The 56133-nt window shown below is 65.6% G+C and carries 56 protein-coding genes and 1 tRNA gene (1 of these 57 only partly in view); 30 read left to right on the top strand and 27 right to left on the bottom strand.

Features of this window, described 5'->3' with window-relative positions; all coding sequences use genetic code 11:
* On the top strand, positions 1 to 419 hold the end of the coding sequence (locus tag SSA01S_RS04455) for a glycoside hydrolase family 15 protein (RefSeq protein WP_061779400.1). Its footprint begins 1387 nt before the window's first position; only the last 419 of its 1806 coding nucleotides appear in the window; its start codon lies off the left edge, out of view; its stop codon occupies positions 417 to 419.
* A 39-nt stretch (positions 420 to 458) separates the two neighbouring features.
* Positions 459 to 2507: an ATP-binding protein gene (locus tag SSA01S_RS04450; RefSeq protein WP_061779399.1), complete on the top strand. Its 2049-nt coding sequence runs from the start codon at positions 459 to 461 to the stop codon at positions 2505 to 2507.
* A gap of 15 nt (positions 2508 to 2522) precedes the next feature.
* Here SSA01S_RS04450 and SSA01S_RS04445 read toward each other — a convergent pair whose 3' ends face one another.
* The 3 genes from SSA01S_RS04445 to SSA01S_RS04435 all read right to left on the bottom strand — a co-directional run bounded on the left by SSA01S_RS04445 (position 2523) and on the right by SSA01S_RS04435 (position 4745).
* The gene (locus SSA01S_RS04445) at positions 2523 to 2795 is read right to left on the bottom strand and encodes a DUF1488 family protein (RefSeq protein ID WP_061779398.1); all 273 of its coding nucleotides are present in this window, start codon (positions 2793 to 2795) and stop codon (positions 2523 to 2525) included.
* Between the two features lie 64 nt (positions 2796 to 2859).
* Entirely contained in the window at positions 2860 to 3291 is a 432-nt protein-coding gene (locus tag SSA01S_RS04440; RefSeq protein ID WP_082794923.1) for a DUF2147 domain-containing protein, read from the bottom strand.
* A gap of 119 nt (positions 3292 to 3410) precedes the next feature.
* The gene (locus SSA01S_RS04435; protein WP_061779397.1) at positions 3411 to 4745 is read right to left on the bottom strand and encodes an MFS transporter; all 1335 of its coding nucleotides are present in this window, start codon (positions 4743 to 4745) and stop codon (positions 3411 to 3413) included.
* Positions 4746 to 4916: 171 nt separating this feature from the next.
* On the opposite strand from SSA01S_RS04435, the gene cyoA reads away from it, so the two are divergent.
* The 7 genes from cyoA to SSA01S_RS04400 are packed head-to-tail and all read left to right on the top strand — an operon-like array spanning position 4917 to position 11734.
* Positions 4917 to 6128, top strand: a complete 1212-nt coding sequence (gene cyoA / locus SSA01S_RS04430; protein WP_082678227.1) for a ubiquinol oxidase subunit II — start codon at positions 4917 to 4919, stop codon at positions 6126 to 6128.
* An 11-nt stretch (positions 6129 to 6139) separates the two neighbouring features.
* Positions 6140 to 8134 carry a cytochrome o ubiquinol oxidase subunit I gene (gene cyoB / locus SSA01S_RS04425; RefSeq protein WP_061779396.1) on the top strand — a complete coding sequence of 665 codons (1995 nt, stop codon included), beginning with the start codon at positions 6140 to 6142 and terminating at the stop codon, positions 8132 to 8134.
* A 3-nt stretch (positions 8135 to 8137) separates the two neighbouring features.
* Entirely contained in the window at positions 8138 to 8776 is a 639-nt protein-coding gene (gene cyoC / locus SSA01S_RS04420) for a cytochrome o ubiquinol oxidase subunit III (protein ID WP_058715635.1), read from the top strand.
* Positions 8773 to 9180: a cytochrome o ubiquinol oxidase subunit IV gene (gene cyoD, locus SSA01S_RS04415; protein ID WP_058750986.1), complete on the top strand. Its 408-nt coding sequence runs from the start codon at positions 8773 to 8775 to the stop codon at positions 9178 to 9180. Before cyoC ends, cyoD begins: the two co-directional genes overlap by 4 nt.
* On the top strand, positions 9180 to 9890 hold the full coding sequence (locus SSA01S_RS04410) for an SURF1 family protein (protein ID WP_061779395.1): 711 nt from the start codon (positions 9180 to 9182) through the stop codon (positions 9888 to 9890). The genes cyoD and SSA01S_RS04410 overlap by 1 nt, the downstream gene beginning before the upstream one ends.
* On the top strand, positions 9887 to 11197 hold the full coding sequence (locus SSA01S_RS04405) for an ATP-binding protein (protein ID WP_439951130.1): 1311 nt from the start codon (positions 9887 to 9889) through the stop codon (positions 11195 to 11197). The genes SSA01S_RS04410 and SSA01S_RS04405 overlap by 4 nt, the downstream gene beginning before the upstream one ends.
* Positions 11198 to 11200: 3 nt before the next feature.
* Positions 11201 to 11734, top strand: a complete 534-nt coding sequence (locus tag SSA01S_RS04400; RefSeq protein WP_061779394.1) for a response regulator transcription factor — start codon at positions 11201 to 11203, stop codon at positions 11732 to 11734.
* Positions 11735 to 11755: 21 nt separating this feature from the next.
* Here SSA01S_RS04400 and SSA01S_RS04395 read toward each other — a convergent pair whose 3' ends face one another.
* The 5 genes from SSA01S_RS04395 to SSA01S_RS04375 all read right to left on the bottom strand — a co-directional run bounded on the left by SSA01S_RS04395 (position 11756) and on the right by SSA01S_RS04375 (position 15334).
* Positions 11756 to 13573: a DUF885 domain-containing protein gene (locus tag SSA01S_RS04395; RefSeq protein WP_061779393.1), complete on the bottom strand. Its 1818-nt coding sequence runs from the start codon at positions 13571 to 13573 to the stop codon at positions 11756 to 11758.
* A gap of 133 nt (positions 13574 to 13706) precedes the next feature.
* Complete coding sequence (locus SSA01S_RS04390) at positions 13707 to 14150, bottom strand: hypothetical protein (protein ID WP_240954760.1); 444 nt, start codon at positions 14148 to 14150, stop codon at positions 13707 to 13709.
* 52 nt (positions 14151 to 14202) lie between these two features.
* Positions 14203 to 14454 carry a DUF3618 domain-containing protein gene (locus SSA01S_RS04385; RefSeq protein ID WP_058715629.1) on the bottom strand — a complete coding sequence of 84 codons (252 nt, stop codon included), beginning with the start codon at positions 14452 to 14454 and terminating at the stop codon, positions 14203 to 14205.
* Positions 14451 to 14804, bottom strand: coding sequence for a phage holin family protein (locus SSA01S_RS04380; protein WP_061779391.1), 354 nt, complete (start codon positions 14802 to 14804; stop codon positions 14451 to 14453). The genes SSA01S_RS04385 and SSA01S_RS04380 overlap by 4 nt, the downstream gene beginning before the upstream one ends.
* Positions 14801 to 15334, bottom strand: a complete 534-nt coding sequence (locus SSA01S_RS04375) for a hypothetical protein (protein WP_061779390.1) — start codon at positions 15332 to 15334, stop codon at positions 14801 to 14803. The genes SSA01S_RS04380 and SSA01S_RS04375 overlap by 4 nt, the downstream gene beginning before the upstream one ends.
* Positions 15335 to 15493: 159 nt before the next feature.
* Here SSA01S_RS04375 and eno point away from each other — a divergent pair, with 159 nt between their 5' ends.
* Positions 15494 to 16774 carry a phosphopyruvate hydratase gene (eno, locus tag SSA01S_RS04370; RefSeq protein WP_061779389.1) on the top strand — a complete coding sequence of 427 codons (1281 nt, stop codon included), beginning with the start codon at positions 15494 to 15496 and terminating at the stop codon, positions 16772 to 16774.
* Positions 16775 to 16839: 65 nt separating this feature from the next.
* Complete coding sequence (locus tag SSA01S_RS04365; protein WP_240954765.1) at positions 16840 to 17121, top strand: FtsB family cell division protein; 282 nt, start codon at positions 16840 to 16842, stop codon at positions 17119 to 17121.
* Positions 17122 to 17154: 33 nt separating this feature from the next.
* Here SSA01S_RS04365 and SSA01S_RS04360 read toward each other — a convergent pair whose 3' ends face one another.
* On the bottom strand, positions 17155 to 17979 hold the full coding sequence (locus SSA01S_RS04360) for an alpha/beta fold hydrolase (RefSeq protein WP_061779451.1): 825 nt from the start codon (positions 17977 to 17979) through the stop codon (positions 17155 to 17157).
* Between the two features lie 222 nt (positions 17980 to 18201).
* Here SSA01S_RS04360 and SSA01S_RS04355 point away from each other — a divergent pair, with 222 nt between their 5' ends.
* Positions 18202 to 20319: a prolyl oligopeptidase family serine peptidase gene (locus SSA01S_RS04355; RefSeq protein WP_061779387.1), complete on the top strand. Its 2118-nt coding sequence runs from the start codon at positions 18202 to 18204 to the stop codon at positions 20317 to 20319.
* Positions 20319 to 20771, top strand: coding sequence for a hypothetical protein (locus SSA01S_RS04350; protein ID WP_412549600.1), 453 nt, complete (start codon positions 20319 to 20321; stop codon positions 20769 to 20771). Before SSA01S_RS04355 ends, SSA01S_RS04350 begins: the two co-directional genes overlap by 1 nt.
* A 51-nt stretch (positions 20772 to 20822) precedes the next feature.
* Here the strand turns inward: SSA01S_RS04350 and SSA01S_RS04345 are convergent, their stop codons facing one another.
* Both SSA01S_RS04345 and SSA01S_RS04340 read right to left on the bottom strand, forming a co-directional pair.
* Positions 20823 to 21386 (bottom strand): glycine zipper 2TM domain-containing protein, encoded by a 564-nt coding sequence (locus SSA01S_RS04345; protein WP_061779386.1) that lies wholly within the window; start codon positions 21384 to 21386, stop codon positions 20823 to 20825.
* 126 nt (positions 21387 to 21512) lie between these two features.
* On the bottom strand, positions 21513 to 23804 hold the full coding sequence (locus tag SSA01S_RS04340; RefSeq protein ID WP_061779385.1) for an ATP-dependent helicase: 2292 nt from the start codon (positions 23802 to 23804) through the stop codon (positions 21513 to 21515).
* A gap of 215 nt (positions 23805 to 24019) precedes the next feature.
* On the opposite strand from SSA01S_RS04340, the gene SSA01S_RS04335 reads away from it, so the two are divergent.
* The 3 genes from SSA01S_RS04335 (at position 24020) to SSA01S_RS04325 (ending at position 27420) form a co-directional block, all read left to right on the top strand.
* Complete coding sequence (locus SSA01S_RS04335; protein WP_061779384.1) at positions 24020 to 24325, top strand: UrcA family protein; 306 nt, start codon at positions 24020 to 24022, stop codon at positions 24323 to 24325.
* Between the two features lie 119 nt (positions 24326 to 24444).
* Positions 24445 to 26085 (top strand): inorganic phosphate transporter, encoded by a 1641-nt coding sequence (locus SSA01S_RS04330; protein WP_061779383.1) that lies wholly within the window; start codon positions 24445 to 24447, stop codon positions 26083 to 26085.
* Between the two features lie 60 nt (positions 26086 to 26145).
* On the top strand, positions 26146 to 27420 hold the full coding sequence (locus tag SSA01S_RS04325) for an MFS transporter (protein ID WP_061779382.1): 1275 nt from the start codon (positions 26146 to 26148) through the stop codon (positions 27418 to 27420).
* Here SSA01S_RS04325 and rsmD read toward each other — a convergent pair.
* A complete protein-coding gene (rsmD, locus tag SSA01S_RS04320; RefSeq protein ID WP_058750972.1) occupies positions 27411 to 27947 on the bottom strand; it encodes a 16S rRNA (guanine(966)-N(2))-methyltransferase RsmD in 537 nt (178 codons plus the stop codon). The genes SSA01S_RS04325 and rsmD overlap by 10 nt on opposite strands.
* On the bottom strand, positions 27947 to 29476 hold the full coding sequence (locus SSA01S_RS04315) for a pseudouridine synthase (RefSeq protein WP_061779381.1): 1530 nt from the start codon (positions 29474 to 29476) through the stop codon (positions 27947 to 27949). The genes rsmD and SSA01S_RS04315 overlap by 1 nt, the downstream gene beginning before the upstream one ends.
* A gap of 111 nt (positions 29477 to 29587) precedes the next feature.
* On the opposite strand from SSA01S_RS04315, the gene SSA01S_RS04310 reads away from it, so the two are divergent.
* Both SSA01S_RS04310 and SSA01S_RS04305 read left to right on the top strand, forming a co-directional pair.
* Positions 29588 to 30019 carry a response regulator gene (locus SSA01S_RS04310; RefSeq protein WP_058715977.1) on the top strand — a complete coding sequence of 144 codons (432 nt, stop codon included), beginning with the start codon at positions 29588 to 29590 and terminating at the stop codon, positions 30017 to 30019.
* 87 nt (positions 30020 to 30106) lie between these two features.
* Positions 30107 to 31435, top strand: a complete 1329-nt coding sequence (locus SSA01S_RS04305) for an AmpG family muropeptide MFS transporter (protein ID WP_061779450.1) — start codon at positions 30107 to 30109, stop codon at positions 31433 to 31435.
* Here the strand turns inward: SSA01S_RS04305 and SSA01S_RS04300 are convergent.
* The 13 genes from SSA01S_RS04300 to SSA01S_RS04240 form a co-directional block, all read right to left on the bottom strand.
* A complete protein-coding gene (locus SSA01S_RS04300; RefSeq protein WP_061779380.1) occupies positions 31425 to 31853 on the bottom strand; it encodes a DUF6628 family protein in 429 nt (142 codons plus the stop codon). The two genes, SSA01S_RS04305 and SSA01S_RS04300, sit on opposite strands and share 11 nt — an antisense overlap.
* A gap of 94 nt (positions 31854 to 31947) precedes the next feature.
* Positions 31948 to 33267, bottom strand: coding sequence for a bifunctional folylpolyglutamate synthase/dihydrofolate synthase (locus SSA01S_RS04295; protein ID WP_061779379.1), 1320 nt, complete (start codon positions 33265 to 33267; stop codon positions 31948 to 31950).
* A gap of 82 nt (positions 33268 to 33349) precedes the next feature.
* Positions 33350 to 34204, bottom strand: a complete 855-nt coding sequence (gene accD / locus SSA01S_RS04290) for an acetyl-CoA carboxylase, carboxyltransferase subunit beta (protein WP_061779378.1) — start codon at positions 34202 to 34204, stop codon at positions 33350 to 33352.
* Positions 34201 to 35013 carry a tryptophan synthase subunit alpha gene (trpA, locus tag SSA01S_RS04285; protein ID WP_061779377.1) on the bottom strand — a complete coding sequence of 271 codons (813 nt, stop codon included), beginning with the start codon at positions 35011 to 35013 and terminating at the stop codon, positions 34201 to 34203. Before trpA ends, accD begins: the two co-directional genes overlap by 4 nt.
* Positions 35010 to 36242, bottom strand: a complete 1233-nt coding sequence (gene trpB, locus SSA01S_RS04280) for a tryptophan synthase subunit beta (RefSeq protein WP_061779449.1) — start codon at positions 36240 to 36242, stop codon at positions 35010 to 35012. Before trpB ends, trpA begins: the two co-directional genes overlap by 4 nt.
* A 47-nt stretch (positions 36243 to 36289) precedes the next feature.
* Entirely contained in the window at positions 36290 to 36931 is a 642-nt protein-coding gene (locus tag SSA01S_RS04275) for a phosphoribosylanthranilate isomerase (protein ID WP_061779376.1), read from the bottom strand.
* A 35-nt stretch (positions 36932 to 36966) separates the two neighbouring features.
* Positions 36967 to 37641 carry an orotidine-5'-phosphate decarboxylase gene (gene pyrF, locus SSA01S_RS04270; RefSeq protein WP_061779375.1) on the bottom strand — a complete coding sequence of 225 codons (675 nt, stop codon included), beginning with the start codon at positions 37639 to 37641 and terminating at the stop codon, positions 36967 to 36969.
* Between the two features lie 7 nt (positions 37642 to 37648).
* Complete coding sequence (locus SSA01S_RS04265) at positions 37649 to 37957, bottom strand: lipopolysaccharide assembly protein LapA domain-containing protein (protein ID WP_061779374.1); 309 nt, start codon at positions 37955 to 37957, stop codon at positions 37649 to 37651.
* A gap of 99 nt (positions 37958 to 38056) precedes the next feature.
* Positions 38057 to 40339 carry a patatin-like protein gene (locus tag SSA01S_RS04260; RefSeq protein ID WP_061779373.1) on the bottom strand — a complete coding sequence of 761 codons (2283 nt, stop codon included), beginning with the start codon at positions 40337 to 40339 and terminating at the stop codon, positions 38057 to 38059.
* The gene (locus SSA01S_RS04255) at positions 40339 to 41034 is read right to left on the bottom strand and encodes an endonuclease/exonuclease/phosphatase family protein (RefSeq protein ID WP_061779372.1); all 696 of its coding nucleotides are present in this window, start codon (positions 41032 to 41034) and stop codon (positions 40339 to 40341) included. Before SSA01S_RS04255 ends, SSA01S_RS04260 begins: the two co-directional genes overlap by 1 nt.
* Positions 41035 to 41098: 64 nt before the next feature.
* Positions 41099 to 41173, bottom strand: a tRNA-Thr gene (locus SSA01S_RS04250).
* A gap of 18 nt (positions 41174 to 41191) precedes the next feature.
* Positions 41192 to 42043 (bottom strand): hypothetical protein, encoded by an 852-nt coding sequence (locus SSA01S_RS04245; RefSeq protein WP_061779447.1) that lies wholly within the window; start codon positions 42041 to 42043, stop codon positions 41192 to 41194.
* Positions 42036 to 43364, bottom strand: a complete 1329-nt coding sequence (locus SSA01S_RS04240) for a replication-associated recombination protein A (protein ID WP_061779448.1) — start codon at positions 43362 to 43364, stop codon at positions 42036 to 42038. The genes SSA01S_RS04245 and SSA01S_RS04240 overlap by 8 nt, the downstream gene beginning before the upstream one ends.
* 120 nt (positions 43365 to 43484) lie before the next feature.
* Between SSA01S_RS04240 and SSA01S_RS04235 the strand changes: the two genes are divergently transcribed.
* Together SSA01S_RS04235 and SSA01S_RS04230 are read left to right on the top strand one after the other, a co-directional pair.
* Entirely contained in the window at positions 43485 to 44084 is a 600-nt protein-coding gene (locus SSA01S_RS04235) for a PadR family transcriptional regulator (protein WP_061779371.1), read from the top strand.
* Positions 44081 to 44371, top strand: a complete 291-nt coding sequence (locus SSA01S_RS04230; protein WP_061779370.1) for a DUF2218 domain-containing protein — start codon at positions 44081 to 44083, stop codon at positions 44369 to 44371. The genes SSA01S_RS04235 and SSA01S_RS04230 overlap by 4 nt, the downstream gene beginning before the upstream one ends.
* A 3-nt stretch (positions 44372 to 44374) precedes the next feature.
* On the opposite strand, the gene SSA01S_RS04225 is transcribed toward SSA01S_RS04230, so the two are convergent.
* Positions 44375 to 45520: a glycosyltransferase family 4 protein gene (locus SSA01S_RS04225; RefSeq protein WP_061779369.1), complete on the bottom strand. Its 1146-nt coding sequence runs from the start codon at positions 45518 to 45520 to the stop codon at positions 44375 to 44377.
* 99 nt (positions 45521 to 45619) lie between these two features.
* On the opposite strand from SSA01S_RS04225, the gene radA reads away from it, so the two are divergent.
* The 10 genes from radA (at position 45620) to SSA01S_RS04175 (ending at position 55432) form a co-directional block, all read left to right on the top strand.
* The gene (gene radA / locus SSA01S_RS04220) at positions 45620 to 46993 is read left to right on the top strand and encodes a DNA repair protein RadA (protein ID WP_058715964.1); all 1374 of its coding nucleotides are present in this window, start codon (positions 45620 to 45622) and stop codon (positions 46991 to 46993) included.
* A gap of 84 nt (positions 46994 to 47077) precedes the next feature.
* A complete protein-coding gene (locus SSA01S_RS04215; protein ID WP_058750959.1) occupies positions 47078 to 47638 on the top strand; it encodes a CvpA family protein in 561 nt (186 codons plus the stop codon).
* Positions 47635 to 48072: an iron-sulfur cluster assembly scaffold protein gene (locus tag SSA01S_RS04210; protein WP_061779368.1), complete on the top strand. Its 438-nt coding sequence runs from the start codon at positions 47635 to 47637 to the stop codon at positions 48070 to 48072. The genes SSA01S_RS04215 and SSA01S_RS04210 overlap by 4 nt, the downstream gene beginning before the upstream one ends.
* Positions 48072 to 49820: a cation:proton antiporter domain-containing protein gene (locus SSA01S_RS04205; protein ID WP_061779367.1), complete on the top strand. Its 1749-nt coding sequence runs from the start codon at positions 48072 to 48074 to the stop codon at positions 49818 to 49820. The genes SSA01S_RS04210 and SSA01S_RS04205 overlap by 1 nt, the downstream gene beginning before the upstream one ends.
* Positions 49821 to 49823: 3 nt before the next feature.
* On the top strand, positions 49824 to 50153 hold the full coding sequence (locus tag SSA01S_RS04200) for a DUF423 domain-containing protein (RefSeq protein ID WP_058715960.1): 330 nt from the start codon (positions 49824 to 49826) through the stop codon (positions 50151 to 50153).
* A 42-nt stretch (positions 50154 to 50195) separates the two neighbouring features.
* A complete protein-coding gene (metG, locus tag SSA01S_RS04195; RefSeq protein ID WP_061779366.1) occupies positions 50196 to 51752 on the top strand; it encodes a methionine--tRNA ligase in 1557 nt (518 codons plus the stop codon).
* Positions 51752 to 52528 (top strand): TatD family hydrolase, encoded by a 777-nt coding sequence (locus SSA01S_RS04190; RefSeq protein WP_061779365.1) that lies wholly within the window; start codon positions 51752 to 51754, stop codon positions 52526 to 52528. The genes metG and SSA01S_RS04190 overlap by 1 nt, the downstream gene beginning before the upstream one ends.
* Positions 52525 to 53289, top strand: coding sequence for an MBL fold metallo-hydrolase (locus tag SSA01S_RS04185; RefSeq protein WP_061779364.1), 765 nt, complete (start codon positions 52525 to 52527; stop codon positions 53287 to 53289). Before SSA01S_RS04190 ends, SSA01S_RS04185 begins: the two co-directional genes overlap by 4 nt.
* Positions 53286 to 53861, top strand: coding sequence for a retropepsin-like aspartic protease family protein (locus SSA01S_RS04180; RefSeq protein WP_061779363.1), 576 nt, complete (start codon positions 53286 to 53288; stop codon positions 53859 to 53861). The genes SSA01S_RS04185 and SSA01S_RS04180 overlap by 4 nt, the downstream gene beginning before the upstream one ends.
* Before the next feature lie 158 nt (positions 53862 to 54019).
* Positions 54020 to 55432 carry an ISNCY family transposase gene (locus SSA01S_RS04175; protein ID WP_061779362.1) on the top strand — a complete coding sequence of 471 codons (1413 nt, stop codon included), beginning with the start codon at positions 54020 to 54022 and terminating at the stop codon, positions 55430 to 55432.
* Positions 55433 to 56133 lie beyond the last annotated feature (701 nt).

Below are 56133 nucleotides of genomic sequence, written 5' to 3'. Positions count from 1 at the left end.
CGGAGGCGCGTGGCGCCTATCTGATGCACCCCCACAGCGACGCCCTTGATGCCAGCCTGGCGCTGGCGGTTCGCTTTCGCTTCGATGGGCAGGACCGGCTTGCCCGGACGCTCGACGCAATCGACCAGGAATTGGCGGCGGGGGCCTTTCACTATCGCTATTCGGGCGTGCAGAAGGAGGAAGGCTGTTTCCTCGCCTGCACCTTCTGGATGATCGAGGCGCGTGCGATCCTGGGCCAAACCGACGCGGCACAGGCCGCCTTCGACGCGGCGACAGAGGCGCTCGATAGCCGGGGTGCTGGGCTCTATGCCGAGATGATCGACCCGAAGACCGGCCATTATCTGGGCAACATGCCACAGGGGCTGACCCATTTGGCCGTCATCCAGGCGGCGGCGACATTGGCGGGCGAGGAATTGTGATGGTGGCGAAGCGACGCGCAACTTGCTAGCAGCGGCGCGATGAGTGTCGCCTCCTCCGATCCGAAGCTGGCCTTTCTGGAAGGAGGAGGGGAGGCGACACGACTGATCCTCGCACGGGATTGGACCGGGCACCCGATGGGGCCGCCACAGGATTGGCCCGAATCCTTCCGCATCCCGCTGAGCCTCGTGCTCAATTCGCCCGAATCGATGATCCTGGCCTGGGGGCCGGATCTCCATTTCTTCTTCAACGAGACGTATTTTCCGCTGCTGGGCCCGCGCCTGCCTTGGGCGATGGGCGCGCGCTTCGACGAGGTATGGGCCGATGCGCTGGAACAGGCGCGGCCGATCATCGACGATGCGCTGGCGGGCCGGACCCAGCGTTTCGTCGATCTACCCTGGAAGCTCGATACCGACCGGGGCGAGGCGCACACCTTCTGGTCCTTTTCCTATTCGCGGGTGCTGGACGGCGAAGGCAAGGTCGCCGGACTGTTCATCTTTACCAACGAAACGACCGCGCGCGTCCACGCCGATGCCGCCCTGCGTGAGAGCCAGGAGCAACTGTCGCAAGCGCTGGAGGAGTTGCGGGGGCTGAACGTCACGCTGGAACAGCGGATCGTCGAGCGCACCGCCGAACGCGACCGGATGTGGGACGTATCGCCGGACCTGCTGACCGTGATCGATCCCGAAGGGACGATGCGCCGCATCAACCCGGCGTGGCGGGTTTTGCTGGGCTATGAGGCAAGCGACCTGATCGGCCGGTCGGTGATGGATTTCATCCATGCCGACGATCGGGAGGGGGCGCGAGCCGCGCTGCGTACCTCGCTGGAAGGGGGCGTGCCGCGGATCGAGTTGAGGATGCGCCATGCCGAGGGTCATTACGAATGGATCGCCTGGGTCGGGGCCTCCAGCGAGTTCGAGGTCTTTTCCGTCGGTCGCCACATCACCCAGCAAAAGGCGGCCGAGGCCGCGCTGCGCGCCACCGAGGAACAGCTGCGCCAGGCGCAGAAGCTGGAGGCGATCGGGCAGTTGACGGGCAGCGTCGCGCACGACTTCAACAACCTGCTGACCGTCATTCGCGGCTCGATCGACCTGCTCCGCCGCGCCGAGTTCCCGGCCGAGCGTCGTCAGCGCCAGATCGACGCCATCGCCGACGCTGCCGACCGCGCTGCCAAGCTGACCGCGCAGCTGCTCGCCTTCGCGCGCCGCCAGCCGCTGACTCCCGAGATTATCGATGTCGGGGACAGCATCACATCGCTGGTCGATATGATCACGACCCTGTGCGGCCCGGGCATAGCACTGGACGTCGATCTGGCGGAGGTGCCGTGTCGCGCGCATGTCGACCGCAGCCAACTCGACACCGCGATCGTCAATATGGCGGTCAATGCGCGGGACGCGATGGCGGGGCAGGGGCGGCTGACCATTCGGGTGAGGTCCGAGGCCGATGCGGTGGGCGAGCGTCAGGTGCGGATCGCGATCACCGATACCGGCGAAGGTATCCCGGCCGATCGTCTCGATCAGATTTTCGAGCCCTTCTTCACCACCAAGCGGCTGGGGGCGGGCACCGGCCTGGGCCTTAGCCAGGTGTTCGGCTTTGCACGCCAGTCGGGTGGCGACGTCCATGTCGTCAGCCAGCCGGGCGAAGGGGCCACCTTCACCCTCCTCCTGCCACAGGTGGACGGTCTGCCGGTCAGCGAAGGCCGCGTGGCGATGGCGACAGGTCACAAGCGCGCCGAGCGCCGCGTCCTCGTGGTCGAGGACAATATCGAAGTCGGCCAGTTCGCGGTCGAGGCGCTACAGACGCTGGGCTGCCATACCGTCACGGCGACCAACGCGGCCGCCGCAATGGAGGAGCTGAAGACCGGCGCGGATCGGTTCGACCTCGTCTTTTCCGACGTCATGATGCCCGGCCAGTCGGGCATCGATTTCGCGCATGAGATCAGCCGGGTTTACCCTCGGCTCCGTATCCTGCTGACCAGCGGTTATAGCCAGGTCATCGCGGATGAGGGCAGCCATGGCTTTGCCCTGCTGCGCAAGCCCTATACCTTGGCGGAGCTCGCGCAGCAGATGGACCGACTGTTCGACCAGTGATCCTGGCTGGGACGATCAGTCGAGATCGTTCTCGCTGACCACGACCAGCGACTGGGTCATGTCGCGGACAAGCGCGGTCTGAGCCGCTTCCAATATGTCGTCGGAATAGCGCTCGAACAGTTCCACGGCGTCGCCGTCCGGCACGTCACCGCTCAACGCTTCGAGAAGGTCGTATTGGGCCGCGAACTGATATTCCTCGCCGTCCAACTCCCCGACGAATTCGACCTGCCGGTCAGACACATTGTCCTCGACCGTGCCCGCAACCACTGTCAGCGTATCTTCAGCCATATCTGCCCTTTCTTGCTACCGCGTCGGGGACGCCGCAAACGCGCGGCGGTTCCATGGCGCGGCGTTATTTGACTCGGTGCCAGCGCTGTTCCTTGCACCCCAGCCGCCCGAACAGGCAGCCCTCGCCGACGAGCGTGCGGGCGTCGATCTGGGTAATGGTGCCCTCGACCTCTCGGCCGATATCGGGGATGAAGACCGTTCCTGCCCAGCGGCCGGGTTCCTCTTCCTCGAAATCGGTGAACAAGGGCGTGCCTACCAAGCGTGGGGAGCCGCCACGCTGGGCATCCGCCTTGGCCTGTTCGCTGGCCCAGACGACGGTGCCGCACATCAACTGCGCATCGCGTCCCCGACCACAGGGGGCGAAGCGCACCTGAACCGTGTTGGAGGGGTTGGCCCAGGTTCCGGTCGGAACCCGCGCATCCGCTGCGCTCGCGAAAAGTCCGCCGCTTGCCAATGCCATGGCTGTCACGGCCTTGCGCCAATTGCCTATCTTCATAACGCCTCCTGCCCGGCCTGATACGCGGCCAGGATGAATGTAGGATGGCGCAAGCCCAAAGCAAAACGGCCGACGGGTCGCCCCGCCGGCCGTTTTCATACCGAAGATCGCGGTCCGCGTTACGACGCGCGCTTGGCAAGTTCCTTGTTGATGCCCAGTGCCGCCAGCGTCGCGACCGCGCCCGACAGCAGGTAGACACCCACCGACAACAGCCCGAAATTGCTCGACAGCAGCAGCGCGGCCAGCGGCGCGAAGCCCGCACCCAGCAGCCAGGCCAGATCCGACGTGATTGCGGCACCGGTATAGCGACGCAGCGGCGAGAAGCCCGAGTTAATGACGCCCGACGACTGGCCGAAGCCCAGGCCGAGCAGCAGGAAGCCGAGCACAATATAGATGGTCTCGCCGACACCACCCTGGCTCAGCAACTGCGGCGCGAAGCCCGCATAAGCGGCGATCGCGGCAGCCGACGCGCCCAGCAGGGTGCGGCGACCCACCCGGTCGGCGATCTTGCCCGAGGCGAGGATCGCGATGACGCCGACGATGCTGCCGACGATTTCGATCATCATGAAGTCCTGCGGGCGTTCCTTGTTGAACAGCACGACCCAGGACAGCGGGAACACGGTGACGATATGGAACATCGCGAAGCTGGCGAGCGGTGCGAACGCGCCCAGCAGGACGGTGCGGCCTTCGGCCCGGATCGTCTCGCCAACCGGTGCGGGCTGAAGCTCGCGGGTCTCGAACAGGCGCTGGAATTCCGGCGTCGCGACGATCCGCAGGCGGGCGAACAGCGCCACCACGTTGATCGCGAAGGCCACGAAGAACGGATAGCGCCAGCCCCAGTCCAGGAAGTCAGCGGTGCTCAGCGTCGTCAGGAAGAAGGCGAACAGGCCGTTGGCGACCAGCAGGCCGAGCGGCGCGCCCAGCTGCGGGATCATGGCGTACCAGCCGCGACGACGCTCCGGCGCGTTCAGCGACAGCAGCGAGGGTAGGCCGTCCCAGGCGCCGCCCAGGGCCAGGCCCTGCATGATGCGGAAGATGCCGAGCAGCACGGCCGCCGACGTGCCGATCTGCGCATAGCCGGGCAGGAAGGCGATGGCCATGGTCGAGCCGCCGAGCAGGAACAGCGCGATGGTCAGCTTGACTCCGCGACCCAGGCTGCGGTCGACCGCCATGAAGATGAAGGTGCCGATGGGCCGCGCGATGAACGCCAGCGAGAACAGCGCGAACGAGTAAAGCGTGCCGGTCAGCGCATCGACATATGGAAAGATCAGCGACGGGAACACCAGCACCGAAGCGATGGCGTACACGAAGAAGTCGAAGAACTCCGACGTACGCCCAATAATGACGCCGATGGCGATATCGCCCGGCGCGACATGGTGCGGATCGCGGGCATTGACCAACTGCGCGTCCCGCTCAAGGGGCGTCGAGGTCGATGCGGTTAACTCTGCGCTCATCGGCTGCCAGTCCTGACTTCTTACCTGTACCTAAGGCGGGCCAACTGCGATGCGAAAAGACCGCGCAGGACCGCCATTCTGCTGCGCCTATGCGCCTTTCGGTGGCCGGGGGGGATTGGACAAACTGTCCAATGTGCGCAGGTGCAGCAAAGGCGTAGCGGCGCTTTCCATATGTCTCATTCGTCGAGCCTTGCGCGCCTGCGCCCTCTTCGCTGGGCCGCCTTGCCCCTCCTGGCCATGCTGGGGGGATGCGACGCGGTCGTGCTCAACCCTGCCGGTGACGTTGCCGTGCAGCAACGCGATCTGGTGCTGATCGCGACGGCCCTGATGCTGCTCATCATCATTCCGGTGATGGCGCTGACGGTGCTGTTCGCGTGGCGCTATCGCAAGAGCAACACCGAAGCCGAATATGATCCCGAGTTCGACCATTCGACCATGCTCGAGCTGGTGATCTGGTCGGCCCCGCTGCTCATCATCATCTGCCTGGGCGCGGTGACGTGGACCAGCACGCACCTGCTCGATCCCTATCGCCCGATCGAGCGCACTGCACCGGGCCAGCCGGTTGCGGCGGGCGTCAAGCCGCTGGAAGTCCAGGTCGTCGCGCTCGACTGGAAGTGGCTGTTCATCTATCCCGAACAGGGCATCGCGACGGTCAACGAGCTGGCGCTGCCGGTCGACCGACCCGTCGAGTTCCGCCTGACCGGCACCTCGGTGATGAACGCCTTCTACATCCCCGCGATGGCGGGCATGATCTATACCATGCCCGGCATGGAGACGAAGCTGCACGCGGTCCTGAACCGCGAGGGCACGTTCAAGGGGCTGTCGTCGCACTATAGCGGTGCGGGCTTCTCCGGCATGAATTTCCCCGTCTATGCGCTGCAGTCTAACGGTTTCGACCAGTGGGTGGATAAGGTCCGCACGTCGCAGGCCGGGCAGGGCAAGGGACAGGGTCAGCTGACCCGCGCGGCCTTCCTGACCGTCGAGAAGCCCAGCGAGTATGTGCCCGCCATGTACTTCAACGGCGTCCAGGGCGGCCTGTTCGACCGAGTCGTCAACCGCTGCGTGGCGGACAACACGCCGTGCATGTCGGACGTGATGATGCACGACCGGATGACCGGTGGCGGCGATCCGCACAAGATGAAGGTCGGCGAGGGCAATCCGCCCGTCAACAACACCGGCCCGATGCACGGGGAGCGGACCAAGGGCGCGCTGGAAAAGTCGCCCGAGGAAATCGAGGTCTCGCCGCACCAGAGCCTGGAGCCCACGCCGTCCAACGGCGCGCAGGATGCCGGTGAGATGAAGAACCGCCGTATGTCCTTCCTTTCCATCCCGCAGACCCCCGGCCCGCAGACCTTTGGTCATGCCGGTGCGGGTCGCGGCTGAGGCACGCCATCATGGAAAACATCATAAAGACCATCTTCGGACGGCTATCGATCGAATCGTTGCCGATCCACGAGCCGATCGTCGTCGGCACCTTCCTGGGTGTCGCGGTCGGCGGCATCGCGGTGCTGGCGCTGATCACCAAGTTCAAGCTGTGGGGCTATCTCTGGAAGGAGTGGTTCACCACGGTCGATCACAAGCGCATCGGCATCATGTACATGGTGCTGGGCATCGTCATGCTGCTGCGCGGCTTTGCCGACGCGCTGATGATGCGCGGGCAGCAGGCGATCGCGTTCGGCGATAACCAGGGCTTCCTGAACTCGCATCACTACGACCAGGTGTTCACCGCGCACGGCGTCATCATGATCTTCTTCGTGGCGATGCCGATCATCACCGGCCTGATGAACTATGTGGTGCCGCTCCAGATCGGTGCGCGCGACGTGTCCTTCCCTTATCTCAATAACTTGAGCTTCTGGATGACCGCAGGTGGCGTCGTGCTGGTCATGGCCTCGCTGTTCATCGGCGAGTTCGCGCGGACCGGATGGCTGGCCTTCCCCCCGCTGTCGGAGCTTGATTTCAGTCCCGATGTCGGCGTCGACTATTATATCTGGGCACTGCAGGTGGCCGGTGTCGGCACCACCCTGTCGGGCATCAACCTGATCGCGACCATCATCAAGATGCGCGCGCCGGGCATGACCATGATGAAGCTGCCGGTGTTCTGCTGGACCTCGCTGTGCGCGAACGTCCTGATCGTCGCCAGCTTCCCCGTGCTGACCGCAACGCTGGTTCTGCTGTCGCTCGACCGTTATGTCGGCACCAACTTCTTCACGAACAATCTCGGCGGCAACCCGATGATGTACGTGAACCTGATCTGGATTTGGGGTCACCCGGAGGTGTACATCCTGATCCTGCCGCTGTTCGGCGTGTTCTCGGAAGTCACCTCGACCTTCTCGGGCAAGCGCCTGTTCGGCTATACCTCGATGGTCTACGCCACGATCGTCATCACGATCCTGTCGTACCTGGTCTGGCTGCACCACTTCTTCACCATGGGCTCGGGTGCCAGCGTCAACTCGTTCTTCGGCATCACCACCATGGTGATCTCGATCCCGACGGGCGCGAAGATCTTCAACTGGCTGTTCACCATGTACAAGGGGCGCATCCGGTTCGAGCTGCCGATGATGTGGACCATCGCGTTCATGCTGACCTTCTCGATCGGTGGCATGACCGGCGTTCTGCTGGCCGTTCCGCCTGCCGACTTCGTGCTGCACAACTCGCTGTTCCTGATCGCGCACTTCCACAACGTGATCATCGGCGGCGTGCTGTTCGGTGCCTTTGCCGCGATCAACTACTGGTGGCCCAAGGCCTTCGGGTTCAAGCTCAACCAGTTCTGGGGCAAGGTGTCGTTCTGGCTGTGGGTCGTCGGCTTCTGGGTCGCCTTTACGCCGCTCTATATCATGGGTCTGATGGGCGTGACGCGTCGCCTCCATCACTTCGACGATCCGTCGCTGCAGATCTACTTCGTCGTTGCCCTGTTGGGTGCGCTGATGATCGCGGGTGGCATCGGGGCCTTCCTGGTTCAGATCGGTGTGTCGATTTGGAAGAAGGAAGAGCTGCGCGACGTGACGGGCGATCCCTGGAACGGCCGTACGCTGGAATGGGCGACCTCATCCCCGCCGCCGGATTACAACTTCGCGTTCACGCCGGTCATCCATGAGCTGGATGCCTGGTACGACATGAAGGACAAGAAGGCGCAGGCGCCGGTCGAGGGCTATCGTCCGATCCACATGCCGAAGAACACGGGCACCGGCGTGATCATCGCCGCCCTGTCGACGGCTGCCGGGTTCGGCATGATCTGGTACATGTGGTGGCTCGCCGCCTTCGGCCTGATCGGTGTCGTCGTCGTCGCCATCTGGCACACGTTCAACTATGACCGCGACTATTACATTCCCGTCGAGGAAGTCGTGGCTACGGAAAGCGAGCGGCGTCGTCTGCTCGGGCAGGGAGCCTGATCCATGTCGACCGACGTTCTGAGCGCCGATCCGGCCAAGAACCCGACCTATTACCTGGTCGAGGACGAGGATCATCATCACGAAGGCGGTGGCTCGACGGCCATCGGCTTCTGGATGTACCTGATGAGCGACTGCCTCATCTTCGCCATCCTGTTCGCCACCTATGGCGTGCTGGGGACAAGCTATGCAGGCGGGCCGACCCCGCGGGAGATTTTCGAGCTCCCGCTGGTCGCGCTCAACACCTCGATGCTGCTGCTGTCGTCGATCACCTACGGCTTCGCCATGATCGCGATGGAGAAGAACCAGAAGTCGAACACGCTGATCTGGCTGGGCATCACCGGCCTGTTCGGTCTCGCCTTCCTGTCGATCGAACTCTACGAATTCGCCAACCTCATCCATGAGGGCGCGGGTCCGCAGCGTTCGGCCTTCCTGTCGTCCTTCTTCACGCTGGTCGGTACGCACGGTCTGCACGTCACCTTCGGTTCGATCTGGCTGGTCACGCTGATGGTGCAGGTCGGTCGCTTCGGCCTGATCGAGGCGAACAAGCGCCGCTTGATGTGCCTGTCGATGTTCTGGCACTTCCTGGACGTCGTCTGGATCGGCGTCTTCACCTTTGTCTATCTGCTGGGAGTTCTCCGTTGAGCGCTCATAACCCTCATGGTCATGGCGACCACGCCGACCACGGCCATGATGCCCATGCGCATGGCGACACCCACGGTCATGGTTCGCTTAAGGGCTACATGATCGGCTTCGTGCTGTCGGTGATCCTGACGGCCATTCCGTTCTGGGCGGTCATGACCGGCGCGCTGGGCGATACCCAGACGACCGCATTGGTCATCATGGGTCTGGCCTTTGTCCAGATCGTCGTCCACATGATCTACTTCCTCCACATGAACACCAAGTCGGAGGGTGGCTGGACGATGATGGCGCTGGTCTTTACCGCCGTGCTCGTCGTGATTACGCTGAGCGGATCGATCTGGGTCATGTATCACATGAACACCAACATGATGCCCGACATGGCCGCCCAACTGGGCGGTGGCATGTAATGACGGATGCTGGCGTCGGCGGGGGGCGGCGCGGCCGCTCGCCGCTGACGCTGGCGATCCTGACCGCGATCGGGTTGGCCCTGGTCGCGGGGTTTGTATCACTCGGCGTCTGGCAGTTGCAGCGCCGGGTCTGGAAGCTGGACCTGATCGCGACCGTTGACGCGCGGCTCCATGCCGCGCCCGTCGCGGCACCACGCTCAGCCGACCAGTCCGACGTATACCGTCGGGTCACCGCGCAGGGGCGCTTTCGCAACGATCGCGAAACTTTCGTCCAGGCGGTGACCGAACGCGGCCCCGGTTACTGGGTGCTGACGCCACTGGTCGGGCCGAATTTCACCATCCTCATCAATCGCGGTTTCGTCCCGCCCGAGAAGCGGCAGGACCATAGCCGCCCCGAAGAACCGGTGCGCGTGACGGGCTTGGTCCGCGTGACCGAGCCGGGGGGCGGCTTCCTCCGCTCGAACGAGCCTGCCGCCGATCGCTGGTATTCGCGCGATGTCGCGGCCATCGCCAAGGCCAAGGGACTGGGACCGGTCGCTCCCTATTTCATCGATGCCGACGCCAGCCCCAATCCGGGTGGCTATCCGGTCGGCGGATTGACCGTGGTCGCCTTTCGCAACAGCCATCTCTCCTACGCGCTGACATGGTTCGCGCTCGCGCTGCTGACGGTGGTCGGCCTCGTCATCCTGTGGCGGCGGGGGCGCGAGTGACCTCGGGCGAGCCGCCCTTCCTGCCCTTCACGATGCGCCCGCGCGAGCCCGATCCGACGGCGGGCACGGCGAATATGCGCCAGCTCATCCACCTGCGCTGGATGGCGGTGGCGGGGCAGCTGGTGACGATCCTGTTCGTCAATCGCGTCATGGGTGTGCAGCTTCCCGTGCCCGCGATGATGGGCGTGCTGGTGATGGCGGTGGCGATCAACCTGCTCAGCCATGTCCGGTTGCGTTTCCACCGTATCACCAATACCGAACTGCTGTTCGCGCTGATGTTTGACGTCGGTACGCTGACGCTCCAGCTGTTCCTGGCAGGCGGAGCCACGAACCCGTTTATCTCACTCTATCTCATCCAGGTCGTGCTGGGGGCGGTGTTGCTGGAGACATGGTCGGCCTGGGCGCTGGCGGGGATCACCGGCGTATGCTTCGGTCTATTGTCGCTGCACCACCGACCGCTCAGCTTTCCGCCCTGGCTGTTCGGCGATATTGCCGGACTGCATACGTTGGGCAATTGGCTGGGCTTTGCGCTGGTGGCCGGGCTGCTGATCCTGTTCGTCACCCGCATCAGCCACAATTTGCGCCGCAGCGCCGCGCGCCTCGCCGACCTGCGGCAACAGGCGTCGGAGGAGGAGCATATCGTTCGGATGGGCCTGCTCGCGTCCGGCGCGGCCCATGAACTGGGCACGCCGCTGGCCAGCCTGTCGGTGATCCTGAGCGACTGGCGACGCGTGCCGAAGCTGCGCGACGATGCCGAGCTGATGGGTGAGATCGCCGAGATGCAGGCGGAGGTGCAGCGCTGCAAGGCGATCGTCACCCGCATCCTGCAATCGGCGGGCGAACCGCGCGGCGAGGCAGCGGAGCTGTCCGAGGTCGGGCGCTTCATCGATACCATCGTCGACGAATGGCGACAGAGCCATGCGCAGGTGACGCTCGACTATCACCGCACCGATGACGATGCCGCGATCGTCTCCGACCCGGCGATCAAGCAGGCGGTGTGGAACGTCCTCGACAATGCGGCCGAGGCGTCACCTGCATGGGTCGGCCTGAGCGTCACGCGCGAGGGTGGGGCGGTTGCCGTACGGGTCACCGATTGCGGCCCTGGCTTTACCTCCGCCACCCTGTCGCAGGTCGGCCGTCCCCAGCAGTCGACCAAGGGCGAGGGGCACGGCGTCGGCCTGTTCCTGGTGTCCAGCGTCGTGCGCAAGCTGGGTGGCCGGATCGAGGCGACGAACCGGCCGGAGGGTGGCGCGGTGGTGACGCTGACCCTACCTTTAAGCATGATCGGCGTTTCGGATCGGGAGTAGGATATGGACGACGAACGCACGTTGGTGATCGTCGAGGATGACGAGACCTTCGCCCGCACCCTGCAACGCTCTTTCGAGCGACGTGGCTACCGGGTGTGGGTCGCGGCCAGCCCCGATGCGCTGGTCGCCGTGCTGCGCGAGACCACGCCGCGTTACGCGGTGGTCGACCTTAAGCTGGGCCAGGCCTCGGGCCTTGCCTGTGTCCAGACGCTTCATGCGCATGATCCGGGCATGTTGATCGTCGTGCTGACCGGCTTTGCCAGTATCGCCACGGCGGTGGAGGCGATCAAGCTGGGCGCCTGCCACTATCTTGCCAAGCCGTCGAACACCGACGACATCGAGGCGGCCTTCCACAAGGCGGGCGGCGACGCGACGACCGCGATCACCGACCGGCCCAGTTCGATCAAGACGCTGGAATGGGAGCGGATCAACGAAACGCTAGCCGAGACGAACTTCAACATCTCGGAAACCGCGCGGCGGTTGGGGATGCACCGCCGGACGCTGGCGCGGAAACTGGAGAAGCGCCACGTCCCCTGACACGGCGCTTCTCCCAACAGATCAGCGGCGCTTTTCGGCCGCGATCCAGTCGGCGATCTTCTTCTCCAGCACCGGCATCGGCAGCGCGCCGGTGTCGAGTACTTCGGCGTGGAAGCGGCGGGGATCGAACTTCGCGCCCAGCTCCGCCTTGGCCTGCGCCTTCAGGCGGCTTATCGTCAGCTGGCCGATCTTGTAGGCCAGCGCCTGGCCCGGAATGGCGATATAGCGCTCGACCTCGGCGGTCGCGTCGGTTCGCGCCATGGGGGAGTTGGCGAGCATATATTCGATCGCCTGGTCGCGCGTCCAACCCTTGGCATGGATGCCCGTATCGACCACCAGCCGCATGGCGCGCAGCATCTCGTCGCTCAGGCCGCCCATCCGTTGATAGGGATCGGTCTCCATGCCCAGTTCAGGCCACAGCGTCTCGGCATAGAGCGCCCAACCCTCGGCATAGGCGGTGTTGCCGCCGAAGCGCATGAAGGCGGGCAGGGCGGCATTTTCCTGTGCCAGGCTGATCTGGAAATGATGGCCCGGCACCGCCTCGTGCAGGTACAGCGTCTCCATCTCCCACATGTAGCGGGATGGCAGGTCGTAGGTGTTGTAATAGAACACCCCCGGCCGCGTCCCGTCCGGCGTACCGCCCTGGTACGAGCCGCCTGCATCGGTCTTTTCCTTGAAAGCCGGAACCGGGCGGATTTCCAGCGCCGTCTTGGGGATCAGCGAGAATTGCTCACGGATACGTGCGTCGATCCGGCGTCCGATCGCCTCATACCCCTCGCGGAGCTGGGCGGCGCTCTTGGGCGCGAATTGCGGGTCGGTGCGCAGGAAGGTGAAGAACTCCGCCAAGCTGCCCTTGAAGCCGACCGCCTTCTTCTGAACCTCCATCGCCTTCAGGATACGCGCGACTTCGGACAGGCCGAGCTGGTGCACATCCTCCGCCTTGAGCGGCAGGGTCGTGTTCTGTTCGATCAGATAGCTATAAAGACGGTCGCCGCCTTTCATGCCCGAAAGACCGACGCTATCCCGCGCGGCGGGTAGATAGGTGTCGGCCAGGAAACTCCGCATCCGACGCTCGGCGGGCAGGATGACGTCGCGTATCTGCGTCGCATAGGCCGCCTTCAATCGTGCCTGTTCCGCCGCCGGAATGGTGGCGGGGAAGCGCTTCACCGGGCCATAGAAAGTCGAGTCCTCGACAGGCCCCGCCAGCAGATTGTCGAACTGCGCGATCATGTTGCGCACGACCAGCTTGGGCTGGACGACACCACTGGCCATGCCTTGGCGGAAGCGGACGATCGCTTCGTCGAGCAGGCGGGCATATTCGACGTTACGCTTCAGGTTGTTGTCGTAATCGGCCACCGTGTTGAACGGTGCCGCACCCTGGCCGGAGGCGAATTCGGGATAGAAGGTCTGGATGCCGTAGAAGTGGTCCATCGGCCGCACGATCGTCAGCGCGACAAGCGCCGGGTCGAGTCCCTTCAGCGTCGTCTGCGTCTGCTGCTGGAAGACGTCATAAGCGACCTGATTGGTCGGCGTCAGCGCAGCCCGGTTGATCTGGCCCAGGTCCTTCAGGTCCTTTTCGGCCGCCGCCCGTTCGGCATTGATATACGCATCGGAAAAGAAATCGCCGATCCGGTCGGCGCGGCGCATATCGCCACGGAACAGCCCATTGATCGGGTTGCGCGCCAGGCTGGCTTCATCGCTATCGTGGAATAGCCGCTTCAGCCGGGCATCCTCCTTGCCCTCACCGGGCTGGGCTGCGGCGATCGGAGTGGCCTGGGCATGAGCGAGGGCAGGCGTGGCCGACACGGCCAGAACGATGGCAAGGGAGAGAAGGCGCAAGCGGGTATCCCGACAGGAGAAGCAATCCGACCTTGGTAGAAAGCCCTTTCCCTGCCCGCAAGCCGTTCAACGAAAAGCGCCCTGTGATCGCACCAGGATCGCAGGGCGCTGATAAGCCGCCAAAAATGGCGATTTAGACGGTCGTCTTGTTCGTGGCGGCCTTGGCAGCGGCCGACCCGGCATTGCTGGCGGCCTTCACGACATTGTCGAACAGCGAACGCGCGCGATCCTTGGCATTGTCCTTGGTCAGGCCCGCTTCCTCCAGCTCACGCAGGCCGGTCTCGCGTGCGGCCTGCGTTGCCTGGCGAATCGTCTCCCCCAGCTTCTTGCCGAGCGGGGTCAGCACTTCCTTTTCACGCGCCGAACGCGGGATAAGCGCGCCAGCGATCACGCCGACCGCGAGGCCGCCGACCAGGATGCCGAGCGGGTTGGCTTCGATCGTGCGTGCGGTCTTGTGCGCCAGCTCGCCCGCCTTGTCCTTGGCGTCGTGCAGCGCCTGCGATGCGGTTTCGCGACCATGGTCCAGCTTTTCGCGGAGGCCGTCGGTCTGCTGATTCTGATGCGTCTCGGTGGTCATGGCCAACATCCTTCTGGGCTGTGCCGCCGGGTACTCGTCCCGGCGCGCCAAATCAGCGTTTGCGTTTGAACAGGCGGGCGATACGCCGACGGTTGAGCAGCAAGCCCAGAACCGCGACACCGCCTGCCACGGTGGCTGGGTTGTTCTTCGCGGTCTCCAGACCCGAACATGCGGCGGACATGCCCGCTTCCTTCGCCTGGGCGGCCAGTGCCTTCGGCTCCAGGCGAGCCTGAATGCGCGAGGCAGTCTGGTTCATCCGCTCGCGCGCTTCGGCTGCGCGCGCTTCGGCTTCGGCGACGGTCATGACTGGCCTCCCGACAGACGCGACTTCCCGACCATCGCCAGAACACCTGCGACGATCAGCACGACACCGACCACGATCAGCGTTGCCGCAAACGGCCCGGTCAACGGGGCGAGCGCGAAAATCAGGCCGACCAGCAGCGCGATCAAAGCCGAAAGGCCAAGTACCGCCGCCACGCCGAAAAAGATCGCCGCACTGCGATAACGCCCGATCTTGTCGGTCGCCCGCGCCTTGGCGAGATCGATCTCGGCGGTGATGAAGGAGCGTCCGTCATCGACCAGTTGTGACACCAGCGAGGTCAGGGTCTCCGGCTCCGGCGTGACCGCCCTCAGGGTCTCGGCGACCCGGGTCACGCGGCGCCGTCGGCCGACTGGCGGGTTTCGATGCCCGACTGCACGACACGGGCCAAGACGAAGCCCAGCGCGGCGGCAACGCCGATCGCGATCGCCGGGCTCTTGGTCACGAAGGCGCGCGCGTCGTCGAGCAGTTCCTCGACATCCTTATCCTTGATCGCGCCCGACAGCGACGTCACGGTATCGGCAGCCGATCGCGCATATTGGCCATATTGCTGGCCCAGCTTCTCATCGACCTGTACGGCGGCATCGTTCAGCATCTGCGCGACCTGATCGAGTGCGGAACCCGCCTTGGCCTTGCCGTCGCCCGCCAGCGCATGGATTTTGTCGACCGCCTGCTGCTGCACTTTGGTCGCGCCCTCCTTCACCTGCTGCTTGGCATCGGCAAGCCCTGCCTTTGCCTTAGACGCCTCGGCCTCGCTATCGAAAGCAACGCTGGGCGCGGCGACTTCATGGGCAACGGCGGTATTTCCGGCGAAGCTCGGCTCGCCAGTGTTGGCGGCGGGAAATGTGCTGTCGGTGTCAGCCATCGGAAAACCCTTTCCATTTGGCCCGGGTGAACGGGCGGTTTTGCCTCTTAACCCCGGCAACGGAACCACGGTTCCATGCTTTTCCCGCAATTGCCCTTCGCACAGTCACACGATAGAGCCGCGCCGAGACCTTCAAGGCTGATGTAGGAGCATCGTTACGTGACCGCAATCATCGACATCCACGCGCGTCAAATCCTGGACAGCCGGGGCAATCCCACCGTCGAGGTGGACGTGCTCCTCGAAGACGGCAGCTTTGGCCGTGCCGCCGTGCCATCGGGCGCGTCTACCGGCGCGCACGAGGCGGTCGAGAAACGCGACGGCGACAAGAGCCGCTGGATGGGCAAGGGCGTCGAGGCGGCGGTCGAGGCGGTCAATGACGAGATTACCGACGCGATCCTGGGCATGGATGCCGAGGACCAGGCCGATCTCGACCGCACGATGATCGAACTGGACGGCACCGAGAACAAGGGGCGCCTGGGCGCCAACGCGATCCTGGGCGTCAGCCTGGCAGCGGCCAAAGCCGCGGCCGAGGCGCGCGGCCTGCCGCTCTACAAGTATGTCGGGGGCGTCTCGGCGCATCTGCTGCCGGTGCCTATGATGAACATCATCAACGGCGGCGAACATGCCGACAATCCGATCGACTTCCAGGAATTCATGATCATGCCGGTCGGTGCGGCGAACATCATGGAAGCGGTCCGCTGCGGCTCGGAAATCTTCCACACGCTGAAGAAGGCGCTGCACGAAAAGGGTCTGGCGACCGGCGTGGGCGACGAGGGCGGCTTCGCTCCCAACATCGCGTCCACCAACGAAGCGCTCGACTTCATCATGGCCTCTGTCGAGAAGGCTGGGTACAAGCCGGGCGACGACGTGATGATCGCACTCGACTGCGCGGCGACCGAGTTCTTCAAGGACGGCAAGTACAATATCTCGGGCGAGGGCAAGATCCTGTCGAGCCATGAGATGGCCGAGTATCTGGCGAACCTGACCCGCCAGTATCCGATCCTGTCGATCGAGGACGGCATGGCCGAGGACGATTGGGAGGGCTGGAAGGCGCTGACCGATCTGATCGGCGACAAGGTGCAGCTGGTCGGCGACGATCTGTTCGTCACCAACCCGAAGCGCCTGAAGAAGGGCATCGAGGGCGGCTATGCCAACTCGCTGCTGGTGAAGGTCAACCAGATCGGCACGCTGACCGAGACGCTGGAGGCCGTGTCGCTGGCGCAGCGTTCGCGCTATACCGCCGTCATGTCGCACCGTTCGGGCGAAACCGAGGACGCGACCATCGCCGACCTGGCGGTCGCCACCAACTGCGGTCAGATCAAGACCGGCTCGCTGGCGCGGTCGGACCGGCTCGCCAAATACAACCAGCTGATCCGCATCGAGGAAGAGCTGGGCGACTCGGCACGTTATGCCGGTCGCGATATCCTGATCCGCGCTTGAAATCGAAGGGCGACGGTACGATTATGCGAAGCGTGACCAGAAAGACGTCGCCCTTTATCCGCACCATGCAGCGGGCCGCCTTGCCCGCTCTGGGGCTGACGATCGTTGCGTTCTTCGGTGCCTATGCGGTGCTGGGACGCAATGGCCTGCTCGCTTATGGCGAGTATCAGCGGCAGTTGGTGAAGCGCGAGCATGACTATGCCGCACTCGACAAGAAGCGGACGGTCCTGAAGAACCGCGTCGCGCTACTCGACCCCGATCATGCCAATCCCGACATGGTTGACGAGATGGTGCGCAAGGAACTGAACGTCGCTCACCCCGACGAGGTGATCGTTCCGCTGAAATGAGAAAGGGCGGCCCGGAAAGGCCGCCCTTTTCGTTTAACGTCCCAGGAAGGTCAGCAGATCGTCGGTCAGACGATCGCTATGCGTCACGTTCAGGCCATGCGGCGCGCCGTCATATTCGACGAGTTGCGCCTGGGCGATGCCCTCGGCCGCCGCCCGACCCGCCGCATCGATCGGCACGGTCTGGTCACCGGTGCCATGGATGATCAGCGTCGGCACACGGAATGCCGACAGATCGGGCCGGAAGTCGGTCTGGCTGAACGACTCGGCACAGGCGAGGGTCGGCTTGAGTCCCGCCTGCATCGCTACACTCGTCGCCCAGTCGAGCACCTCGTCGCTGACGGGGCTGGAGATGTAGCCGACGCCGAAGAACTGTTTGAAGAAGGTATGGCGCAGGAAGTGCGCGCGGTCGTCGCGCAGACCCTGGCCGATCTGGTCGAATACCGACTGTTCGGTGCCGTTCGGATTGTCCTCGGTCTTCAGCATATAGGGCACGACCGATGCGATCAGCCCGGCCGCGATGACGCCCTTGCCGTCATGGCGGCTCATATAACGTGCGACCTCGCCACCGCCCATCGAGAAGCCGATGACGGCGGCATCCTGTGCGCCCGTCGCCTCCAGCACATCGGCGAGATCGTCCGACAGCGTATCGTAATCATAACCCGACCAGGGCTGGCCCGAGCGACCGAATCCACGCCGGTCATAGGCAATCGCACGAAAGCCTGCCTCGGCCAGCGCCATCATCTGCGCATCCCACATATCGGCCGATAGCGGCCAGCCATGGAGGAGAACCACGGGGCGCCCTTCACCCCAGTCCTTGACGTAAATATCGGTGCCGTCGCGCGTCTTTACATATGGCATGGTCTGCTCCTGCACGGTGCTGCGGTAATGCGCGGGCTGAACGGGCAGGCTCGCCAAGCCGTTCCGTCCGTGGTGCGGCATCACATCGCCCTGAAGCGCATCAATTTCAGGGATTTCCGATAGGGCCGATCAAGGGCGCAATATTGCGTCGCCCATGGTTGCCAGTGCCGCGTGACAAGGTAACATCCCCTCCATTCGCGAATGGAACGGAGCAGAACGAAAATGCGGGGATGGCGTGGACTGCTGGCGGGGACGATGCTGGCCGGACAGCTTGTGGCGGGGGCTGCCATGGCGCAGACCGGCGCCATGACTGACAATGATCCCTATATCTGGCTGGAGGACAAGGACGGCGCCAAGTCGCTGGCCTGGGTCGAGGCCGAAAATGCCAAGACGCTGCCGCGGCTGCAGAATGATCCGCGCTATCAGACCTTCTATGGCGAAGCGCTGGCCATCGCGTCCGCCAAGGACCGTATTCCGATGCCCGGCCAGCTTTACGGTCGCATCGTCAATTTCTGGCGCGATGCCGATCATCCGCAGGGGCTTTGGCGCTATACGACCGAGGCGGACTATGCGTCGGCCAACCCGAAATGGACCACGCTGCTCGACCTCGATGCTCTGAGCAAGGCGGAGGGCAAGAAGTGGGTCTGGAAGGGCCTGACCTGCCTCAGCCCCGAGGATCGGCTGTGCCTGATCGCCCTGTCGGAGGGCGGCGAGGATGCGATCGAGTATCGCGAGTTCGACATGGAGACGGGGCAGTTCGTACCCAACGGCTTCCGCCTGTCGACCTCGAAGCAGGGCGCAAGCTGGCTCGACAAGGACACGCTGCTGGTCAGCCGTGACTGGGGGCAGGGGACGCTGACCAAGTCGAGCTATCCCTTTGTCGTGAAGATGGTGAAGCGTGGCCAGCCACTGGAACAGGCGACCGAAATCTATCGCGGCGCACCGACCGACGAGCTGGGCACCTATGCGGCTGTGCTGACCGACGCCCAGGGTCACCGTGCCGTGGTGATCGAGCGTCGCAAGACCTTTTTCGGTGGCGACAAGCTGTTCTGGACGCCAACCGGCGGGGCCAAGCCGATCGCCATGCCCGCGCGCGCCTTCCCCTCGGGGCTGGTCGATGGCCGGGTGATCTTCCAGACCAGCGACGCCTGGGGCGAGCATCCGGCCGGTTCGGTCGTGTGGGCGCCGCTGTCCGAGCTGGAGGCCGGGACGATCACCCCGCGCACCTTGTTCACGCCCACCGATCGCCAGGCCGTCGAGGGCGTGTCGACGACCAAGGATCGGGTTGTCGTGACCTATATCGACAATGTTCGCGGCCGGGCGAGCGTCTTCGCGCCGACGTTGACCGGCTGGTCGGCCTCGGCGGTGCAGGTGCCTGACAACATGGCGGTGGACGTGGTCAGCACGAGTGACCGGTCGGACATCGTCTATCTCTCGACCGCTGGCTTCACCACGCCGACCGTCCTCTCCCGCTTCGATGCCAGCCGCCCGGCTGCGCCGCAGGTGTTGAAGACGCTGCCTGCGCGCTTCGATGCGGCGGGGACGACGGTTCATCAATATGAGGCGACCTCGACCGACGGGACGAAAATTCCCTATTTCGTCGTGCTGCCCAAGGGTGCGAAGCTCGACGGGACGGTACCGACGCTGATGACGGCCTATGGCGGGTTCGAGGTTGCGCGGCTGCCCAGCTATCTGGGCTCGACCGGCAAGATCTGGACCGAGCGGGGCGGGGCCTATGTCCTGGCCAATATCCGGGGCGGCGGCGAGTTCGGGCCGAAATGGCATGACGCGGGCCGCAAGACCAAGCGGCAGGTCATCTATGACGACTTTGCGAGCGTGGCGAAGGACCTGTTCGCGCGGAAGATCACCAATCCGCAGAAACTGGGCATCTATGGCGGCTCGAACGGCGGCCTGCTGATGGGCGTCGAACTGACCCAGCATCCCGATCTATGGAAGGCTGTGACCATCCAGGTGCCGCTGCTCGACATGGTTCGTTATCAGAAGATCGCGGCGGGCGATTCGTGGAAGGACGAATATGGCTCGATCGACGTGCCTGAAGAGGCCGCGTTCCTGCGCAAGATTTCGCCCTATGCCAATATCCGCAAGGGCGTGGCCTATCCCGAGCCCTATATCTGGACGACGACCAAGGACGATCGCGTCGGCCCGCAACATGCGCGCAAGTTCGCGGCGCGGCTGGCCGAATATGGCATCCCCTATCTCTTCTACGAAGATACGGCGGGCGGGCATTCGGGCGATGCCGACATCGCGCAGGGTGCACGCTTGAGCGCGCAGCAGATGGTCTATTTCGCGCAGAAATTGATGGATAGCCCCAAACGCTGATGAGCGCAGGCCGGGCGGTGGCGTCGCCCGGCCTTTTCGCCTATGACGTATGCGGCAATATTCCGCTTGCTGCATTGCGGCAGGATGGGCAAATGCGGGGCATGACCGATATGTCGACGACCGAGCGCCGTCCGGCTGAGCCGGCGGCAGGCGCTCCCGCCATCATCTTTGAAGCGATCGTCAAGATGCAGGCGGTATCCGCCATGTACAATCGCGGCGAGGTGGTGCTGGCGCCCCATGTGATCTTCACGCGCCATGACGAACTATACGTCGACGCGACCACCATCGAGCGCGACGGCAAGCCTCCGCGCGAGGAAAAGATGGGGACGTTCAAGCTGGCCGGGCTGGGCTCGCTCCGCCTGACGCCGCGTCGCTTTGCCGCCAGTGCGCTGTTCGAGCGCGATGCCGAGAAATATCAGAACGCCGCGCTGATGATGATCGAGCCGGCCTGAACCCATTCGTAGAACGCCGCCCGCACCGGGATGCGGGCGGCGTCTTTATCGTCAGCGACAGCGGACCTGGTTCTGGTCAATCGACCGCCCCGCCAGTGCGCCACCGGCTGCGCCGAGCAGCGTCGCGATCGTGCTGCTGCGCCCGCCGACCAGATTGCCCAGGATACCACCGGCCGCGCCGCCGATGATCAGGCCGGTTGTGCCGTCCGAGCGGCGGCAATAATAGCGGCCATCGGTCCCAGCATAGACCCGGTCCTGTGCCTGGAGCACGCGCTCGCGATATTGCGGGCCTTCGCGATAATCGCCGACCGGATCGTAATAGGGCTCGGCATTGCGATCATAGCCATCGGCGGGCACCGGCGGCGCAACGCGGTAGCCGCCCGGACCGGGGCCCGGAGGGGGCGGGGGCGGCGCATAGCCGTCATTGCCATAGTCGCGGCCCATGCGCGACATGTAGAGGTTCACCTCCTGGTGATAGAGCTGATATTCCCGGTCGAACCGCGCCTGCGCCGCGCGGAAGCGTGCATCGTCGGCCGCGCTCTGCGCGCTTGCGGGTATCGCCGTCATGGTGACGGCGGCGGTCATCATTGCGATGGTCAGATGACGAAAGCCCATCGGTCCTGTCCCTCCAAAGCCCGGACAATCGGGTTGAGGAGACCGATACGGATGCGAACTGATATGGTTCCTGAACGGGCGATCCAGTCCTTCCCCTCACGAGGTGGGGAAGGACCATCTTCCGCCTCACCCCTTGGTGATGAAGCTGTCCATCACCCGTTTGCGCCCGGCCTGCTCGAAATCGATCTCCAGCTTGTTGCCCTCGATCGCCGCGATGTCGCCATAACCGAACTTCTGGTGGAACACCCGTTCGCCGACGCTCAGATCGCCGCGCCCCTTCTGCCCCAGGCCGACCGAGGGCGAGCGCGACTCGACGATGCGGGCGGGACGCGCGGGCTGAGCGGCCTGGCCGGTCGCGGCACGCTGCCAGCCGGGGCCGCGCCCCGTACCGCGCGCGACGTTGGCGAAGGGGTCGGCATGTTCGGACCAGTTGGCGCGCCACAGGCTTTCGCCGCCGGTCATGCTGGTCTCGCTCTCGATATGCTCCGGCGGCAGTTCGCCGACGAAGCGGCTGGGCAGGCTGGAGGTCCACTGGCCGTAGATGCGGCGATTGGCGGCATGGAGGATGATCGCCTTGCGCCGCGCCCGCGTGATCGCGACATAGGCGAGGCGACGCTCTTCCTCCAGACTGCGTGTGCCGCCCTCATCGATGGCGCGCTGTGACGGGAACAGCCCTTCTTCCCATCCCGCCAGAAACACGGTGTCGAATTCCAGCCCCTTGGCGGCGTGGATCGTCATGATCGTCACCTCCGGCTCGCGCTGGTCGCCGTCGCGGTCCATGACCAGCGCCACATGCTCCAGAAACGCGCCGAGCGACTCGTAATCCTCCATCGCGCGGACGAGTTCGGACAGGTTCTCCAACCGCCCCGCCGCCTCGGCCGACTTTTCGTTCTGGTACATGGCGGTGTAACCGCTCTCATCGAGCATCTGCCGTGCGAGTTCGGCGTGCGGCAGGTCGCGCGCCATGTCGCGCCAGCGGGCGATGTCGCCGATCAGGTTGCCCAGGCTGCGCCGCGCCTGCGGGGTCAGTTCGTCGGTGTCGAGGATACGCGCCGACGCGATGGTCAGCGGCAGGTCCTCGGCACGGGCGAGTTGATGGATTTTGGCCAGCGCCTTGTCGCCCAGGCCGCGCTTGGGCACGTTGACGATCCGCTCGAACGCCAGATCGTCGGACGGCTGGTTGACCACCCGCAAATAGGCCAGCGCATCGCGGATTTCGGCCCGTTCGTAGAAACGAAACCCGCCGACGATCCGGTACGGCATTCCGATGGCGATGAACCGGTCCTCGAATTCGCGGGTCTGGTGCGACGCGCGAACGAGGATGGCGATGTCGCCATAGGACGTGCCGGAGCGCCGCGCCGACTCGATCTCTTCGCCGACGCGGCGCGCTTCCTCCGGTCCATCCCACACGCCGAGCACCCGGACCTTCTCGCCGACGTCGAGTTCGGTCCAAAGCGTCTTGCCCAGCCGCCCGCCATTATTGGCGATGACGCCGGACGCCGCACCCAGGATATGCGGGGTCGACCGATAATTCTGTTCCAGCCGGATGACCTTGGCGCCGGGAAAGTCCCGCTCGAACCGCAGGATATTCTCGACCTGCGCACCGCGCCACGAATAGATGGACTGGTCGTCGTCGCCGACGCACGCGATATTCTTGCGGGCCTGGGCGAGCAGCCGCAGCCAGAGATACTGGACGCTGTTGGTGTCCTGATACTCGTCCACCATGATATAGCGGAAACGCTGCTGATAATGCTCCAGCACGTCGCGGTGCGTCTTCAGGATGGTGAGCATGTGGAGCAGCAGGTCGCCAAAGTCGCAGGCGTTCACGCTGCGCAGCCGTTCCTGATATTGGCGATAGAGTTCCGCCCCCTGGCCATTGGCATAACGCTCGGCCTCGCCCGCATCGATATCGGCCGGGACCAGCCCCTTGTTCTTCCACTCGTCGATCAGGCCGCCGAGCGCGCGGGCGGGAAAGCGCTTCTCGTCGATGTCCGCCGCGACGATCAACTGCTTGAGCAGGCGCAGCTGGTCATCGGTATCGAGGATCGTGAAATTGGATTGCAGCCCGACCAGCTCGGCATGGCGGCGCAGCATCTTCGCGCCGATCGCATGAAAGGTGCCCAGCCACGGCATCCCCTCCACCGCATCGCCGACCAGGCGACCGACGCGCTCGCGCATCTCCTTGGCGGCCTTGTTGGTGAAGGTGACCGACAGGATTTCGGACGGCCATGCCTTTCGCGTGTACAGCAGATGCGCCAGCCGCGCGGTCAGCGCCGCCGTCTTGCCCGTTCCTGCTCCCGCCAGCACCAGTACCGGGCCGTCGGTCGTCAGCACCGCCTCACGCTGCGCCGGATTGAGGCTCCGCAGATAGGGATAGTCGGTCGACAGCGCGGCGGGATCGGAGGGGGAGACGGTCATCGCGAACAGTTAGGGAACGTTTGCAACCGGGGCAACCACCAGCGTCATCGAAGACCACTTGTTTCATCGCGAGACTCGTCATGATGACGACTTGTTCACGACGCGAAAGCGACATGCGTCGCCCCTAATGGCGCGGCGTGCCGACGAGCATCGGGGTGCCGCAGCGGTTCCCACGACGCCGCGACGGGCACGTCCCGATGCAGGAGCAACACCCGATGAAAATCTTCACGGCGGCCGCCTTTGCGGCCTCTCTTTTCGCGTCTGTCGCTGTTCATGCCGAGGAGCGCGAAACCGTCTCCATGACCGTTCGTCACGGTGATCTTGACCTCCGTCGCGCCGATCACCGCGCCCAGCTCGACGCGCGTATCCGTCGGGCGGCGATGATCGCCTGCGGGACGGTGACGGCCGACCTGCGCCAGAATGACGACATCGCCCGCTGTCGTCGCGAGATGACGGCCGATGCGGCGGTGAAGGTTGCGGCGCTGTCGCCGTCGCATGTCCAGCTCGCAAGCAATCACTAAGATCGGTCTTTACGCACGACTGGGCGACCCGCCAGGGCACCCGGTCGTGTTCGGCCGCCGGTCCGTGCTGGACCGATCGTCATCAAAATGTCACTCGAAGGGCGCAACGGATCATCACCATGACAGCTCAAGCGCTCGCCGGTGGCCAATCCGAATCCCGCACTCGCGGACCGCGTCTCGACGCCGGACTTCATCCGATGGGGCGATGGCTCTTTGCCGCGCTGCTGGTCGGCGGCCTGCTTTATGCGGGCTATAGCGTCGCGATCGACACCGCGCGTGTCGGCGAACCGATGGCGATGGGTGTCTTCGCCTTTCTGGGCCTCGCCCTGCTGATCGCGCTCGGCTTCGAGTTCGTGAACGGATTTCACGACACCGCCAATGCGGTCGCGACGGTCATCTACACCCATTCGATGCCCGCGCCGCTGGCGGTCGTCTGGTCGGGTTTCTTCAATTTCCTCGGCGTCGTGACCTCGACAGGGGCGGTCGCCTATTCGATCATCACACTGTTGCCGATCGACCTGATGCTGCATGTCGGCTCGGCAGGCGGGTTTGCGATGATCTTCGCGCTGCTGCTGGCTGCCGTGTTGTGGAACCTCGCCACCTGGGCGGTGGGCCTGCCCAATTCGTCGAGCCATGCGCTGATCGGCTCGATCCTTGGCGTCGGACTTGCCAACCAGCTGCTATCGAACATCCCCGGCACCTCGGGGGTCGATATGGCGCAGGTGCAAAAGGTCCTGTCGGCGCTGTTCTTCAGCCCGCTGATCGGTTTTGTCGGCGCGCTGATGCTTCTCCTCCTGATGAAGCGATTTCTGCGCGACAAGCAGCTCTATCGCGAGCCCGAGGGCGATACGCCGCCGCCGCGTGGCATCCGCGCTTTGCTGATCTTCACCTGCACGGCGGTCAGCTTCGCGCATGGTGGCAATGACGGGCAGAAGGGCATGGGCCTGATCATGTTGATCCTGATCGGCTGCGCACCGACCGCCTATGCGCTCAACCGCACGCTGCCCCAGAGCGCGATGCCTGCCTTCGTGCGCAGCGCCCAGATCGCCGCCTCGGCCTATGCCGCGCATGGAACGCCGGGCGCGCTGTCGGTCGATCGTGCCCGCGAGGCGGTGGTCGACGGCGTCCGCACCAAGGCCATTGACAAGCCGGAGGTCTATGCCGGCCTGTCGGTCCTGTCGCGCGATATCGGCGACCGGATCGAGGATTACGGCACCTTCAGCCGCGTGCCAGCTGCCATCGTGCCGAACCTGCGCAACGACATGTATCTCGTCCTCGACACCACCCGCATGGTGACCAAGAGCGAAGGCGCCAAGCAGCGCTTCACCGCCGCCGAGATCGATTCGCTCAACGGCTATTCCGCCTCGCTGGAGCGCGGCACCCGCTATATCCCGCTCTGGGTGAAGGTCACCGTGGCGCTGGCGCTGGGGCTGGGGACGATGGTCGGCTGGCGGCGGATCGTGGTGACGGTCGGTGAACGGATCGGCAAGACGCACCTGACCTATGGCATGGGTGCCGCAGCCGAACTGGTGACCGCCGCGACGATCTTCGGGGCCGAATATATCGGTCGTCCGGTATCGACGACCCATATCCTCACCTCCGGCGTCGCGGGCGCGTCGGTGGCCAATGGCGCGGGGCTGCAGTTTCGGACGATCCGCAACATGCTGCTCGCCTGGGTCCTGACGCTGCCCGCCGCGATGCTGCTGTCGGGCACGCTGTACTGGCTGCTGCTGCAATTCGCGGGAGCGGTCGCGGGCTGAGTCGGATAAATCGGGCGGCGGGGTCTTTACGCGGCCCGTCGGCTTCTGCACGAGCAGGGCATGACCCCAGCATCGCCCGTGTCGCATCGTCATATCCTGCTCGCCAGCCTGACCGGCACGGCGGTCGAGTTCTACGATTTCTATATCTATGCGACCGCGGCGGCGCTGGTGTTCGGCCCGCTCTTCTTCCCGGCGTCCTCGGCCACGGCGCAGTTGCTGCTTTCCTATGCTAGCTTCGGGCTGGCCTTTGTCGCACGGCCGGTCGGTGCCATCGCGTTCGGGCATTTCGGCGACCGGGTAGGGCGTAAGTCCACCCTGGTCGTCAGCCTGATGCTGATGGGCGGCTCGACCGTCGCCATCGCCTTCCTGCCCACCTATGCCCAGGCCGGATGGATCGCACCGCTGCTGCTGTGCCTGGCGCGGTTGGGGCAAGGGCTGGGGCTGGGCGGCGAATGGGGCGGCGCGGCATTGCTCGCCGTCGAGAATGCACCGCCCGGCAAGCGCAATACCTGGGGCATGTTCCCACCGCTGGGCGCGCCGGTCGGCTTCCTCCTGGCCAATGGCTTCTTCCTGATCCTGGGCCTGATCCTGACCGACGACCAGTTTCGCGCCTGGGGCTGGCGTCTGCCCTTCCTGGCCAGCGCGGTGCTGGTGATGCTGGGCCTGTGGGTGCGGTTGCGCCTGACCGAGACGCCCGATTTTGCCGAGGCCAAGCAAAGCGACGCACTACCCCGGGTTCCGATCGCCACGTTGCTCAGCGGCCATGGCCGTGCGCTGCTGGCGGGGACGGGCGGGGTCATCGCCTGTTTCGCCATCTTCTACCTCGCGACCGCCTTTGCGCTGGGTTACGGCACTACTGTCCTCGGCTATCCGCGCGAGGCGTTCCTAGGGGTTCAGCTGGTCGCGATCCTGTTCCTCGCGCTGGGCGTGATCGTCTCGAGCATCATGGCCGATCGGCGCGGTGCTCCTGCGATGCTGAAGATTGGGTTTGCTGGCTGTGTGCTCATCGGGATCGTCATGGGGCCGATGCTGGGATCGGGATCGCTGGCCGTGGTCTTCGTCTGGCTGGCGATGGCGCTGTTCGTGATGGGGTTCGCCTATGGTCCGCTCGGCGGCTGGCTGCCCGCGCTGTTTCCGGCGGGGGTGCGCTATACCGGCGTGTCGATGACCTTCAATCTGGGCGGCATCATCGGCGGGGCGCTGGCGCCCATCGCCGCCCAGGCGCTGACCGAGCGGGGCGGGCTGAACTTTGTCGGCGGCTATCTGGTCGCCGCCGGTCTGCTCAGCCTCGCCGGAACGGCCCTGGTGCGGGGCCCCGCGCTCGTTCAGCCCTGACGCAACAGGGTCAGCCGCGCCTTGCCGTGAACGCGCGAGGCGTCGACGGTGAAGCCTGGCATGGTGATCTCCTCCTGCTTGGCGGTTTCGATGCTGATCCAGGTGCCCGCGCCGACCCAGCCGAGCCGCGCCAGCTTGTCGAGCGCGACGCTGCCCGCGCCTGTGCCATAAGGCGGGTCCATCAGGATCAGGTCGAGCGGCGCGCGCGCCGGCCCCAACGCCATGACCGAGGTCGCGCGCACATCGCCCTGCGCCTCCAGCTTGGCGAGGTTCGCGCGAAGGGCGTCGAGCGCGGCCTTGTCCTGCTCGACGAACAGGCAGGACGCCGCCCCCCGCGACAAAGCCTCGATCCCCAGCGCGCCGGAGCCCGCGAAGAAATCGCCGACCGCCAGCCCCTCGAAATCGCCCAGCCGCGCGGTCAGCATCGAGAAAAGCGCCTCCCGCGTCCGATCGGCGGTGGGACGGGTCACGTCACCCTTGGGCGCGACCAGCGGGCGGCCCCGCCATTGTCCGGCAATGACGCGCATCAGCGGTTACCTCCCGGCCGACCAGGCCGTGAGCCGCCGCCGCCGGGCCTACCGCCGCGCGTACCCGGCTTGGCCGGACCACCGGAGCGACCGGACGGACCTTGCCCGCCGCGCGATGGCCGCGCGGGACGATCGCCGCGATCTTCGCTGCGAAACGGGCGGTCGCCGGACTTGGCGAAGGGCTTTGCCTCTGACCGCGAGCGACCGGGGCGGGCCGCGTCGCCATAGGCCGAACTCCGTCCCGCATCGTCGCGGCGGGGACGGTCAGTGGCCCCACTACGTGGCGGCCGCGCCGCACGATCGCTGCGATCCTCGCTGCGAAACGGGCGGTCGCCCGATTTGGCGAAGGGCTTGGCGTCCGACCGAGGACGAGCGGGGCGGGCAGAACGGTCACTGCGATCATCGCCGCGAACCGGCCGCTTGCCGGACTTGGCGAACGGCTTCGCCTCCGACCGCGAGCGACCGGGGCGGGTCGCATCGCCATAGGCCGAGCTGCGCCCGGCATCCTCGCGGCGGGGACGGTCGGTGGCGCCGCCACGGGGTGACCGTGCGGGACGCTCGGCGCGATCGTCGCTGCGGAAGGACCGCTCACGCGTCGGGTGCGACCGATCACCCGTCTGGGCCTTCCCCTCGGGGCGGGCACGCTGCGTGCGAGGTCCGTCCTGTGCCACGCCGCGATCCTGCCGCTTCGGCGCACCGCCATCGAGGGGGGCACTCCGGATCGGACGATCGCTGGGCGTCCGCGCCGGGGGCGCTCGGAAGCCGGGCTTCACCTTCGGGGGCTTGATCGCGTCAGCCGGAATCCCGCCTTCCAGCGTGCGACGGAACTCGACGATGTCATATCCCTTGACCTCGCCGATCTCGCCGACCGGCAGATCGTCGAGCAGGAAGGGGCCATAGCGAAGCCGGATCAACCGGCTGACCTGCAGCCCCAAATGTTCCAGCACGCGGCGAACCTCGCGGTTCTTGCCTTCGCGCAGGGTCATCTCGATCCAGACATTGGCACCCGTCCGCCGCTCCAGATTGGCGTCGATCTGGCCATAGCGGATGCCATCGATCTCGATGCCGTGGATCAGCTCTTCCAGCTGCGCCTGGGTGATGTCGCCGTACGCGCGGGCGCGATAGGTGCGCTCGACGCCCGTGGCGGGCAACTCCAGCTGGCGCTTGAAGCCGCCATCGGTGGTCAGCAGCAACAGTCCCTCGGTATTGAGGTCGAGCCGCCCAACGGGCATCAGGCGCGGCAGCCCCTCGGGCAGGCGATCATAGATGGTCGGGCGCCCGGCGGGATCGTGCTCGGTGACGAGCAGACCGGTCGGCTTGTGATAGAGGAACAGCCGGGTCGGCTCGGGCGCGGCGACGGGCTGGCCGTCGACGGTGATGCCGTCGAGCGTGGAAAGCAGCGTCGCGGGCGTGTCGATCGTCGTGCCGTTCAGGGCGATCCGCCCGTCGGCGATCATCCGCTCGATCTCGCGACGCGACGCGACTCCGGCCCGGGCCAGCAGCTTGGCGATACGTTGATCTGATGTCATGATCGACGCTGATACAGACGCAATGCGCCAAAGGAAATTAATTGCGTCGTTTCGCCGCAACGGCGCGTTACGGCAATCAGAACGGGGCAGGAAAGACGGGCCGGTACAGGGATGAGACTCTTCGGGCGAAAGAAGCGACAGCTCGTCAAGCTGCTGGTCGTCGAAGACGAGCCGCTCGTCGCGTTCGATAACGAACACGCCCTGACCGACGCTGATTACGAAATCGTCGCGACGGTCGACCGGGCAAGCAAGGCGGTGGCCGTGATCGAAAGCGGCGTGGCGATCGACCTGGTGCTGGCCGATGTCCGTCTGGCCGACGGTAGTGGCATCGACGTCGCCCAGGCCGCGCATGGCCGCGACATCCCAGTCCTGTTCATTACCGGCACGCCGCCCGACGGGGCCGAGCATCTGGCCGAGGGCATATTGATGAAGCCCTATGGTTCGCGCGAACTGCTCGCCGCGATCGAGGTGATCGAAGAGCGGCGCGGCGGCCGGACACCTGCGCGCTTGCCCTCCGGCTTTCGGCTGTTTGCCCGCGCCTGAGGGCACGAACCCGACACCGCGCCCGTTGCCCGCATGGTCCAAGCCCGATAGGGTCCGGCCTTTGGTTCGATGCGGACGGATTTCCTTATGACGAGTGGGCGTTGGGTGGATGGCGTGCGGCCCTATGTCGAGCGGGCCCCGCTGGCCGCGCTGGCGCTGGGTATATCCTCCGCCTTTCCGCTGACGATGATCAACTCGACCCTGGCGAGCCGCCTGGCCGAAGCGGGCATCGAGAAGAAGAGCGTGACCGCCTTCGCGCTCGTCATCCTGGCTTATAATCTCAAATGGCTCTGGGCTTGGATCGTGGAGGGGGTGAAGATCCCGCTGCTCCATCGCCTGGGCCAGCGCGTGTCATGGCTATTCGTCGTGGCCGTGCTGGTCTGCGTGGCGGCGGTGGGACTGGGGCTGTCCGATCCCAAGGTATCGCTGGCGCAGACTGCTTTGGCCGCAATCGCGCTCGGCATCGCGGGGGCAACCTTCGATATCGTGATCGACGCCTATCGCATCGAACTGCTTGAGCCACGCCAGCTGGGCGTGGGCGCAGGTATGAGCCAATATGGCTGGCGTATCGGATCGGCGCTGGTCGCGTCGCTGTCACTCGTCATCGCGACCCGTGCGGGTTGGAGCGTCGCCTATATGGTCAGCTGCGCCTTCGCGCTTCCCGCCGTTCTGACCGCGATCGTCATGGGCGAACCCGAACGGCATCACGAGATCACCGCCAAGCGCCCGGGCGAAGGCGTCGTTCGCGCAGTTGTCGGCCCATTCGCCGAATTCTTCCGGCGGCAGGGCGCAGGCATTATCTTGGCCTTTATCCTGGTGCACAAGATCGGCGACACGCTCGCCAACCTGACCTTCCGGCTGCTGTTCAACGACTTGGGGTTCAGCAAGGACGAGATCGCTTTCTACGATGTCGGCGTCGGTTTCTGGGCGCTGCTGGTCGGCGTGTTCGTCGGCGGCGTAATCTATGCCCGGTTGGGAATGAAGCGTTCGGTCATCATCAGCCTGGTTCTGATGGCGGTGTCCAACCTGTCCTTTGCCGGACTGGCGGCGCTCGGTCATTCCAATCTGGGTATGGCAGGGGCGATCGGGTTCGAGAATTTTTCGAGCGGTATCGGCGGTGTCACCGTCGTCGCCTATTTCTCGGCGCTGACCGACCTGCGTTTCACCGCCGCCCAATATGCGCTGATTTCGGCGGCGGCCAGTATCGTCGGCCGTATCCTCAGCGGCACGACGGCGGGCGCACTGGTCGAGCGCTTTGGCTATGTCGACTTCTATGTGCTGACGACCATCGTGGCCTTGCCGGGCGTCGTCCTGTTCTGGTGGATGGCCCGATCCGGCCTGGTCGACCGCTCGATCGGCAGTGCGGGCGTCGAGGGGGAGGGAGACGCCCGGCAGGAGGCGACCGTCAGTAACTGATCGGTCGCCCCTCATCGGCAAAGGCGGCGCTGACTGCCGCCGCGCTGGCGAGTACACCATCGATGCGCCGCACGCCGAGCAGGTCCGCCATCAGGAAACGGGCCTTTTCGGGGGCAACCTCCATCTGCGCCAGGATGGTCATCAACGCCGCCTCCGCCGCCGTCATCCGACCGCAGCAACACGGGGCGATGGCGATCTGGCCCGTCGCGTGAGCGGCCAGGTCCGCCATCAGCGCGCGCATAAGCACCAGCGGCCGCCGGAAATCCTGTCCGAACACGGTGAACAACGTATGCGCCGCCCGCGCATCGGCCAGACCATGCGCACCCATCCGGCGAACGGCGAACAGCGCAATCCGGGCGTGGGGGCAGGCCGGCAGCATATGCGGAAGGGCTGCGGCAAGGGTCTGGGTTTCGGCCATCGGCTTGGGACTCCATGATTATGAGCCCCATGCTAATTCCCCGCTATTGATAGTCAATCGCAAATAAACAGATTGGCGATCACGCTTGACCGTATCAATCCGGCGCTTCGCCGTTCTGCTCCAGAACCTGCCCGGCCAGATACAGCGACCCGGCGATCAGCAGCTGGGCGGGACGACCGAAGCGCTCGGCAATGACGCTCAACGCCGCCGCCGGATCATCGGCCGATAGGGCGTCCATGCCCAAGTCTCGCGCCTGCTGCGCCAGCGCGTCGGGCGCATGGCAGGCATGATGGGGAACCGGCACCGTCACCACCAGATCGACCATCGCGCCCAGCCGCTGGAGCACGGGCCCGGCCTCCTTGTTGGCCAGCATGCCCAGCACCAAAGCACTCGGTCCCTGCGACCGCCAGCGGGCCATGGCCCGCGCGACCGGCGTGGCCGCCGAGGGGTTATGCGCGCCGTCCAGCCAGCACCGACTGCCGTCCGGTAACCGGGCGGTGAGCGGCCCGTGACGCAGCGGCTGCATGCGGGCAGGCCAGCTTGCACGCGTGGCGGCGGCTTGCAGGGCCTGGTCGGGAACCGACACGGCCGATTGATGGCGGATCATGGCGACCGCCAGCGCCAGGTTGCGCGACTGATGCGAACCCGACAAGGCCGGGCGGGGCAGGGTAAGCCTGCCCTGGCGATCCTCGTAACGGATGCCGGTCTTCGTCCTATCGCTCGACCAGTCGCGGCCTCGCGCGAAGACGGGCGCACCCGCTGTCGCAGCGACGGCCTCGATCGCATCGCGCAACGGTGTGGCATAGTCCATCGTGACCAGCGGGATGCCGGACTTGGCAATACCCGCCTTTTCGCGGGCGATGCCGGTCAGGCTGCGGCCGAGAAACGCCTCATGGTCGATGCCAAGCGCAGCGATGCCGCACACGGCCGGGGGCGGCAGGATATTGGTCGCGTCCAGGCGACCGCCCAGCCCGACCTCGATGATCGTCGCGGCCGCCGGAGTGCGGGCGAAGCACAGGAAGGCGGCGGCGGTCGTCACCTCGAAGAAGCTCGCTCCGATACCCTCGGCTTGGGCCAGCACCTCTTCCAGCACCCCTGCCAGCGCCTCATCGTCGATCAGCCGCCCGGCGATGCGGATACGCTCGTTGAAGCGAACCAGGTGCGGGCTGGAATAGACATGCACGCTCTGCCCCGACGCCTCGATCGCGGCGCGCAGAAAGGCGCAGGTCGACCCCTTGCCGTTGGTGCCCGCGACATGGAACACCGGCGGCAGATGAAGCTGGGGGTTGCCCAACCGGGCCAGCAGCGTCGTGATCCGCTCCAGCCCCAGCACGTCCGCACCGGGCGACAAGGCCCAAAGCCGGTCGAGTTGCGCCTGGACGGCCGGGTGATCGGAACGGGCATGATCGGGCATCGGTCGATCCCTATGGGCAGACAGACAAGAGGCGGACCTCGCGGCCCGCCTCATAATTCCAACTCTTGTGAAAAGCGACGGATCAGGCCGCCTGACGCGATCCCGTCAGATAACCGATGATGGTTGCCAGACGCTCGCGCAGGTCACGCCGATGGACGACCATGTCGAGCATGCCGTGGTCCAGATAATATTCCGAGGTCTGGAAATCGTCGGGCAGCTTCTCGCGGATCGTGTTCTCGATAACGCGGCGGCCGGTAAAGGCCAGCGTCGCCTTGGGCTCGGCGATCTGCACGTCACCCAGCATCGCGTAGGCCGCCATCACGCCGCCCGAAGTCGGGTCGGTCAGCACGACGATATAAGGTAGGCCCGCATCGTGCAGCATCTGGATTGCGACCGTGGTGCGCGGCATCTGCATCAGGCTGAGAATGCCCTCCTGCATGCGCGCGCCGCCCGAAGCGGTGAAGATGACATAGGGGCAATGGTCGGCGATCGCCGCTTCCACGCCGCGCACGAACGCTTCGCCAACGGCCAGCCCCATCGAGCCACCCATGAAGGCGAAGTCCTGCACGCCGACCACGACCTTGTGGCCCAGGATGGTGCCGCGCGCATTGACCAATGCGTCCGTCTCGGCGGCATTGGTGCGGGCAGCCTTCAGCCGGTCGGCATAGCGCTTGGAGTCGCGGAACTTGAGCGGGTCTTCCGGCACCTTGGGCGCGGGCAGCTCGTTGCAGCTGCCCTCATCGAGCAGATGGCGGAAACGCACCTTGGGCCCGATGCGGTCGTGGTGATCGCATTTCGGGCAGACATTCAGATTGTCTTCCAGTTCCTTGGTGAAGACCATCTGCCCGCATCCCTTGCACTTGTGCCAGAGATTGTCGGGCGTCTCCTTCTTGACGACGAAGGGGATGACGTTGCGGACGCTGTTGAGCCAGCTCATGCGAGTTCCTTGCGGGCGTCGGCCAGCGCCGACGAGAGAGTTTCGATATAGGCGCGGACCGGCTCCGGGGCCGCCGCGCCATGTTCGCCGACCAGATCGACGATGGCCGAGCCGACGACCACGCCGTCCGCCACGCGACCGATCGCCGCCGCCTGTTCGGGGGTACGGACACCGAAGCCGACCGCGACGGGCAGAGACGTTGCTGCCTTCAGCCGCGCGACCGCATCCTCGATCGAGGCCTGCGCCGCCTGTTGCTGACCGGTGATCCCTGCGACCGAGACATAATAGAGGAAACCATCGGCACCCGTCAAAATCGTCGGCAGGCGCGCGGCGTCGCTGGTCGGGGTGGCGAGGCGGATCGAGGCAATGCCCTTTTCGCGCAGCGCGACGCCCAGTGCGTCGTCCTCTTCGGCCGGAACATCGACGCAGATCACGCCGTCGACGCCCGCTTCGGCGGCGGCCTCGGCGAACCAGTCGGGGCCACGCACCGTCATCGGATTGGCATAGCCCATCAGGACCAGCGGCACGTTTGCATGCCGCTCCCGGAACGCTTGGGCGATGGACAGCACGTCGGCGGTGCGGGTGCCTGCGCCCAGGCTGCGGATGTTGGCCTTCTGGATCGCCGGGCCGTCGGCCATCGGATCGGTGAAGGGCATGCCCAGTTCGATCACGTCCGCACCGCCCGCGACCAGCGCGTCGAGGATCGCGGCGGTGTCGCCCGACGTCGGATCACCCGCCGTCACGAAGGTGACGAGCGCGGCGCGTCCCGCCTCGGCACAGGCGGCGAAGGTGTCGGCGATGCGGCTCACATCTTCACTCCCATGGCGTCGGCGACGGTGAAGATGTCCTTGTCGCCGCGACCCGAAATATTGATCAGGATGATCTGGTCGCGGTCCATCGTCGGCGCGCGCTTCAACAGACCGGCGAGCGCATGGGCGCACTCCAGCGCGGGGATGATCCCCTCGACCCGGCAGCATAGCTGGAACGCGTCCAGCGCTTCGGTATCGGTGATGCCTTCATAGACGACACGGCCGGTGTCGTTCAGCCAGCTATGTTCGGGCCCGATGCCCGGATAGTCGAGGCCCGCCGAGATCGAATGCGCCTCGGCGATCTGGCCGTCCTCGTCCTGCAGCAGATAGGTCTTATTACCGTGCAGGATGCCAGGCTTGCCGCCGGTCAAGCTGGCGGCATGCTGCGTGGTGCTCAGGCCATGACCCGCCGCTTCGATGCCCAGCATCGCGACATCGGCGTCGTCCAGGAAGGGGTGGAACAGGCCGATCGCATTCGACCCGCCACCGACCGAGGCGATCAGCAGGTCGGGCAGACGGCCTTCGGCCTCCATGATCTGCGCCTTGGATTCGGTGCCGATCACCGACTGGAAGTCGCGAACCATCTCGGGATAGGGATGCGGGCCCGCCGCCGTGCCGATGATGTAGAAGGTGTCGTGGACATTGGCGACCCAGTCGCGCAGCGCCTCGTTCATCGCATCCTTCAGCGTCTGCGCGCCCGACGTGACCGGGCGAACCTCCGCGCCGAGCAGCTTCATGCGGAAGACGTTGGGCGCCTGGCGCTCGATATCGCGCGCGCCCATGAAGATGGTGCAGGGGATGCCGAAGCGGGCCGCCACCGTCGCGGTCGCCACGCCGTGCTGGCCCGCGCCCGTCTCGGCGATGATCCGCGTCTTGCCCATCCGCTTGGCGAGCAGGATCTGGCCGATGCAGTTGTTGATCTTGTGCGCGCCGGTGTGGTTCAGTTCTTCGCGCTTGAAATAGATTTTCGGACCCTTGCCCTCGGGGGCGCTGGCGCGCAGCGTCTCGGTCAGGCGCTCGGCATAATACATCGGGCTGGGGCGACCGACATAATGGGTCATCAGGTCGTCGAACTCGGCCTTGAATGCCGGATCGACCTGCGCCGCGCGATATTCACGCTCCAGGTCCAGGATCAACGGCATCAGTGTCTCGGCGACATAGCGGCCACCATAATCACCGAAATGGCCACGCTCGTCGGGCTGGGCGCGAAAGGAGTTGGGGGCGTTCATCATCTATTCCTTGAGCGTTGCCGGGGCGAGGCCTGCAAACGATCCTGTCACTGATTTGTCGCAACGGCTTTAAGGAAGCCTGCGATCTTGTCCATATCCTTGACGCCCGGCGCGCTTTCGACGCCCGACGACACATCGACCAGCGGCGCACCCGTGCGGCGGATCGCCTCCGCCACGTTACCGGCATCCAGTCCGCCCGACAACGCCCAGCGCAGCGGATGGCGCACGCCGTCCAACAGGCTCCAGTCGAAGCGCAGGCCCATACCGCCGGGCAAGGACGCATCGTCCGGGGTCTTGGCGTCATAGAGGATCAGGGTGGCGGCCCCCGCATAATCGCGCGCCTTATCGACGTCGCCACGCGCCTTGATCGCGACGGCGGCCCAGACCTCTCGGTCGAACTTCGCGCGGATCGCGGCGACGCGGGCGGGGGCGGTACGGTGGAGCTGGATCGCGTCCAGCGTTCCGGCGCGGACCGCTGCCTCCAGCAACTGGTCGTCGGGATCGACGAAGACGCCGACCCGCTGGACATGGTCGGGCACGCGTCCCGCCAGCCCTGCCGCCACGTCGAAGGTTAGGTGACGGGGCGAGGCCGGGAAGAAGACGAAGCCGACATGGCTCGCCCCCCCGCCCAGGGCAGCGTCGAGCGTGGCGGTCGTCGTCAGTCCGCAGATCTTGGCGGTGGTGGGCATGATCGTTTCCCGAATGGGAGGGGTCGAAAAACGTCTTAGAGCGTGGCGGCGATCGCCCGCGCGGCCGCGTCGGGGTCTTCGGCCTGGGTGATCGGGCGACCGATGACCAGGATCGAGGCACCGGCGTCCATCGCGGCGCGCGGGGTGACGACGCGCTTCTGGTCGCCGATCACGCCGTTCGCAGGGCGAACGCCGGGCACCACGAAGAAGCCCTTGGGCCATGCCTTCTTGACCGCCGCGACCTCTTCACCCGAACAGACGATGCCGTCGACACCGGACTCCGCCGCCAGGTCGGCCAGGCGGCGGACATGATCGGCGGGCGAGCCGACGACGCCCGTGTCGGACAGGTCGTTGGCGTCCAGGCTCGTCAGCATGGTGACCGCGACGACCTTGGTGCCGACGGGAGCGGCGGCCTTGGCATCCTCCAGCATCGCGCGACCACCGCTGGCATGGACCGTCAGGATGGCGGGGGCCAGCGGCCCCAGCGACTGGACCGCCTTGGCGACCGTGTTGGGAATGTCGTGCAGTTTCAGGTCGAGGAATATCGGCAGGCCGATATGCGCCATCTCCCGCACGCCGCCAGCACCGTGCGCGCAGAAGAATTCCAGCCCCAGCTTCAGGCCACCGACATGGTGGCGGACCTTTTGCGCCAGCGCCTGGGCGCGGGCGAGGTCGGGCGTGTCGATGGCGACATAGATGCGGTTGCTCATGGGAAAATCAGACCATCGGCTCGGTGGTGGGGGTGGTGGGTACGGGCGCGACATAGGCGCTCGTCTCGGCCGAAACGGCGGCGAGCGAACGCTCCGCCGCGCTCAGCCGCTGACGCAGCCGCCAGCGTGCCGCATGCTGCCAGATCAGCGTCGGCACCAGGCCCAGCAAGAAGGTCAGGAACAGCAGCAGCGGCAGGTTCACGTCCGCCACCAACCCGCCGACCAGCCGGATCGGCACGGTCGTCCAGTTCCCGATCGTGAAGGCTGCGGCCAGAAAGGCCAGCAGGCACCAGAACAGCATTTTCAGGAACTGCATGCGCTTCTCCGCGTAACCCGGTCCGCCGCCCCCTGAAGAGACGGGCGGACGTCGCCATGGGCTGGCGGTCTAGCCGCGTTGTTCGGGCATGACCAGCCTTCAGCCGATCTCGCGGCGAAGCGAGGCGATCAGCGGCGCGACGGCGGTCAGCCGCTCTTTCTCCTCGTCTAAGATGGCAAGGAAAGCGCGCCGCTTGAACGCGGCGACCGCACCAGGCTTCAATCGGATGGTCGAGGGTAGGGTCGAAATGGCGATGTCGATCATCCGCTCCGCGCCGTGCAGACGACCCCAGAGATAGTCGTTCTCGCGGTAGCTGCGGCTGAAGAACGCGCCGAAGGTCAGGAACTGGATGCCCTTCAGGGTCGCCTCCGCCCCGCCCGAACGGATCGCGGTCGCGTCGTCGGGCGCGATGCGGTCGACCTTGATCGGATCGAACTCGTCCAGCCCTTCGCCCTGCAACAGCGGCAAGGTCGCCACGTCGAAATAGGGAAACCCCAGATAGGTCAGCAGCAAGGTCCGCCGGGCGGAGCGTGGCAGTCCGGCAAAGGCGGCGGCCAGCCGGGCATCGGTTTCCCCGTCCAGCCGGATCAGGTCGAGCCGCGCCTCCAACTGGTCGAGCAGCGGCCCGCCATCATCGCGGGCGTGGCGAATGTCGTGAGCCATGTCGGCATGGGCCGCGCCCTGCTGCCGCTCCAGAAATTCGGCCAGCATTTCGTAGATGGCGTCGCGCACGGGGGCCAGCTCGGCTTCGCTATGATCGGCCTCCAGCGCGGTCAGCCGACGGGCGAGCAGGCGGAGGCGACGAATGCGATAGCCGAGGTCGAAGGCGCGGAGGAAGTTACGCGCGCCGTTGCTGGAGCCGCCTTTGAAGTGAATCGCCTCTGCGCCGACATAGCGCTCCGTGATGGTCCGCTCGATCATCGCGCGCAGGCGGCCGCGCCGCTGCGGCCCTTCGTCCCCGATCGCCTCGGCAAAGATCGTCGCCATGGCGTCGATGACGTTGGCGAGCTTCAAATGGCCGTAGGCGGCGTAGCTGAACCCGGCCTTTGCCGCCGATGCGGCCTGGGCGCGCACCCGCCACGAGGCCAGCCGTGCGGCGGTCGGCCGGTCCAGGAAGAACGTGCCGCCGAACAGCTGCTCGATCTCGGCCTCCACATCCTCGCGGATAGCGGCGACGATCGCCTGCATCCGGTCGATCCGGCCCGAGCGCGCGGCGATCGCCTCCAGATTGTCGCGGATCGGCTGCTGCCGGGGCAGCTCGCTGATTGCGCCGATGATGGTCTGGAAGAAGCCGGGATGGCCGCCGCCGCCGGGCAGGCGGAAATGCATCCCCGGAAAGGGATCGATATAGACGAAGCGCCGATCGACCTGCCGCCGTGCCGGGCGGCGGCCGAGCGCGTCGATGGCGGGACGGAAGGGCGCGTTGACTAGCACCGAACCGTCGATCAGCACCGCCTTGTCGGCGGCGCCCGCCGCATGGTGACGGGGGAGGACGCGGCGCAGAAACTCGTCGCGGCTGTCCCATTGCTGGTCCCGGCTTTCCAGTACGCGGTCGAGCTCGGCCACGGTGAAGGGCGGGAAGGCACCGGGAAAGCTCGACGTGGCGCGCGCGGCGAAGACCAGTTCGGGGATCGCCGCCAGCTGGCCGCCGCCGCTGTCGGTGAAGTCGACGACCATGCGATGCTCGGTCTCGACCACTTCGCCCGGCGAATGGAGCTTCAGCCGCTGGGGCTGGCCGGTGAAGTCGGTGACGGTGACGAACAGGTCCAGCGGCTGGCCGGGCGGCAACAGGCGCTTGCCCGCCGGGGCCGCCGCCATCCGGTCGAACGCCTCCAGCAGCTTGCCCGTAAAGGCATCCGCGTCGAACGGCGGCTCGAACCAGCGCGAGCGGACGAGATGGCCGAGCTTGTAGCGCACCTCGTCGCGGGTATCGTCGTCCAGCGCCTCGATCTTGTCGCCGCTGCGCCCCGCCGCCATCCACGCGATGGGCAGGGCCCACATCTTGGAAAAGCGAGAGGTCGGCGCGGCCTCGGGCGCGATCAGCGACTCGATGTCGCCCGCCTCCAGCCACAGGTCGGTCAGCGGATCGAGCGACTGGCCGGTCGACAGAGCCTGCCCCAGGAAAATGCCGTTGATCCCGCCCGCACTTGCGCCCGCGATGATGTCGGCGAGCACGCGAACCCGAACGCCGCCCCGCTCGGCCATCTCGTCCAGCAGGTCCTGATAGACGGCATCGACGGCGGACGCCGGCGGATCGCCCTCATGCGAGGCGCGGCTGGCGCGGACGATCCGCCAGATTTCCTTGGTGATGCCGTGCATGTAGACGGCCAGGCTGATGCCGCCATAGCAGACCAGCGCCAGCCGCAGTTCCTTTTCGCGCATCAGCGAGGTGCCAAAGTCGCCCAGATGGGCAGATGGTCGGAGGCCTTGCGCGACATCGGCGTCGCATGGACCCCGCAGGCGGCGATGTGGAGGTCGGGCGTCACCATGATCCGGTCGAGCCGCCCGATGGGACGCCTGGCATGGAAACTGGGGCCGGTGTCCGCCATGATGAACTCCCGCGTAAAATCCCGAAGGCACCCGGCGGTGCGGGTCCATTCGTTCAGGTCACCCATCATGACGGTGGGACAGGGTTCGACGCAACTCGCCAGATGCGACAGGATCGCCGCCGCCTGTCTCCTGCGCCAGAGGCCGGACAGGTCGAGGTGCATGCCGACCACCCGAATGACGCCGCTTTTGGTCCGCAAATCCGCCATTACCGCCCCTCGCGGCTCGAGCGAGGGCAGGTGGATCGCCTCGAAATCCAGGATCTGCACGGTCTTGCGGACCAGGATCGTATTACCATGCCAGCCCATCGACCGGGCCTTCATACCATAGACGATCGGCTTCCAGTCGCTGTGATCATCCAGCAGGTGAAGCGGGATCACCCCTTCGCGCTCGCCGAAGCGGCGGTCGGCCTCCTGTAGGGCTATAACGTCAGCATCCACCTCGCGCAGCACGTCCAGGATACGGTCGGGATTGCGCCTGCGGTCGGCGCCGATCCCCTTTCGGATATTGTAGCTCGCGACCTTGATCATTCCGCCACTGTAACGCAGCGCGGTGGTTTTGGTGCCAATTTCGATGGCGTGGACGGAAGGGAAATGGTGCCGGATGAGGGGATCGAACCCCCGACCTTCGGTTTACAAAACCGCTGCACTACCGCTGTGCTAATCCGGCGTTGCGGTCCCCCTAGCGTCAAGAGACACCGAAGGTCCAGCCCTCCGTTTGGGCGACCTCCGTCGTCAGCCCTGCCGGATGCCACAAATCCGGTCGCGCCGCGACGGTCCGCAGCCAAGCGGAGGTTAGGATCGCGTCGGTGCTGTGATCGTCATAGCTGGGCAGCGGCCGATGCGGTTCGCTGCCCAGCCGGGTCAGTGCCTCGTCCAGCGCTTCGGCGCTCCGCATCTTGCTGCGCCCACGCGGGCGTCCGGCATCGCGCGCGGCAATGGAGGTATAGATTTCGACGACCAGCGCCCCCTTCGCCGGAACCGGATCGAAGGGCCAGATTGCGACATGCCCGTCCAGTCGTCGTAACAGTCGCATTCCGGCAAAACTGGCCTTCGCCACCTGGGACGCGCCGATCGCGTCATAGACGGTCGAGGGCTTCTTCCCCCCGTCCGCGGCAATCTCGCACGCGCGCCAGTGGAGGAAGTCGGCTTTACGGCCATCCGCCGCCCCGAAATAGAAATGCGTACCCCGCCGCGCCTCCAGGAAGCTGCGCGCGCCCAAGTCGGGGTCGTCGCTGCTCTCATCGACATAGGCCCAGAGCGCCCGGGCATCGGGCGTCGGCCGATCACCGGGCAGATGCGCGCCGCGCGCAACGAAGGGCGCCGAAAAGCTGAAGTCGAAGCCGATCAGCAGAGGCTCATCAGCACGCGCCAATATCCAGTCCGCCACGCCCTGGCGCGACCAGGCCCGGCCCGGCGGCGGCACCAGCTCAGGTGCGGCATGTCCCGCCCCGCAATGCGCCGTGCGAATGCCCGGATGCGCCGTCCCGTGTGCCCCCGACCAGTCGATCGCGACGAACCCGTCGAACCGCTCAGCCATCTTCATCCCGCAAGGCGCGCCGCCGCTCGTCCCACCAAGCCATGCGTTCGGCGATCCGTTTTTCCAGACCGCGGCCAGAGGGAGTGTAGAACTCCTGCGGCGGCAGCTCGTCGGGCCAGTAGTTGGCGCCCGAGAAACCGCCCTCGGCATCATGGTCGTACTGATAGTTCGCGCCGTAACCGATCTGCTTCATCAGCTTCGTCGGCGCGTTCAGGATATTGGCGGGCGGCATTAAAGAGCCCGTCTCCTTGGCGGTGCGCCAGGCCTGTTTCTGCGCCTTGTATGCGGCATTCGATTTGGGCGCGGTCGCCAGATAGAGACAGGCCTGCGCGATCGCCAACTCCCCCTCGGGCGAACCCAGAAAGTCATAGGCGTCCTTGGCCGCAAGGCACTGGGCCAGCGCCTGAGGGTCGGCGAGCCCGATATCCTCGACGGCGGCGCGGGTCAGGCGGCGCAGCACGTACAGCGGCTCCTCGCCCGCCGTCAGCATCCGCGCGAGATAATAAAGGGCGGCCTGCGGGTCCGATCCGCGGATCGACTTATGCAGCGCCGAGATCAGGTTGTAATGCCCCTCCCGGTCCTTGTCATAGACCGCAACCCGACGTTGCAGGAATGCGGACAGCCCGGCGGGGTCGAGCGGCTCGGGCAAGTCGACCGCGAACAGCGTCTCCGCCTGGTTGAGCAGGAACCGCCCGTCACCATCCGCACTGGCGATCAGCGCGTCGCGCGCCGCCGGATCGAGGGGCAGGGGACGGCCCATCTCCACCTCGGCCCGCTCCAGCAGCTGGTCGAGCGCCGCCTGGCCGAGGCGGTGAAGGATCAGCACCTGCGCACGGCTGAGCAAGGCGGCGTTGAGCTCGAAGGAGGGGTTCTCCGTCGTCGCCCCGACCAGGGTGACGGTGCCGTCCTCGACATAGGGCAGGAAACCATCCTGCTGGGCGCGGTTGAAGCGGTGGATCTCGTCCACGAACAACAGGGTGCGCTGGCCCAGACGGGCATGGTCGCGCGCCTCGGCAAAGACCTTCTTCAGATCGGCGACGCCGGAAAAGACGGCGGAGATCGCGGCGTAGCGCAGGCCCACCTCGGCGGCGAGCAGGCGGGCGATCGTGGTCTTGCCGGTGCCGGGCGGCCCCCAGAGGATCATCGACGACAGCCGACCGGCGGCAACCATCCGCCCGATCGCGCCGCCCGATCCGGTCAGGTGATCCTGCCCCACGACCTCCGCCAGCTGCATCGGGCGCAGCCGGTCGGCCAGCGGCGCGTCCGGTGACAGGGCAGGAGTGGCGGGGGCGGGGTCCATGCCCGCGAACAGATCGGCCATGTCCGCCATGTAGGGCACGAGCGGCGTCACGTCATCCTCTCACCCAAAGATATATCTTGGACCATCTTGACTCCGACTGCTCACGATATATCTTGGAACTATCAAGAAAGGAGTTGCATCATGCGACATCATCATCACCATCATGCCGAGGGGATGGATCGCGGCCATCGGCGGGGCCATTGGTCGTTCGGGCCGTTCGAGGTAAAATGGGACATCGAACGCGAAATGGGCGGCGGTCGCGGCCGGGGCGGGCGCCGTGGACGGATGTTCGACGGCAGCGAGTTGCGGCTGGTTCTGCTCAAGCTGATCGCCGAAGAGCCGCGCCACGGCTATGACCTGATCCGTGAGATCGAAACCATGACCGGCGGTGCCTATGCGCCCAGCCCCGGCGTCATCTATCCCACCCTCACCCTGCTCGACGAGATGGGCTTCATCGAGGAACAGCGGTCGGAGGGCGCCAAGAAGCGCTTCGCCGCGACCGAAACCGGACGCAGCCATCTCGAGGACAATGCAGAGCAGGTCGAGGCGCTGATCGCCCGCCTGAAAGCCTTGGGCGAGCACCGCGAACGCACCGACTCCGCGCCCGTCCGGCGTGCGATGATCGGGCTGAAGATCGCGCTGGGCGAACGCTTCGGTCGGGGCGATGCCTCGCAGGATATGGCCCACGAGGTCGCCGCGCTGATCGACGAACTGGCCCAGAAGGTGGAGCGGATGAAATGAGCGCGTCCGTCGCCCGCGTGCCGACGCTTTCGGCCAGCCGCTACCTCCAGCAGCTCGCCAAGCATTGGAGCCACAAGATGGAGGTCGTCTTCACCCCCAAGGAAGGGACGATCACCTTCCCCAATGGATCGAAACTGGAGATGCGCGCGAGCTCCGACACGCTCGACGTCATCCTCACCGTGCCGGAGGACGGCGACGTCGCACGAATGCGCGAGGTCGTGTCCAGCCATCTGGACCGCTTCGCCTTTCGCGAGGCACCGCTGACCTTCGACTGGCGCGAAGGCTAGGCGTCAGGCGCGATCGGCGAACAGCGCGCGGTACGCATCGAGCACCGCGTCGTTGACCTTGTCCCACCGGTAATCGGCGACGCGGGCCTGGCCTGCTTCGCTGAACCGGTGGCGCAAGGGCGCGTCGGTCGCGATCCGCTCCAGCGCGTCGGCATAACCCATGATGTCGCGCGCCTCGACCAGATAGCCGGTCTCGCCGTCCGCCACGAGGTCCATCGCGCCGGTTGCGTTGGCCGCGACGACGGGCACGCCCGCTGCCATCGCTTCGGTCGTCACGTTGCCGAACGTCTCGGTGACGCTGGGATTGAAGAAGATGTCCATCGACGCGACCGCGCGGCCCAGATCGTCGCCGGTCTGATAGCCTGCGAAGATCGCATCGGGCGTGGCCTTGGCGAACCAGCCTTCCGCCGGGCCCTTGCCCACGACCAGCACTTTGTGCGGCACGCCACGTCGCCGCAACTCGGCGAGCGCCTCGGCAAAGACGTCCAGCCCCTTTTCCTTGACCAGGCGTCCCAGGAACCCGATCGCCACCTCATGATCGGCGATGCCGAGCGAGCGCCGCCATTCCAGGCTGCGACGCGAGGGCTGGAACCGGTCATGATCGATGCCGCGCGACCAGATGCTCATCGGCGGCGTCACGCCCCAGCCGCGCAGCAGCGCAATCATGCTGGGGCTGGGTGCGACGATCCGGTCGAACTTGTTGTAGAAGCGAGTGAGCAGGCGGATGATCGCCTTTTCGAGAAAGCCCAGGCCATAATAGGCCGGATAGGTCTCGAACCGGGTATGCACCGACGCCAGCGACGCGACACCCTTCTCCCGGGCCCAGCGCACCGCCGCATGGCCGAGAAATTCGGGGGCCGAGACATGGACGATGTTGGGCGCGAAAGCCTCCAGATCGGCGCGCACCTTGGCGGGCAGTCCACGCGCCAGCTTGTAATCAGCGCGGAAGGGCAACGGGATGGCCGGCACGTCGACCAGATCGCCGACCGGCGGAAAGGCCGGGGTCGAGGATGTCGGCGAATAGACGCGCACGGCGACGCCCCGATCGAGCAGATGGCCGACGAGCAGGTTGAGCGTCTGGTTCGCACCGTCGCGCGTATAATTATAGTTGCCGCTGAACAGGGCGACACGAAACTGGTCTGGGGTCATGGAATCCGCCCCATAGACGGGTGACGACGCAAAGACCACTCCCGCCCCGGCGCATCAATTTCGTTCCATTTTCGTTCCGCCGCCGCTAGAGGTGGCACCATGGCCAAAGTTCAGAAGCGCTATGTCTGCCAATCCTGCGGATCGGTGTCGTCCCGCTGGCAGGGGCAATGCCCCGATTGCTCCGAATGGAACACCATGCTGGAGGAAGCGCCGGTCCAGCTAACCCCCTTCGCCGCCAAGCATAATCTGCAGGGCGGGGGCCGCGCGATCCAGCTGGTCGGGCTGGACGCCGACATTCCGCTACCCGACCGGATGGCGACCGGCATCGCGGAACTGGACCGCGCGCTCGGCGGCGGGTTCGTCGAGGGTTCGGCCACGCTGATCGGCGGCGATCCAGGGATCGGCAAGTCGACTCTGCTGCTCCAAGCCGCCGCCAAGCTAGCCCTGGCGGGCAAACCCGTCGCCTATGTCTCGGGCGAAGAAGCCGCCGACCAGGTGCGTCTGCGCGCGCGGCGGCTGGGCCTCGGGCAAGCGCCGGTCCGGTTGGCGGCCGCGACGTCGGTCCGCGACATCCTGACCACCCTGTCGATCGGTACGCCGCCAGCACTGCTGATCATCGACTCGATCCAGACGATGCACTCCGACCTGATCGAGGGGGCTCCCGGCACGGTCAGCCAGGTCCGCGCGTCGGGCCAGGAATTGATCCGCTTCGCCAAGGAACGTGGCACCGCCGTCGTGCTGGTCGGCCATGTCACCAAGGATGGTTCGATCGCGGGGCCGCGCGTGCTGGAGCATATGGTCGACACCGTGCTCGCCTTTGAGGGCGAACGGAGCCATCAGTATCGCATTTTGCGCGCGATCAAGAACCGCTTCGGCGGAACCGACGAGATCGGTGTGTTCGCGATGCAGACCGAGGGCCTGACCGAGGTCGGCAATCCCTCGTCACTCTTCCTCACCAATCGGGACGAGGGGGTTACGGGAGCGACGGTGTTCCCGGCGCTGGAGGGGACGCGGCCGGTGTTGGTCGAAATCCAGGCGCTGACGGTCCGGCTGGCCTCGGGTGCCACGCCCCGGCGTGCGGTCGTAGGCTGGGACACGGGGCGGCTCGCGATGATTCTGGCCGTGCTGGAGGCGCGGTGCGGGCTGAGCTTTTCGTCGGCGGAAGTCTATCTCAATATCGCGGGTGGTTACAGAGTGCAGGACCCGGCGGCCGACCTTGCGGTCGCCGCCGCGCTCATCTCGGCGCTGTCGGAGCGGCCGGTTCCGTCGGACGCGATCGTATTTGGCGAGATCGCACTGTCGGGCGAAATCCGATCGGTCGCACACGGCGCACTGCGTCTGAAGGAAGCGGGCAAGCTGGGCTTCGAGAAGGCCATGGTGCCGCGCGCGATGACGTCCGAAGAAAGCAGTTTGCGGATGACCGGTTTCCGAACCCTGGCCGAGTTCGTTGACCATATGTTGGGTCGGGGGTAGCGAGGGGCTGAGATCGCCACGTCCGCCCGCGCCATGCCGGGCGGCACGGTGACAGGATGGGGCTGAAACATTGGACCGGACGCATTGACAGCGCTTGATATTCTCGTCCTGATCGCCGTGTTCGGCGCCGCCATCCAGGGTTTCCTGCGCGGGTTCGTGACCGAAGTCCTCGCGCTGTTTGCCTGGGTCGCGATCGTCGCGGCACTGAAACTGTTTCATATTCCGCTTGCCCAGGCGCTGACCGGCGTGGTCGGCACCGTGTCGGGATCGGCCGTCCTGGCCTTTGCGCTGATCGTCGGCGTGACCTATCTGGGCGGACGGCTAGTCGCCCGCGCGATCGGCAGCCGGGCGCGGACCTCGATCCTGGGGCCGGTCGATCGGGCGCTCGGGTTCGGTTTCGGCGCGCTCAAGGGGTTGATCCTCGCCAGCCTCGTCTTTCTGGTCGTGGCCCTTCTGGTCGATACGGTCAGCGGTGGCCCGGCCCGCCGCCCCGAATGGATGGTCAAGAGCCGCACCTATAAGCTTCTCAACGCCACGAGCGCCGGGATCGCCGACTTCGTCGATCGCCGCCGTCGCGGCCTGCCGGTCTTCGGCGCCCCCACACCGGCCACCGACGCCGCCACCAACAGCGAGACGCCGTCATGACCGCGCCCCTCTACAATGCCGAGATATTGCGGCTGACCACGGCCATTCCGCACGACCAGCGGTTGACCGATCCGATGGCGAGCGTGGAAAAGCGCTCGCCCATCTGCGGTAGCCGGGTGACGGTGGACATCGATCTGGACGAGGACGGCCGCGTCAGCCAGGTCGGAATGCTCGTCCGTGCCTGCGCGCTGGGGCAGGCGTCCGCCGCGCTGCTCTCTGCGCATATCGTCGGGCGCAGCGTGAGCGAACTGGCCGAGGCGCGCGATGCGCTAACCGGATGGCTGGAGGCAGAGCAGGGAGATGCCCCCGACTGGCCGGGCCTGGAGGTTTTCTCGCCCGCGCTGACCTACACCGCACGCCACCCCTCGATCCGCCTGGCCTTCGAGGCAGCCGCTGAGGCCGCCGAGCAGGCATCCGGCGCGATGGTTCGCTGATGCACAGCGAAGTCTCCCTGCTGCGCGATGGCGCGATCCTGCTGGGTTTCGGTCTGGCGTTCGTGTTGGTCTTCCGACGGCTAGGGCTGGGTGCCACGCTGGGTTATCTGGTCGCGGGCGCGGTGGTCGGCCCGCATGTCCTGGGCCTGGTCGGCGATGCCGAGTCGAAGTTGGGCATTGCCGAGATCGGCATCACCCTGCTGCTGTTCATCGTCGGGCTGGAGTTGAACCCAGCCCGACTGTGGCGAATGAAGCATGAAATTTTCGGGCTGGGCCTGATCCAGGTCGCGGCCTGTGGCCTGGCCATCACCGGCATCGTCCTCCTGGCGCATTTCTCGCTGGAGGCCGCGCTGGCGCTGGGCCTGCCACTGGCGTTGTCGTCTACCGCGCAGGTTCTGCCGATGCTCCAATCCTCGGGGCGGATGCGTACGCCCTTTGGAGAGCGCGCCTTCTCGATCCTGCTGTTCCAGGACCTGTCCATCGTCCCGCTGATCACCATCGTGGCGGCCATGTCGCGCAATCCGGCGGACCATACCGGCCCGCCGGGATGGATATTGGCGCTGGAGACCATCGGCGCGATCATCGGCCTGATCGTGGCCGGACGCTTTTTGCTGCGCCCCTTGTTCCGCCTGATAGGCAATATGGGCGAGCGCGAGATGTTCGTCTTCGCCGGACTGTTCACGGTCATCGCCAGCGCGGCAGTGATGGAACTGCTCGGCCTGTCGACGGCGCTCGGCGCATTCATCGCGGGCGTCATGCTCGCCGACAGCCCATACCGGCATGAACTGGAGGCGGATGTCGAGCCGTTCCGCTCGATCCTGCTTGGTCTGTTCTTCCTGGCGGTCGGCATGATGCTGAACCTGCCCGCCATTGCCGAGCGGCCGCTCTTCGTTGCGGTGATGGCATTGGCGCTGATCGCGACCAAGACGCTGGTCATCATGCTGATCGGCCTGGCGTTCAAGATGAACTGGCGTTCCGCCTTCGCGCTCGGCCTGCTGATGAGCCAGGGCGGCGAGTTCGGCTTCGTTCTGTTCGCCCAGGCCCAGGCGGGTTATCTGATCGCGCCCGAAGCGGCGAGCCTGTTCGGCGCGATCATCACCGTGTCGATGGCGACGACGCCGTTTCTGATGGCCGCCACAAGACGTATCCGTGAGGAGCCGGTCATCACCCGCGGCGGCCAACGCGAGGGGCCGATGACCGATGGTGCCAACGCATTGATCGTCGGCTATGGCCGTTTCGGCCAGACGGTCGCGCAGATGCTGATCGCCAGCGACGTGCCCGTCACGCTGATCGACCGCGATATCGAGATGATCGACATCGCCGCGTCCTTCGGGGCCAAGGTCTATTATGGCGACGGCACCCGGCTCGACCTGTTGCGACAGGCGGGCGCGGCCGAGGCGGAGTTGATCCTGTTCTGCTTGGACGAGGACCAGATCACGCTGGAATTTCTGGACAGCGTCCACGCGGCCTTCCCCAATGCCGCGCTGTTCGTCCGTGCCTATGACCGCCGCGCCGTTCTGCGCCTGAAGGGCGGGCCGGCGCGATATGTCGTCCGCGAGGTTCTCGAGTCGGCGGTGAAGATGGCCCGGCTGGCCCTGGGCAGTCTTGAGGTCGACAAGGCCGAAATCGACCGCGTCGAAACGATGTACCGAGCGCGCGACAAGGAGCGACTGGCCGCCCAGGCCGCAGCCGGGAACCTGCACGCGGCGAGTGACCGGATCATCACGCAGGACGAGCGAAAGGGCTGAACCATGGGATGGGTGGCGATCTTGGCCGCGTTGTCGGGTGCGATGGCGATCGCCGCCGGGGCGTTCGGCGCGCACCGCGCGGAAGGCGCGGCGGTCGAATGGCTGCGTACGGGCGGGCACTATCAGCTGATCCATGCGGTCGCCGCGCTGGTCGCGCTTCGGATGGAGGCGCGCGGCGTCGCCTGGGCCTTCGTCATCGGGGCAGCGATCTTTGCGGGTACGCTTTACGCCATGGCCTTTGGCGCGCCGCGCTGGCTGGGGGCGATCACGCCGATCGGGGGCACGATCCTGATCGGCGGCTGGCTGTGGCTGGCCTGGAGCCTTCGCGGCTAAGCCGGGCTTCACCTGCGCGAGGGGATGTTCTAGGGACCGGCCATGGCCGATCCATTCTATATCACCACCGCCATCCACTATCCCAATGGCCGCCCGCATATCGGTCATGCCTATGAGATGGTGGCGGCCGACGTCATCGCCCGGTTCCAGCGTCAGGCGGGCCGCGATGTCCTGTTCCAGACGGGCACCGACGAGCATGGGCTGAAGATGGCCCAGGCAGCGCGCGCGCGGGAAATCCCGACACGCGAATTCGCCGACGAAATGTCCAGCCATTTCCATGTGATGGCGGACCGTCTTGAGATTTCCTACGACCGGTTCATCCGCACCGTCGACGCCGATCACTATGCCGCCAGCCAGGCGATCTGGAAGGCGATGCAGGACAAGGGCGATCTGTACCTAGACCGCTATGAGGGCTGGTACTCGGTCCGCGACGAAGCCTTTTACGACGAGGGCGAACTGACGACCGCCGAGGACGGCACGAAGCTGTCACCGCAGGGCACGCCGGTGGAATGGACCGCCGAGGAGACATGGTTCTTCCGCCTGTCCAAATATCAGCAGCCGCTGCTCGACCTGTACCGCGACAATCCTGACTTCATCCGCCCGGAAAGCCGCCGCAACGAGGTGATGCGTTTCGTCGAGGGCGGGCTGTCCGATCTGTCGGTGTCGCGGACCAGCTTCGACTGGGGCGTGCCGGTGCCGGACAGCCCCGGCCATGTCATGTATGTCTGGGTGGATGCGCTGACCAATTACCTGACCGGCACCGGCTATCCGAACAAGGACAGCGATCTGGCGCGCTTCTGGCCCGCCAATCTGCACTTGATCGGCAAGGACATCGTGCGGTTCCACACCGTCTATTGGCCCGCCTTCCTGATGTCGGCGGACCTGCGGTTGCCGCAATCGGTATTCGGGCACGGCTTCCTGCTCCACCGGGGTGAGAAGATGTCCAAGTCGGTCGGCAATGTCGTCGACCCGATGGGCCTGGCCGATGCGTTCGGCGTCGACGCGCTGCGCTATTTCTTCCTGCGCGAGGTCAGCTTCGGTCAGGACGGCTCCTATTCGGCCGAGGCGATCGTCACCCGCGTTAACGCCGAATTGGCCAACAGCTTCGGCAATCTGGCGCAGCGTACCCTGTCGTTCATCGCCAAGAATCTGGGTGGCGCACTCCCCGAAGTGGGGCGGAGCGACCCGGCCGACGCCATGCTGCTGGAGGAGGTCGTCGTGGCGTGCGCGGGCCTGAAGACAGCGTTCGGCGATCTGGCGCTCAGTCAGGGGATCGAGGCGTGGATGCGCGGCGTCTATGCCTGCAACCAATATATCGATGTGCAGGCACCCTGGTCGCTGCGCAAGACCGATCCCGAGCGGATGCACGCTGTGCTCGGCACGCTCGTCCGCGCGATCCGGATGCTTGCCATCGCGATCCTGCCGGTCACGCCGCGCGGGGCAGGGCTCGTCCTCGACACGCTGGGGGTCGAGGAGCGGGATCACGCCGCGATCGACGATGATGGCTGGTACGCCCGCCGCACGGCGAACGGCACGCCGCTGGCCCCGCCGACTCCGGCTTTTCCGCGCCTGGAAATCCCCGCCGAGGCCGACGCCTGATGCTCGCCGACAGCCATTGTCATCTGAATTACAAGGGCTTGATCGAGGATCAGGCTGGCATGCTCTCGCGGGCGCGGGATCGGGGTGTGACGGCGATGCTCAACATTTCCACGCGCGAAAGCGAATGGGATGCGGTCATCGCCACCGCCGAGCGTGAGCCGGATGTCTGGGCCACAGTCGGCATTCACCCGCATGAGGCGGATGCTCATCCCCATATCGACACCGCCAAGCTGGTCGAACGCGCCCGCCACCCGCGCGTCGTCGGTATCGGGGAGAGTGGCCTCGACTATTATTACGATCACAGCGACCGCTTGCGGCAGCAGACGAGCTTTCGCGCGCATATCGCCGCATGTCGCGAGACCGGCCTGCCGCTGGTCGTCCACACTCGGGATGCCGAAGAGGATACCGCCGCGATCCTGGCCGAGGAAATGGGGAAGGGAGCCTATCCGGGCGTCATCCATTGCTTCACCGCCAGTGGAGCATTTGCCGATAAGGCCTTGGCATTAGGCTTTTATATATCCATTTCGGGTATCGTGACCTTCAAGAGCGCTAAGGATTTGCAGGACACCGCCGCGCGCCTGCCGCTCGATCGCCTGCTAGTCGAGACCGATGCTCCGTTCCTGGCGCCCGTGCCCCATCGCGGCAAGACGGGGGAGCCATCCTTCGTTGCCGATACGGCCAAGTTCCTGGCCGAGCTGCGCGGCGAGACGGTCGAGCAGTTGACCGCCGCTACCGCCGAAAATTTCCACCGACTGTTCGCGAAGACGCGCGCGTGAAAATCCGCATCCTCGGTTGTGGTACGTCGTCCGGCGTTCCCCGGATCGGCAATGATTGGGGGGAATGCGACCCGTCTGAGCCGCGCAACCGGCGGATGCGTATGTCGGCGCTGGTCGAGCATGAGGCGACCCGTATCCTGATCGATACCAGCCCGGATATGCGTGAACAGCTGCTGGCGGCCGAGGTCGGCATGGTGGACGCGATCATCTGGACCCACGATCACGCCGATCATTGCCATGGCATCGACGATGTGCGGCAAATCTTTCATGCCCTGGGCCAGCCGGTGTCGGGCTATGCGCGCCCCGCGACGGCCGCGTCGCTGGAAAGCCGCTTCGGCTATGTGTTTCGTGGAAAGACCGGCTATCCGCCGACCGCGACCATGGCGAAGCTGGAAGACGACATGACGATCGGCGGCGTCCGGGTGCGTACCCTGGATCAGCCGCATGGCCGCATCCTGTCGGCAGGCTTTCGGTTTGAATGCGATGGCAAGAGTATCGGCTATGCCACGGATTTTCATGATCTTACGGCCGATATGGCCGATCTGTATCGCGATCTCGATATCTGGATCGTCGATGCGCTGCGCCGCCATCCGCATCCGGCCCATGCCGACCTGCCATCCGTGCTGCAATGGGTGGAGATGCTGAAGCCGCGCCGCACTGTGCTGATCCACATGGACCAGTCGATGGATTATGCCACGCTCTGCCGCGAACTGCCCGAAGGAGTCGAGCCCGCTTATGACGGGATGGAACTGATCCCGTGAACACCGACCGGGCCATGGACATCGTCTTTTATGGCCTGATCCTGATCTTGCCGCTCAGCGCCTTGCTGGCCCGGCGCATTCCCATCGGCCAGACGATGCGCATGGCTTTGATCTGGATCGGGATATTCGGTGCCATGTTCCTGGTCGTCGCCCAGCGTGATCGTTTCAAAGACTGGTGGCCGAGCTCCACAGTGTCGACAGGCACCGCGCGGATACCGATAGGCCCGGACGGCCATTACTGGGCCAATGTCCGCATCAACGGCATCGAGCGGCGGATGATGATCGACAGTGGCGCGACCAGGACGGCGTTATCGGTGGCTACGGCGCGCGCAGCGGGCATAGACGTGAAGGAAAGTCCATTCGGCAGCCTGATCGACACGGCCAACGGACCGGTGACGGCGGACCATGCTACAGTTGCGAAGCTTGGTATCGGATCGATCGTTCTGAACGATGTCGGTGCGGATGTATCACCGGCATTTGGCGATCAGGACATCATCGGCATGAACGTGTTGAGCCGTCTGCGTAGCTGGCGGGTCGAGCAGGGTGTCCTGACCCTGAACCCGCCAGACTGACTTTGTTTTACATAATATATATTATCGAATGCGAGGAGTGTAACCGCTATGTAGACGCAACGTACAAATGTCACCTGTCTGCAAGTTAGAGATGTCACAGCCGACGTCAACGCGGCCGACGGATGGCATGTCGCCCGCACGGTTGAGGGCGCGCGCTGATGACGGTGGTTGCGATGAGCCAGAGCGAACTGACGCGGTTTGATGTCCTGCAGCGGGTCGACCGTGGCGAGTTGCGCATCAGCGATGCGGCAGCATCGCTGAGCCTCTGCCCACGGCAGATCTACCGGCTGCTGGATCGCCTCAGAACCAATGGCGCGGCCGGCCTCGTATCTCGCAAGCGCGGGCGAGCGAGCAACAGGCGTTTCAGTGAGGCCTTCCGCGACCAGGTCATTGGTATCGTGCGCGAGCGCTATGCGGACTTCGGTCCGACGCTGGCGTGCGAGTACCTGGCTGAGCAGCATGGGATCACGCTGTCGCGCGAGACGCTGCGGCAGATGCTCATGGCAGCCGGCGTATGGAAGGCCAAGGTCGCGAAGCGCGCCCGCCTCCACCAGTCGCGCTACCGGCGCGAGTGCCGCGGCGAGTTGGTCCAGGTCGACGGTTCGGACCATGACTGGTTCGAGGGCCGCGGCCCGCGCTGTACGCTGCTGGTCTATATTGACGACGCGACCAGCGAGCTCATGCATCTCGAAATGGCTGAGAGCGAGAGCGCCTTTTCCTACATGCGCGCAACCCGCAGCTACCTCGAGCGGCACGGCAAGCCGGTGGCCTTCTATTCGGACAAGCACAGCGTCTTCCGGAACAACAACGCGACAGCCGACAGCGACGGCATGACGCACCTCGGCCGTGCGCTGGACAAGCTTGGCGTCGAGATCATCTGCGCCAACTCGCCGCAGGCCAAGGGTCGGGTGGAGCGCGCCAATGGCACGCTGCAGGACCGGCTGGTCAAGGCGATGCGACTGGCTGGCATCTCGTCCATCGACGAAGCCAATGCCTTTCTCCCCTCCTATGTCGCCAGGCACAATGCGCGGTTTGCCTGCGCGCCAGCGGATCCGCACGACGTGCACCGCCCGCTGGCCGCGCACGAGAACGTCGAGGCGGAGATGGTGTGGCGCGAGGAGCGGACCGTCACCGCCTCTTTGGCGTTGCACTTCAACAAGGCCATGTTCATTCTCGAGCCGACGCCCCTTACCCGCTCGCTCGCGCGCAAGCGCGTCCACGTCTGCGAGTACCCGGACGGTCGCATCGAGATCCGCCACGGCGAGCGCGTGCTGCCCTACCGTGTGTTCGACAAGATGCGGCAGGTGAATCAGGCCGCCATCGTCGACAACAAGCAACTGGGCGCCGCACTGGCGATGGCGCAGGCCATCCAGGTGGCTGCCCCGCATCATCCCAAGCGCAATAACAACGAACCCGCACGCAGCTCAGGGTCTGTCGGGGTGTTCGCAGCACCCTCTTCCACCGCGGGCAAGATTGACCGACGCCGGCTTTGCACGCCGAAGCTCAAGCGCGGTCCCCGCCTGTCAAACGAGGAGCTTATAGCGCGCGGCCTCGGAGAATATGCTCGGTGAGCTGGCGCCTGCAGGGCCTCTTAGATGACGCTCAACCCGCTTAGACCGAACCGACTGTTTTCGGGCGGAAAAGCTGCCTGACGGCTAGCGCCCACAAGCGGCTGTTCAGAGCCACATGCGCTATTCCCAAAACCGACGCTTCCGCGCTGAGCAACCTATCCATCTTTATCGCGCGAGGCGCGGCGTTTCGCGATGAGTTCCTGGCTTTTCTCTCTAGCCTTTTGGGAACGTTCAAGAACAGCTTTCAGGTGTGAGCGATCAATGATGAACTGCGTCGGTTGTGACGGTTTGGCTTCTCGGTCCACAGCGGCTCTCCTATCGAGCGGGAGCGCGAAGTGTCTCTCAGCCGCCAGCGCCCGAAAAACCGACCGGCGATTCCATTCTAACCTATGTCAACGGTAAGTGTTCCGGATCGGCTGATTTCCACCGAGGTTAGATCAGCGCGATCAGCCGATATCCGCTAACGCCAACAAAGCTCCAAGAGCCGCCGTTCCGCTCTCCACCCACCATCAGACATTCGACCGGCGTGACCGGGCCCACTGCTGGCGCAGCGGGTCCGGGTGAAAGATCCGATAGCTCACCGCCTCAGCGGGGGCAGCGCTGCGCTGTTTGGATGGCTCCACGCTGCCCCCGCTGCCACGAGCGAGTGTCATTTCTATCTGGCGGAGATTGTGTCTTTTCTAACTGGCGGCAACAAGGAG

Origin of the sequence: Sphingomonas sanguinis NBRC 13937 (assembly GCF_001591005.1) — a bacterium.
Lineage (GTDB): Bacteria > Pseudomonadota > Alphaproteobacteria > Sphingomonadales > Sphingomonadaceae > Sphingomonas > Sphingomonas sanguinis.
Note: the sequence above shows the minus strand (reverse complement) of the source record. Positions and strands in the feature narration are given on the sequence as shown.

Bases quoted from the DNA above. Each gene is read 5' to 3' on its own strand.
- SSA01S_RS04450 (WP_061779399.1), top strand. From the start codon at position 459: ATGAGTGTCGCCTCCTCCGATCCGAAGCTGGCCTTTCTGGAAGGAGGA.
- SSA01S_RS04445 (WP_061779398.1), bottom strand. From the start codon at position 2,795: ATGGCTGAAGATACGCTGACAGTGGTTGCGGGCACGGTCGAGGACAAT.
- SSA01S_RS04440 (WP_082794923.1), bottom strand. From the start codon at position 3,291: ATGAAGATAGGCAATTGGCGCAAGGCCGTGACAGCCATGGCATTGGCA.
- SSA01S_RS04435 (WP_061779397.1), bottom strand. From the start codon at position 4,745: ATGAGCGCAGAGTTAACCGCATCGACCTCGACGCCCCTTGAGCGGGAC.
- cyoA (WP_082678227.1), top strand. From the start codon at position 4,917: ATGTCTCATTCGTCGAGCCTTGCGCGCCTGCGCCCTCTTCGCTGGGCC.
- cyoB (WP_061779396.1), top strand. From the start codon at position 6,140: ATGGAAAACATCATAAAGACCATCTTCGGACGGCTATCGATCGAATCG.
- cyoC (WP_058715635.1), top strand. From the start codon at position 8,138: ATGTCGACCGACGTTCTGAGCGCCGATCCGGCCAAGAACCCGACCTAT.
- SSA01S_RS04410 (WP_061779395.1), top strand. From the start codon at position 9,180: ATGACGGATGCTGGCGTCGGCGGGGGGCGGCGCGGCCGCTCGCCGCTG.
- SSA01S_RS04400 (WP_061779394.1), top strand. From the start codon at position 11,201: ATGGACGACGAACGCACGTTGGTGATCGTCGAGGATGACGAGACCTTC.
- SSA01S_RS04390 (WP_240954760.1), bottom strand. From the start codon at position 14,150: ATGACCACCGAGACGCATCAGAATCAGCAGACCGACGGCCTCCGCGAA.
- SSA01S_RS04385 (WP_058715629.1), bottom strand. From the start codon at position 14,454: ATGACCGTCGCCGAAGCCGAAGCGCGCGCAGCCGAAGCGCGCGAGCGG.
- SSA01S_RS04375 (WP_061779390.1), bottom strand. From the start codon at position 15,334: ATGGCTGACACCGACAGCACATTTCCCGCCGCCAACACTGGCGAGCCG.
- SSA01S_RS04365 (WP_240954765.1), top strand. From the start codon at position 16,840: ATGCAGCGGGCCGCCTTGCCCGCTCTGGGGCTGACGATCGTTGCGTTC.
- SSA01S_RS04360 (WP_061779451.1), bottom strand. From the start codon at position 17,979: ATGCCATATGTAAAGACGCGCGACGGCACCGATATTTACGTCAAGGAC.
- SSA01S_RS04355 (WP_061779387.1), top strand. From the start codon at position 18,202: ATGCGGGGATGGCGTGGACTGCTGGCGGGGACGATGCTGGCCGGACAG.
- SSA01S_RS04350 (WP_412549600.1), top strand. From the start codon at position 20,319: ATGAGCGCAGGCCGGGCGGTGGCGTCGCCCGGCCTTTTCGCCTATGAC.
- SSA01S_RS04345 (WP_061779386.1), bottom strand. From the start codon at position 21,386: ATGGGCTTTCGTCATCTGACCATCGCAATGATGACCGCCGCCGTCACC.
- SSA01S_RS04340 (WP_061779385.1), bottom strand. From the start codon at position 23,804: ATGACCGTCTCCCCCTCCGATCCCGCCGCGCTGTCGACCGACTATCCC.
- SSA01S_RS04335 (WP_061779384.1), top strand. From the start codon at position 24,020: ATGAAAATCTTCACGGCGGCCGCCTTTGCGGCCTCTCTTTTCGCGTCT.
- SSA01S_RS04330 (WP_061779383.1), top strand. From the start codon at position 24,445: ATGACAGCTCAAGCGCTCGCCGGTGGCCAATCCGAATCCCGCACTCGC.
- SSA01S_RS04325 (WP_061779382.1), top strand. From the start codon at position 26,146: ATGACCCCAGCATCGCCCGTGTCGCATCGTCATATCCTGCTCGCCAGC.
- rsmD (WP_058750972.1), bottom strand. From the start codon at position 27,947: ATGCGCGTCATTGCCGGACAATGGCGGGGCCGCCCGCTGGTCGCGCCC.
- SSA01S_RS04315 (WP_061779381.1), bottom strand. From the start codon at position 29,476: ATGACATCAGATCAACGTATCGCCAAGCTGCTGGCCCGGGCCGGAGTC.
- SSA01S_RS04310 (WP_058715977.1), top strand. From the start codon at position 29,588: ATGAGACTCTTCGGGCGAAAGAAGCGACAGCTCGTCAAGCTGCTGGTC.
- SSA01S_RS04305 (WP_061779450.1), top strand. From the start codon at position 30,107: ATGACGAGTGGGCGTTGGGTGGATGGCGTGCGGCCCTATGTCGAGCGG.
- SSA01S_RS04300 (WP_061779380.1), bottom strand. From the start codon at position 31,853: ATGGCCGAAACCCAGACCCTTGCCGCAGCCCTTCCGCATATGCTGCCG.
- SSA01S_RS04295 (WP_061779379.1), bottom strand. From the start codon at position 33,267: ATGCCCGATCATGCCCGTTCCGATCACCCGGCCGTCCAGGCGCAACTC.
- accD (WP_061779378.1), bottom strand. From the start codon at position 34,204: ATGAGCTGGCTCAACAGCGTCCGCAACGTCATCCCCTTCGTCGTCAAG.
- trpB (WP_061779449.1), bottom strand. From the start codon at position 36,242: ATGAACGCCCCCAACTCCTTTCGCGCCCAGCCCGACGAGCGTGGCCAT.
- SSA01S_RS04275 (WP_061779376.1), bottom strand. From the start codon at position 36,931: ATGCCCACCACCGCCAAGATCTGCGGACTGACGACGACCGCCACGCTC.
- pyrF (WP_061779375.1), bottom strand. From the start codon at position 37,641: ATGAGCAACCGCATCTATGTCGCCATCGACACGCCCGACCTCGCCCGC.
- SSA01S_RS04265 (WP_061779374.1), bottom strand. From the start codon at position 37,957: ATGCAGTTCCTGAAAATGCTGTTCTGGTGCCTGCTGGCCTTTCTGGCC.
- SSA01S_RS04260 (WP_061779373.1), bottom strand. From the start codon at position 40,339: ATGCGCGAAAAGGAACTGCGGCTGGCGCTGGTCTGCTATGGCGGCATC.
- SSA01S_RS04255 (WP_061779372.1), bottom strand. From the start codon at position 41,034: ATGATCAAGGTCGCGAGCTACAATATCCGAAAGGGGATCGGCGCCGAC.
- SSA01S_RS04245 (WP_061779447.1), bottom strand. From the start codon at position 42,043: ATGGCTGAGCGGTTCGACGGGTTCGTCGCGATCGACTGGTCGGGGGCA.
- SSA01S_RS04240 (WP_061779448.1), bottom strand. From the start codon at position 43,364: ATGGCCGATCTGTTCGCGGGCATGGACCCCGCCCCCGCCACTCCTGCC.
- SSA01S_RS04235 (WP_061779371.1), top strand. From the start codon at position 43,485: ATGCGACATCATCATCACCATCATGCCGAGGGGATGGATCGCGGCCAT.
- SSA01S_RS04230 (WP_061779370.1), top strand. From the start codon at position 44,081: ATGAGCGCGTCCGTCGCCCGCGTGCCGACGCTTTCGGCCAGCCGCTAC.
- SSA01S_RS04225 (WP_061779369.1), bottom strand. From the start codon at position 45,520: ATGACCCCAGACCAGTTTCGTGTCGCCCTGTTCAGCGGCAACTATAAT.
- radA (WP_058715964.1), top strand. From the start codon at position 45,620: ATGGCCAAAGTTCAGAAGCGCTATGTCTGCCAATCCTGCGGATCGGTG.
- SSA01S_RS04210 (WP_061779368.1), top strand. From the start codon at position 47,635: ATGACCGCGCCCCTCTACAATGCCGAGATATTGCGGCTGACCACGGCC.
- SSA01S_RS04205 (WP_061779367.1), top strand. From the start codon at position 48,072: ATGCACAGCGAAGTCTCCCTGCTGCGCGATGGCGCGATCCTGCTGGGT.
- SSA01S_RS04200 (WP_058715960.1), top strand. From the start codon at position 49,824: ATGGGATGGGTGGCGATCTTGGCCGCGTTGTCGGGTGCGATGGCGATC.
- metG (WP_061779366.1), top strand. From the start codon at position 50,196: ATGGCCGATCCATTCTATATCACCACCGCCATCCACTATCCCAATGGC.
- SSA01S_RS04190 (WP_061779365.1), top strand. From the start codon at position 51,752: ATGCTCGCCGACAGCCATTGTCATCTGAATTACAAGGGCTTGATCGAG.
- SSA01S_RS04175 (WP_061779362.1), top strand. From the start codon at position 54,020: ATGACGGTGGTTGCGATGAGCCAGAGCGAACTGACGCGGTTTGATGTC.